Here is a 52,967-nt window from a genome sequence, read left to right as displayed (position 1 = left end):
GAGCAGTTGCTGCATCAGATCGCATTCGGAGAATACCTGCATCAAATCGCAGGCGGCATCCCGATGAACCAAGGCGAAGTCGTTCGTTTGAAAGATCTTGGCCTTGGCTGGGATGCACTTTCTGGGTTCCAGTGCAGTGAGGTGCAAACCCTGATGGCGCAGGCCAATTCTCAGGCCGCCAGAACCCGTCTGGTTGAGCTGATGCAGGACCAATCGGGTGCCACTATGTTTGGCGCTTCGGGTCTGGACGAAGAGTTGGAGATGATCCGCGACCAGTTCCGCCGCTATGCGCAGGAAAAGGTTGAACCAAATGCCCATGAATGGCACCTCAAAGACGAGTTGATCCCGATTGAGATCATCGAAGAGCTGGCTGAAATGGGTGTGTTCGGCCTGACCATCCCCGAGGAATTTGGCGGCTTTGGGTTGTCCAAAGCCTCGATGTGTGTGGTCTCCGAGGAACTGTCGCGCGGCTATATCGGCGTGGGCTCTTTGGGTACCCGGTCCGAAATCGCGGCTGAACTGATCATCGCGGGTGGCACGGATGAGCAAAAAGCCAACTGGCTGCCGAAACTCGCCAGCGCCGAAATCCTGCCAACCGCCGTATTTACCGAGCCCAACACCGGGTCAGATCTGGGCAGCCTGCGGGCGCGGGCTATCAAGGGTGGGGATGGTAACTATAAGATAACGGGTAACAAAACATGGATCACGCACGCTGCGCGCACCCATGTGATGACCCTGTTGGCGCGCACCAATCCCGACAGTACCGATCACCGCGGCCTGTCGATGTTCCTAGCTGAAAAGACACCTGGAACCGATGAGAACCCCTTCCCCACCCCCGGTATGACCGGTGGCGAGATTGAGGTGCTGGGTTATCGCGGCATGAAGGAATACGAGCTGGGCTTTGATGGCTTCGAAGTGAAGGGCGAAAACCTTCTGGGTGGCGAAGAAGGCAAAGGTTTCAAGCAGTTGATGGAAACCTTCGAGTCCGCCCGCATCCAGACAGCCGCCCGTGCCATTGGTGTGGCGCAGAGCGCTTTGGACATCGCCATGCAATATGCGCAGGACCGTAAGCAGTTCGGCAAATCGCTGATCAACTTCCCGCGTGTTTCGGGCAAACTGGCGATGATGGCGGTTGAGATCATGATCGCGCGGCAGTTAACCTATTATTCCGCATGGGAAAAAGACCACGGCCAACGCTGCGACCTTGAGGCCGGGATGGCCAAGCTGCTGGGTGCCCGTGTGGCTTGGGCCGCGGCAGACAACGGTTTGCAGATCCATGGCGGCAACGGATTTGCGCTGGAATACAAAATCAGTCGCGTGCTGTGCGACGCACGCATCCTGAACATTTTTGAGGGTGCCGCTGAAATTCAGGCACAAGTCATCGCGCGGCGGTTGCTGGGGTAACACCCGGACCGACGCGGTTTCCCCAACTGAACCCGGCCTCGCGCCGGGTTTTCTTTTTCTTCCGTGTTGTACAGACCCTCAGGCCGCAATCTTCTGTGTTGTACAACTCGGATTTGTGGTCGCACGGGCGAAACTTCCCCCTCGGATCGGCTGCAGAAATCGGTTAAACGGCGTCAACCAAAACCAGCCCCCGCGCTGGCCAGAGGAGAATCGAGCGTGAAAATCATTATCGCAGTTTTGGCCACCTGTGTGGCCCTCGCCGGATGCGCCATGGCTCCGGTCACCGGGTCCGACGACGTCGACCAGTTGGCACAGGCGATCCAAAATCTCAGCCCCGAAGTTGACCCGGCTGAGGCGCGCCGCGCGGCCGAGATATCCTATTCCTATTCGAGCCAGCTTAAACAGGACTGGAATGTCACTGATCCGGCGCTCATTCACAATGCCAAGATCATCAACGGCTTTCGCGAAAAGGGTCTGTGCAACGACTGGGCACAAGCCGTGTCCACACGTCTGAAGCAAGAGAATTTCCGGACGCTGGACCTGCACTGGGTCACGTCGCCTCCGACTGCGTTTCGAATTATTCACCACTCGGCTTTGATCAGCGCCAAGGGGGATTCAATGTACGAAGGCATCATACTCGACCCGTGGCGGAACAGCGGCGTTCTGCATTGGGCGCCAGTGCGTGAAGATACCAAATACAACTGGCGACCGCGCCTTGAAGTGCGCGAAGAACTGATCACCGGTGCGAACCCCTATTGATAGGATATTGCGATGGTACGTCTGGCTCTGATCCTGCCCCTTGTCGCCCTGTTCCAATGCGACAAGGATGAGACCGTCGCCGCCTATGGCGCGGCGGATCAGGCATGGGCGCTGCAGGAAATCGATGGACAACCCTTTGAGGCAAGTGCTCTGTTGCGCTTTCCCGAAGAAGGGCGGATCGCGGGCAATGCCCCATGCAACACCTATTCGGGCACGTTGAACGCCCCCTATCCGTGGTTCGAGATCGCCGATCTGGCCGCAACCCGGGCGGCCTGTGCTGGGTTGGAGGCTGAGGGGTTCTATTTCGCCGCGCTGATGTCGATGACCCAATCCGAAGTGTCAGGCGATGTGTTGATCCTGCGCAATGAGAATGGGCATGAAATGGTGTTCAAAGCCGTCGAATGAACTGCGCCACGAACCGTGCGCGCGCATCTGGCAAAGGCGTGTTGCCCAGTGAAGGGGCCAGATGGTTTTCCAGAAAATACCCGGTCGTGCGCAATGCATCGGCAATCTCGGTATCTGGTGCCGACCCTTCGCTGCGCAGACAGGGTGGCAGTGGCAACAGCTTGTCAGCCCATTCCCCCGCCCCCGCGGCACTGACCGCACGGCCGGTTTTTGGCGAGACATAGATCAACCCTTCGGTCGCCCCTGTCACTGCGCAGGCCGAGAGATCGAGGCCGAAGCCCAGCTCCTCCAGCAAGGCCAGCTCCCATCGCAGATAGGCCAACGGCCAAACCTCATCCTGCCCCAGCAGGTCCATCAATTGTTCGGTCTGCCTGTAAATCGCGGGGTGCGGTTCACGTTCAGGCAGACAAAAAGACAGCAAAGCCACCACCGCGTTCAGCCCTGACAGCGCAAGCCGCCCGGAAAACGCCGCCGCTGCACGCGACCGCAGGGGTTCGACCTGAAAGGTGCCGATATGTTCCTCAAGCCGGGCGCGCCACAGTACGTCCAGTTGTGCACCGGGTTGCAGGATGGGCGCGATCTTGCGACTGGTGCCACCGCGTACAACACCCGCATGACGGCCATGGGCTTCGGTGAAAACCTCGATTATCGCCGCCGTTTCACCATGACGGCGAGACGTCAGGAGTATGCCATGATCACGCCAATCCAAGTTCAACCTCGTCCAATCACCAGATGTCTTCAGGAAATCTTATGACCGTTCCGCGTTCAAAGTGCAAAAAGGTTAGGCAGGCTATGCTGTACTGCCAGAATGCCATTGCACAAGATCAGTAGGCACACTAATGTTCTCTTTACGTTCTTAACACTAGGATTCGAAATATGTCTCTAAACTACGTCGTGATCGGCTCAAATGATGTCGCCAAAACGCGCACTTACTATGACGCGGTTTTGCCCCGGATCGGCGGCAAAGTCTTGGCCGAATACTTGCCGCACGCGGTCTGCTATGAGCTGCGCGGTGGCGGTTCCATTTGGGTGTCGAAGCCATTCGACAAAGAGGCAGCGACGGTTGGAAATGGCAACATGGTCGGTCTGCTGTGCCAAAGCGAGGAGGAAGTCCGGGAAGCCCATGCAACAGCCCTTGCCAACGGTGGAACAAACGAAGGTGATCCGGGACCGCGCCCCGAATATAGCCCGAATTTCTTTGGTGGTTATGCGCGCGACCCAGAGGGAAACAAGATGAGTTTTGTCTACTTCGGCGACGCGGATTGATCGCGCCATCAGGGAACCTGTCAGCTTCTAAAGCGAGGTTCCCGCTTTTTTGCAGACATGCCTACCTAAAACGTCACCCCGGCGTGGATCAGGATGCCGACGACCATCAGCAGGTCGAGCACCGTCGAAATACCGTTGCCGACATAGATCGGTAGTTTCTTGACCAGAATGCCGTAGATGAACCAAAGAAAAGACAGCCCGGCATATAGCGACCAGGACAGCAGTGATTGACCGGACGCGTGGTCACTGTGGGTGAGGTAAAGCTTGATTAACTGCGGCAATGTCGCGAAAGGGCCAACAACACCGACGAAGACCATGAAGCCTTCGAACCGTTGCATCCAGTGACCGAATTCCGACCTTTGAAGCTTTTGACTCAGTGTTTCGCGCAAGAGAGCACCTCTTTTACTTTTAGTACGCCGCGAGAGATCGCTTTGTATTGGCGTCAGCGGTTTTCTAATTAGCGGTTTTGGGCGAGGTGACCAAGACCCTTGAGAAGATTCGAAAAGCTCATCATTCAAGGCCCTCTTCACCCAGCAGGTGACGCCCTTGCCGGTCTTCGACCTCGATCACCCAGAGATCGGGGTCAAAGCTGCGTTGCCTGGTGACGGCGGCGTCCACATCGGCCTCGGGGCCGCTGGAAAGTTCCACCCATTTTCGTTCGCCACTCATCAGGTCGAAGCTGCGCTGGAATGCCACCGCCCGACCGTCGAGCGTATTGAGCTTGACCAGCACCGCACCTGCGGTGTCATCGCCATGAGCAACAACAAAACCCGGTATTTCCTGAAACCGCAGCCGCGCCAGATAGGCCTGTACCCAGAATTCAGCTGTCAGCCGGGTCATCGCGCTGCGCTTTCTGCCTGGCGCGAGAATTTTCGACGAAAATTCTTGGCCCGTGTCATGCGTTGCCGTCTTTGAAATCCAGGCCCATTTCTGAGTAACGCTCGGATTCCTCCAACCAGTTGGGCCGGACTTTGACTTGCAAGAACAGGTGGATCTTACGGTCGAGGAACTCTTCCAGCTCGGCGCGCGCGGCCTGACTGACTGCTTTGATCGTTTCGCCCTTTTTGCCCAGCACGATGCCCTTGTGGCCATCGCGCATGACATAAATGATCTGGTCAATCTTGGCAGAGCCGTCCTTGCGCTCTTCCCAGTTCTCGGTCTCAACGGTCAACTGATAGGGCAATTCCTGATGCAGGCGCAGGGTCAGTTTTTCGCGCGTCATCTCGGCGGCGATCATGCGCAAGGGCAGATCGGCGATCTGATCTTCGGGGTACAGCCACGGGCCTTCGGGCAGCTTTGACGCCAGCCATTTGCGCAGGTCGTCGACGCCATGGCCTTTTTCCGCTGAGATCATGAAAGTTTCGGCAAAGGGATAGCGCGTGTTCAGCTCGCTTGTCGGCGCCAGCAGCTTCTCGGACGGCACCTTGTCAATCTTGTTGATCGCCAGCGCGATCGTGCGGCCCTGACCGATTTCTTCCAGACCTTCAAGGATACGCTCGACCCCTTCGGTGATGCCGCGATGGGCCTCAACCATCAGCACGACCACATCGGCATCAGCAGCCCCGCCCCATGCGGCGGCGACCATGGCGCGGTCCAGTCGGCGACGCGGTTTGAAGAGGCCCGGGGTATCCACGAAGACCAACTGCGCATCGCCCTCCATAGCCACACCACGGATGCGGGCGCGGGTGGTCTGCACCTTATGGGTCACGATCGAGACCTTGGCCCCAACCATGCGGTTCAGAAGGGTGGATTTGCCTGCGTTGGGCTCTCCGATCAGGGCGATAAATCCGGCGCGTGTGCTCATGTGTCCTGCGATCCTGTTTGCAAGTGCGCACCCCTATAGCAGAACAGTTCTCTGGGCCAGAGGGATTTGTCGCATTGCGGTCATGCGCCCGGGGTGGCACCAAAGCAGTGCGCCAAGCCAATCCCAGCCAGGCGATCATCCTTTCAGTGAGACAAGATATGAAACGTCGGGAGTTTCTTTTGGGCAGCGGGGCTGCCGCAGGTGCGTTGGGTCTGGGTGGGTTCGCGCGGGCCGCAGACCCGCAGGCGCTGGTGATCCAGCCCGCAAGATTTGCCCTGCGCGAACAGGTGACGGAAGGCATGATCAGCCTGTCACCTGATGCACCGCCGCCGGTTCTGTATGGCAAACAGGGAGAGGTGATGCGGTTGTCCGTGCGCAATACTCTGCCCGACTATACGGCGATGCATTGGCACGGTCTGCGGATCACCAACACGATGGACGGGGTGCCCTATCTGACCCAGATACCGATGGGTGAAGGTGAGGTTTTCGACTATGAATTCACACCTCCGGATGCGGGCACATACTGGTATCACCCACATTGCATGACGATGGAGCAGATGGCCCGCGGGTTGACCGGTGTCATGGTGATTGCCGAGCCCGAAGACCCCGGATTTGACAGCGAGCAAGTGATCAATCTGCGCGACTTCCGGCTGGATGAGGGGTGCGCGTTCCTGCCCGCATACACGCCGCGCGGGGCTGCACGGGCCGGGACGTTTGGCAACGTACACACAGCGAACTGGCTGCAAGCGCCGGTCTATGATCATCTGGCGGGTGGACTGGTAAGATTGCGTGTCGTCAACACCGACACGACGCGGATCTACAAACTGCATCTGGACGGTGGCGCGGCGCAGATCATTGCTTGGGACGGTCATCCGATAGAGATTGACGTGGCGATGCCAAGCGCCGAGAACCCATTACTTGTCGGCCCCGGGCAGCGTGTCGATTTTGCAGTAAAGATGCCTGAGAACGAAGGTCAGACGGTAAACCTGATGGCCAAGCTGCCGGGTCAACCGATGCAGGCAATGGCCGGGTTGCGGGCTGCCGGGGCGTCTGTGGCGCGGGATCTGCGCGAGCTTTCCCCTCTGCCTACTAATCCGATCACCAAACCGGATCTGGGCAACGCGGAACTGCACGAGTTTGTTTTTGGCTGGACGCCCGAGGGTGGCGAGCCGAACAATGGGTTCTGTGGTTCACTGGGGTATAATTTCTGGTCGATCAATCGCACGCCGTGGCCCGGTGATGCGGCGCAGGACGTGGGGCCGTTGGCGACGCTGGAGATGGGCAATAGCTATGTTCTACGGCTGCGGAATGAATCCCCCAACCTGCATCCGATCCACCTGCACGGTTTGGCATTCATGCCGATAAAGTCGAACCTGCGCACGTTGCCGCCGCTGGTGACGGACACAATGCTGCTGTTGAAGGATGAGGTGGTCGAGATCGCGCTGGTGGCGGACAATCCCGGTGACTGGGCATTTCATTGCCATGTGATCGAGCACCAGAAGACCGGGCTGACCGGGTTCATTCGCGTGGTTTGAGAGGTTTCGGATTGGCCATGCCAATCCGACCAAATGGGGGGCCAGCCCCCCATACCCCCCGAGATATTTATGGCCAGATGAAGAGCGGATTACAGAACCCTGTCACAGGCTGTAGCTTTTATTTCAAAGTCGTTCCAGCAAAGCCTTGGCCGCCGCTTGTTCGGCCTGACGTTTGGAGCCTGCGGTGGCCTGCGACTCGGTGCCATCCTGAAGACGGGCGGCGATGGTGAAGATGGGGGCGTGGTCAGGGCCGGTGCGTTTGACCTCGACATAAGCCGGAGGTTTCTGACCGCGCGCTTGTGCCCATTCCTGCAGCGCCGTTTTGGCGTCCCGGGCATCGGCCTCGACCGTGTGGATGCGATCGCCCCAGAGGGCGAGGATGACGTCTCGGGCGGCCTCGAAGCCTGCATCGCGGTAGATGGCTGCGATCACGGCCTCCATCGCGTCGCCCAGCAGGGCCTGTTTACGGCGGCCACCGGACAGCATCTCGGATCGGCCCAGTTTCAGGACCGCGCCAAGGTCGATCTGGCGGGCGACATCGGCGCAGGCCTCTTTGCGGACCAGCGCGTTGAAACGCGGGGCAAGCTGACCTTCGCTTGCTTGCTTGTCGGCCTCCAGCAGCGCGGTGGCCATGACAAGACCCAGCACACGGTCGCCCAGAAATTCGAGCCGCTGATTGTCGGGCCGTGTGGACGAGGACACGGAGCCGTGGGTCAGCGAGCGCACCAGCAGTTCGGGGTCAGAGAATTCGTACCCCAGACGCTTCTGGAACGCCGTTATTTCCGCCGATAACTTCAATTGACCGCCTTGAAGAAGCGATCACCGCGCCATGTCCAGAAGAACAGCATCGAGCGACCAGCGGAAGAGAACATGATGCGGTCAGCACGACCGATCAGGTTTTCATACGGCACATATCCGACGCCACCCGCAGATTGCGGCAGGCGGCTGTCGGCCGAGTTGTCGCGGTTGTCGCCCATAAAGAAATAGTGGCCATCGGGCACGGTATAGATGCCGGTGTTGTCCGAGCCCTGATTGCCGATGTTCAGCACGTCATATGACACGCCGTTCGGCAAAGTCTCGATCAGGCGGGACTTTTCGCATTCGCCGCCAATGCCCACCGGGCCGTTTTCACAGCGTGGGCGCAGGCGCTGCGGGCCTTGCGGCTCAGCAATCTCGGTGAATATGCCGTCGGGCGTTTGCGGCACTGGGGTGTCGTTCAGGATGATCTGGCCTTCACGAATCTGGATGCGATCACCAGGCAGACCAATCAAACGCTTGATATAGTCGCGGCCCGTGATCGGATGCCGGAAAACAACGACATCGCCGCGCTCGGGATCTCCGCCCAGAATGCGGGTATTTTCATCGCCTTGCATCCAGCCGCAGATATCCTCGGCGTCGATATTAAGACCCACGCTTGGAATGATCAGGCTGGGGCAGGACGCGTAGGAGTAGCCGTAGGTCATCTTGTTGACGAATAGGAAATCCCCGATCAGCAGGGTCTGTTTCATCGAACCGGACGGAATCCAGAACGGCTGAAAGAACAGGCTGCGGAAAACGCCCGCAATCAGCAGGGCGTAGACGATGGTTTTGATCGTCTCCCAAACGGCGTTTCCGGATTTGGCTTCCTCGGCCATACTGCTCTCTCCAGTCTATGCGTGGTTGGGGTGCTACATGCGGCTCAGGTGGGGGCAAGTCAAGGCTGCGCGGGCGCTTCTTGAAGCGGGCGGGCCTCGATCACCACAAAGGCCTGCGCCCAAGGGTGATCGTCGGTCAGCGTGACGTGGATGATTGCCTCGTGGCCTTCGGGGGTCATCTCTTTCAATCGATCCGCCGCCCAGCCGGTGACGTGCATGATGGGCTGACCGGTGCGCAGATTGGTGACGGACATGTCCTTCCAGGCGATGCCCATCGCCAACCCGGTGCCTAAGGCTTTGGAACACGCCTCTTTCGCGGCCCAGCGCTTGGCATAGGTGCCTGCGGTATCTTTCCTGCGTTCGGCCTTGCGTTGTTCGGTTTCGGTGAACACACGATTGCGAAACCGGTCGCCGAAACGGTCGAGCGTACCCTGAATGCGGTCAATGTTGGCGAGGTCTGTGCCGATACCGAGGATCACGTCAAACCTCCAACACCACGGTGCCGAGCTTTTGTCCGGCCTCGACCATCGCATGGGCCTTGGCGGCGTTCGTGAGATTGCCCGCCGGAACAACGGCATGGCTCAGCGCGCCTTGCTCCAGCCACGCGCCCAATTGTGCCTCGCCACGGCGGCGAGCGGCGGCGTCGAGTTGATAGACGATCAGCATATGCAGACGTACGTTCTTGAACATGAAGCCATAGAAATCCAGTTCAGGCTTCATTTGTGAGGCCGAGGCATAGCTGGCGATGGTGCCGCCGGGACGGATCAGCGCAAGCGAGGCGGGTTGGTTGGCAGCAAAATCCACCTCGACGATGCGATCGACGCCTGCGCCATCTGTCAGCTCCATCACGGCCTGCGCGACGTCCTGTTTGCGATAATTGATCCACTCGGAGGCGCCGGAATGGGCAGCTTTTACGTCTGAGCTGACCGTGGTGATCACCCGCGCGCCGCCCAGCGCAGCCATCTGGCAGGCATAGCGCCCAACTGTGCCCGCGCCACCGGTGACAAGGACGGTCTGGTCGGTGATCGGACCATCGGCAAACAGCGCGTACCACGCCGTCATGGCGGGGATGCCGAAACAGGCACCTTCGGCAAAACTGGTGGTCTCGGGCAGATGCACGGCCTGATCGGAGGGCAGCGCGATGTATTCGGCCCCGGTGCCAAAGGCGCGTTGCCATTGGCCGTTCCATATCCAAACACGTTCACCTACGCGCGCGGGATCGACACCTTGGCCAACCGCCTCGATCACGCCTGCCCCATCAGAATGGGGGATGATGGTCGGGAATTGCATGACCGCACCCGGACGCGCACCGCTGCGCAACTTAACGTCAGAGGGATTGATGCCGCTGGCATGGACGCGCACCAGAACCTCGCCCGAGGCTGGGTCAGGTGTGGGGATGTCGGTCAAGTCAAGGACATCCGACGCAGGGCCAAAGCCACGATATGTTATGGCCTTCATGACAGCCTCACAGTCAAAATCTTATAGCTGGCCACGCCAAAGAAGCCTGCGAAGGCAAAGTCAAACCAGCGGCGGGCGCGACGATAGGCGCTGACCATCCGCGCGGATGAGAACAGAAAGGCGTAACCGACGAAAATCAGCAAAGACCCTGCATAGAGCATTGCGAAATAGGTCAACAGCATCGACAGGCTGGCGTCGTTAGGCGCGACAATGGCGTAGATTGATCCCCAGCTGAGTATTGCCTTGGGGTTCGTCAGGTGGATGGCCGCCCCTTTGGCGAAGATGGTGGGCAGCGAGCCGGTAACCGGGTTGCCCAGCGCCACCTCATCCGAGGACAGGGCGCGGCGCAAGGCCTTGAATGCGAGCCAGCCCAGATAGGCGACGCCAACATAGCGGATCACCTCGAACACCCAAACATTGGCCAACATGATTGCCGAGAGTCCAAGCGCCGCGGCAATGCCCCATGCGGCGGAGCCAGCGCAGATGCCCAGCGCAAAGGCCAGACCGGAGGTACGGCCTTCGTTCATTGCCGTTCCGGCTATGCCCATTGTCGCCGGACCCGGAGAGCCGCCCGCCATCAGCCAGGCGATCCAGATTGCGATGAAGCCAGAGGTGATCATCGGGTGAAGGCCGATCGTATCAGGCCCAATCCGGCGACTGCGAACAATCCGGCGACAACGCCATCGATCCAACGTCTGCACTTGCGGTATCCGGCCATCATGCCGCCGACCGAAAACAACATTGAATAGAGAAAGTTGTTGAGAAAGCCTGCGACTATGCAGATCAGGGTTGCGGCGGCCACGGAGAGCAAACCGTCATCCGGGCCGAGGCCAACCGACAAGGCCGCCATCCACGCAATCACTGATTTCGGATTGGAGAGGTTAAGGATCAGTCCGCGCCAGAACCATTTGCCCTTGGTGGGAACGGAGACATTTGCCGCATCAGAATGCAGCGCAGAGCGCCCCGACTGCCACGCAAGCCACAACAGATACAACCCGCCCAGCACCTTGAGCACCATCAGGACGTAGAGCGAGCTTTGCAGAACCGCGCCCATACCGCTTGCCGCAATCAGGCCCCAGAAGACCAGACCGCAGGACAAACCCATGCCGTAGATGAGGCTGGTCTTGCGCCCATAACTCATCGCGATTGCGGCGTTGGAGATATTTGCGGGTCCGGGTGATACGGCAACGACAAAGAAGGCAAGGGCCGTGACAGCAAGAGATGTGAGGTCGATCATTCCCGCGCCTCATCCATCAGGCGGCGCATTTCGGTGATGGCGGGGGTGAGGCCGCGGAAGATGGCCTCGCCGATCAGGAAGTGGCCGATGTTGAGCTCACGCACTTCGGGGAAGGCGGCGACGGGTTTGACGGTATCATAAGTCAGGCCGTGCCCTGCATGGACCTCAAGCCCCAACGAATGGGCATAGGCGGACATCTCGCGCAGGGCATCAAGTTCACGCGCGGCATCGTCCAGCTTGCCCTCGGCGTGGAAATCGCAATAGGCGCCGGTGTGCAACTCGATCACCTCGGCCCCGATACGGTGGGCGGCTTCGATCTGGCGTTGATCGGCGGCGATGAAGATCGACACGCGGCAACCCACGTCGCGCAGAGGAGCGATGAAATGAGCCAGCCTGTTTTCCTCGCGCGCGACTTCAAGCCCGCCTTCGGTGGTGCGTTCTTCGCGCTTTTCGGGCACGATGCAGACGGCGTGCGGCTTATGGCGCAGGGCGATTTTCTGCATTTCGTCGGTCGCTGCCATTTCGAAGTTGAGCGGCACCGTCAGCGCCTCCATCAGGCCCTCGATATCGGCGTCAAGAATATGGCGGCGATCTTCGCGCAGATGGGCAGTGATGCCATCTGCCCCGGCCTCTTCGGCCAGCTTCGCGGCGCGGATTGGGTCGGGGTATGCTCCGCCACGTGCGTTGCGGATGGTGGCCACGTGGTCGATATTCACGCCCAGACGCAAGTGGGTGTCAGACATCATTCGAATCCTTCATTGTCCCTGAGGTCGAGCCTAGTGGGTTTGTTACCGATACGTCAGCCTTTGACTGCGCCAACCGTTTGATTTGTTCAAACTTCGCTTTGATCTTTGCACGGCGACGCTGTTGATAGGTGCGGATGAGTGGCAGGCTGAGATAAGTGCAGGCCACCCCCGCTACGATGCCCGGAATGACGCCGCCCACCAAGTAGGGAAAGAATACATCGTCGTAGAATCGACTAAGCCCAAGCCAGTCGGCCTCGCGCCCGGTGAACATGGCAATGCAATTGTCTTTGAGGTCACCCATGGCGTCAGCGAACTTGCCCATCAGCCCGTGGGTATCACGCTCACGATACCGGGTGCCCAGCAGGAAATGCCCGGTCTGCAGGCTGACCACACCAATAGGCACATAGGTCAGCGGGTTACCAAAGAATGTGCCACTGAGTGCAGCCAGTATGTTGCCGTTCAGCAACCGGGCCAGCACGGCGGCGACCAGAAAGTGCAGGCCGTAAAACGGTGTAAAAGAGGCAAACACCCCTGCCCCGATACCGCGCGCGATGCGTTCGGGGCTGTCAGGCAGGCGTCGGACGCGGTGTTTGACGTAGTGAAAGGCGCGGGTCCATCCGCCGCGCGGATAGACGAACTCTGACGCGACTTGGACAGGCGAGCGGCGATCTCGGCGCTTGAAAACCACTCGTGATCACCCCTTCTCAGCCTGCCGCGACGGCGGGTTTTGCGCGTTCCCGGTACCGTTCGACCGCTGCAACATCGCTTTCGGCCTCGAGCATCAGCATCAGAGAATGCAGCTGTTCAAGGTCGCGCAGTTCGACATTGATCATCAGACGGTAAAAATCCGGCTTGCGGTCGACGAACTCGAGATTCGAGATATTGGCCTTCTTCTCGCCGATCAATGTGCAAATACGCCCCAGCACCCCGGCATCATTGCCGATGGTCAGATCAAGCGTTGCACCATAGACGGCGGGGTGCGTGCCCGAATGCCAGTGTAGATCGACCCAGCGCTCAAGCTCATTTTCGAACTCGGACAGGCGATCACAGTCGATGGCGTGGACCACCACACCCTTGCCGCGATAGGTGATGCCGACAATGCGTTCGCCCGGCAGTGGCTGGCAGCAGGGCGCGCGGTCGAATTTCTGACCGGGTTCAAGGCCAATCACCGCGCGACGGGGCGAGATGGCGTCGCCTTCGTCCTTGGTGAGTTCAGGGTATACGGCCTCGACCACCTCGTGGGCGGTCAGTTCGGCGCTGCCCAAACGGGCCAGCAATTCGTGCCGGTCTTGCAGGCGCAGGTGTTTGGCGGCGGTATCCAGCGTTTTATCAGTGGCCTTGCGCCCGACATTTTCGAAACCAGCGCGCGCCAGTTCCTTGCCCAGCTTGATGAACCGCTCGCGGTCAACCTCGCGCAGGGCGCGGCGGATGGCGGTCCGGGCCTTGCCGGTAACCGCAATTTCCAGCCATGTCACCTGCGGCGTCTGACCGTCCGCAGTAATAATATCCACCGATTGTCCATTCTTGATCCGGGTCCAGAGCGGTACACGAATGCCGTCCACTTTTGCGCCCACGCAGGCGTGGCCAATGCGTGTGTGGATCGCATAGGCAAAATCGATCGGCGTAGCCCCGCGTGGCAGTTTCACAACGTCACCCTTGGGTGTGAAGCAGAACACCTGGTCTGAATACATCTCGAGCTTGACGGCTTCGAGGAAGTCTTCGTGATCTTCTTCGTTGTCGAATTGTTCAGTCAGATTGGCAATCCATTTGGCCGGGTCGACAGCAAATGGGTTTTCCGTGCGCACGCCATCGCGATAAGACCAATGCGCCGCCACACCGGTTTCAGCCACGTCATGCATCTGTCGGGTGCGGATCTGAACCTCGACCCGTTTACCGTCACGTCCCGATACGGTGGTGTGGATTGATCGGTAGCCATTGGATTTCGGCTGGCTGATATAATCCTTGAACCGTCCCGGCACCGCGCGCCAGCGTTGGTGGATCGCACCAAGCGTGCGATAACAGTCTTCTTCAGAGCCGGTGATGATGCGAAAGCCATAGATGTCGGAGAGACGAGAGAAGCCCTGATCCTTTTCCTGCATCTTGCGCCAGATCGAATAGGGTTTCTTGGCGCGGCCAAAGACCTCGGCCTCGATGCCTGCTTTTTCCAGTTCGTGCCGCATGTCGCCGGTGATGCGGTGGATCACGTCGCCGGTTTCACGCTGCAGGGTGATGAAGCGGCGGATGATCGACTGGCGGCCTTCGGGGTTCAGCACGCGGAAGGCCAGATCCTCCAGCTCTTCGCGCATCCATTGCATCCCCATGCGGCCCGCGAGCGGCGCATAGATATCCATCGTCTCGCGCGCCTTTTGCACCTGCTTTTCAGGGCGCATCGCCTTGATCGTGCGCATGTTGTGCAGACGGTCGGCGAGCTTGACCAGAATGACCCGCAGGTCCTTGGACATGGCCATGAACAGCTTGCGAAAGTTTTCGGCCTGTTTGGTCTCGCGGCTGGACAGCTGCAGGTTGGTCAGCTTGGTGACGCCATCGACCAGCTTGGCGACCTCTTCGCCGAACAGTTCCGAGACCTTGCCATAGTTGGCCTTGGTGTCCTCGATCGTGTCGTGCAGCAGAGCCGTGATTATGGTCGCATCATCCAGACGCTGTTCGGTCAGGATGGCGGCAACGGCAACGGGATGGGAAAAATAGGGCTCGCCAGAATGACGCGTCTGCCCCTCGTGCATCTGCTGGCCGAACTCATAGGCCCGGGTGATGCGGTCGGCATTTGTCTTGGGGTTGTAGTTGCGGACCAGCGCAATCAGGTCTTCTGCTGAAATCATCCGGTCCGCACCTTGTGTTGCTTGGGTTACCCCTGGCCCTGAGCCTCCATCAGAGCGCGCAGGAGCTTTTCTTCGGACATGTCGTCATCCGCAGGCTTGTCCGATTCCGCACCCATCAGCAGTGCCATCTGATCTTCTTCGGGCTCATCAACCTCGATCTGGGTCTGGTTTGCCTCGATCAGGCGTTCGCGCAGCTCATCGGCGCTTTGGGTCTCATCCGCGATTTCACGCAGCGACACGACAGGGTTCTTGTCGTTGTCGCGGTCAACGGTGATCGGACCACCGGCAGAAATCTCGCGCGCCCGGTGGGCTGCAAGCATCACCAGTTCGAACCGGTTCGGGACCTTGTCTACACAATCTTCAACCGTAACGCGGGCCATGGGGCGCTCTCCGTAAATGAATCCGTGGCTGGAAGAGGTTTATCTAAGCGCGATTCCCCGCCTTGACAAGCAGGAAATGCCGCAATTGCGAGGATCACAGAGGCGTGACCCCTGCCACATCCTTAGGCGGCAGCGCGGCAACCATCTGCGTTACCGTTCGGTCCAGTACAGGATGACACCATTCCGGGGCAATATCCGCCATCGGAACCAGCACAAAAGCGCGATCCTGAAGACGCGGATGCGGTAGGATCAACTGATCAGGGGCGGATTTGACCTGATCCTCGGGTGCAAGGGTCAACCAGCGGCGATATTCAGTATCATCCGGCAGGACAAGATCGCCCCAACAAACCAGATCAAGGTCCAGTGTACGCATCCCCCAGCGCTGTTCGCGGGCGCGTTCGAAATCATGTTCGATATGGTGCAGCAGGCCCAGAACTTCGTGCGGTGTCAGGTCCGTTTCGATCAAAACCGCTGCGTTGACGTAGTCCGGCCCGGCCCCCGCGGGAAAGCAGGGCGTGGCGAAAAATCGGCTTTTCGCGCGAATCACCAGACCAGCTTGGGCCATCGCAGTCAGCGACTGTTCAAGTGTCACCTTGGGCCCATTACCTCTCAGACTGAGATTTGCGCCCAGCGCAATGACCGCTTCTGACAAAGATTTGTCCACTTCGAACCCCATATTCGGAACAGAGAATACTTGCGATATATGCCAAAAGAACTATTTTAGGCGCACCATTGCACTGACCAATTCATTTTCACTCACTGAGCTACGGTGCGGTGGCTTATACCGGAAGGACCATTTTATGTTTTACAAAGACGAACGGCTAGCGCTGTTCATCGACGGCTCGAATCTTTATGCAGCCGCCAAAGCACTAGGGTTTGATATCGACTACAAGTTGCTGCGTCAGGAATTCATGCGCAGAGGCAAACTGCTTAGAGCTTTCTACTACACAGCGCTACTGGAAAATGACGAGTATTCCCCGATCCGACCTCTGGTGGACTGGCTGCATTACAACGGCTTCACCATGGTCACAAAACCGGCCAAGGAATACACCGACAGCATGGGGCGTCGGAAAGTCAAAGGGAACATGGATATCGAACTGACGGTCGATGCCATGGAACTGGCACCACGTGTCGATCATATTGTGCTGTTTTCGGGCGATGGGGATTTCCGCCCGCTGATTGCAAGCCTGCAGCGGCAGGGCGTGCGTGTTTCGGTCGTCTCGACCATTCGCAGCCAGCCGCCGATGATCTCGGACGAGCTGCGCCGCCAGGCGGACAACTTCATCGAGCTGGAGGATTTGCGCGACGTTATCGGCCGCCCTCCGCGCGAGATGCCCGTTGAACCGCGCAGCGTCGCCGCAGCCGGCGGACAGTAGCACCACCAAAAACACCACCAAACCCCACCACTCACTCATCCATGGGGTCTCGATATTACGTGCGGCCAGGGCCAGAAGCCCTGGCCGCACTGCTTCTAAATGGATAGGTGCTGAAAACATCCTTGTGCTAACAGCGATTCATGTCAGGGAAATGACGCTCAGCTGTCTGGACCATGGCAATGAAAAGACCTACTTGTCTGAGGCAAGGAGACCGCCATATGACCAAGCCGCCGCTGACACTGTATCTGGCCGCCCCGCGCGGGTTCTGTGCCGGTGTGGACCGTGCCATCAAGATCGTGGAAATGGCGCTGCAGAAATGGGGTGCGCCGGTCTATGTGCGCCATGAAATCGTGCACAATAAATTCGTGGTCGACGGTTTGCGCGCCAAGGGTGCGGTGTTTGTCGAGGAACTTGACGAATGCCCCGATGACCGCCCGGTGATCTTTTCCGCCCATGGCGTGCCAAAGTCGGTGCCTGCCACCGCAGCCAAGCGCGAGATGATTTATGTCGACGCCACCTGCCCGCTGGTGTCCAAGGTCCATGTTGAGGCGCAGCGCCACGCTGATGCGGGGCTGCAGATGATCATGATCGGCCACAAGGGCCACCCCGAAACCGTCGGCACAATGGGGCAGCTGCCCGAAGGCGAAGTGCTGCTGGTCGAAACGGTTGAAGACGTAACACATGTCGCTGTGCGCGACCCCGAAAAGCTGGCCTTTGTTACCCAAACGACCCTTTCGGTTGATGATACCAAGGACATTATCGCCGCGCTTGAAGCCCGGTTCCCGGCCATTGTCGGACCGCACAAGGAAGACATCTGCTATGCCACCACCAACCGGCAAGAGGCGGTGAAGGCGGTTGCACCAAAATCCGATGCATTGCTTGTGGTAGGCGCCCCCAATTCGTCAAACTCGCGCCGTTTGGTCGAAGTCGCCTCGCGCGCGGGCTGCGGTTACGCGCAACTCGTCCAGCGCGCGACCGAGATCGACTGGCGAGCGTTGCAGGGTATTTCCAGCGTCGCCATAACGGCAGGGGCCTCGGCCCCCGAAGTGTTGGTGAACGAGGTGATCGACGCCTTTCGCGACCATTACGACGTGACGGTTGAACCCGTCGAAACCGCAACCGAGAATGTAGAATTCAAAGTGCCGCGCGTATTGAGAGAGCCCGCTTGATGCCGGATCAGAAAACCATCGAAGCCTATACGAACCGCGTAGCTGATTATCTGAAAATTCCACTACCACCCGAGCAGCTTGAGGCGCGCCAAGCCTTCGTCGATGAGGTCAATACTGGGGGATATGTGTTGGATCTGGGTTCGGGACCCGGATCGGACAGTGCGTTCCTGATGCGGCAGGGGCTGAAGGTACGGGCGCTGGATGCCACCCCTGCGTTTGTCGAACATGCGCGCAACAACGGTGTCGATGCCCATTTGGGTACTTTCGATGATGTCACCGAGATATCGAAATTTGACGGGGTCTATGCCAGCTTTTCGCTGCTGCACGCCCCCCGCGCGGATTTCCCGCGCCACCTGAGCGCAATCCACAAGGCGCTGAAGCCGGGTGGTCAGTTCTTTTTGGGAATGAAACTGGGTACTGGTGAGCATCGCGACGATCTGGATCGGTACTATAGCTACTACTCGGAGGCCGAGATCGAAGACGCCCTCGTCACTGCAGGATTCACTATCGCCCGGACCCAACGTGGCGTCGGCAAAGGTCTGGCCGGGTCTTACGACGGATTCATTCTGGTGTTTGCCCATGCCTGATTTATTTGCCTATACCGATGGCGCCTGTTCCGGAAATCCCGGCCCCGGTGGCTGGGGCGTGCTGCTGCGCGCAATGGAAGGCGACACCGTCCTGAAAGAGCGCGAGCTCAGCGGCGGAGAGGCTGAGACCACCAACAACCGGATGGAGCTGCAGGCCGCGATCAGCGCGTTGGAGACATTAGAGCGCGCCTCGGAGATCACCATCATCACTGACAGCGCCTATGTGAAAAATGGCGTCACCGGCTGGATTTTCGGATGGAAGCGGAACGGCTGGAAAACCTCGAACAAGAAGCCGGTCAAGAATGTCGACCTGTGGCAGCGTCTGGATGAGGCGCAAGAGCGTCACCAAGTGACCTGGGAATGGGTCAAGGGCCATGCGGGCCACCCCGAGAATGAGCGCGCGGACGAGTTGGCGCGTGCAGGCATGGCGCCCTTCAAGCCCAAGAAGGCACAGGCGTGAACGGACTTGCCCTGCTGGACTACACCTCGGTTCTGGTCTTTGCGCTCACCGGTGCGTTGGTGGCCAGCCGGGCGCAGCTGGATTTGGTGGGATTTGCCTTCATCGCTTGCCTGACGGCGGTGGGTGGTGGCACGGTGCGCGACCTGCTGCTGGACCGGCACCCAATCTTTTGGGTCGGCCAGCCCGATTACATCCTGATTGCGTGTGGTGCGGCGGTACTGGTGTTTTTTACCGCTCATTTGGTGGAAAGCCGGTACAACTGGCTGATCTGGCTGGACAGCTTTGCCCTGTCCATCGCGGTGGCTGCCGGAACGGGCGCGGCCTTGTCGCTGGGCCAGTCCGGCGTCATCGTGGTGCTGATGGGCGTGACCACCGGTTGCCTGGGCGGGCTGATGCGCGATGTCGTCTGCAACGAGGTGCCGCTGGTGCTGAAACAAGGCCAACTTTATGTTTCCTGCGCCTTTGCTGGGTCGTTGGTGGCGGTGCTGGCGATGAAACTTGGGCTGGGCGGCCTGCCGGCATTGGGACTGTGCGCCTTGGTTTGCTGGGCGCTGCGCGCCGGATCCCTGCTGTTCGGTTGGCAGTTGCCGGTTTACAAGGCCCGGCCACCTCGGCAATAGGGCATAAGACAGAACGAGGGATATCGATGACCTTCAAATTTCCTACTCTGGCCGCTGCGCTGTCCCTGCTGGTGGCGTGCTCGGATCAGTACGCTCCGGTCAGCTTCACCCCGGAGGGGGATCAAATCATCGCCAGTGGCACGATTGACCACACGACGCTTAGCGCGTTTGAAGAGGTCATTGCCGGAAATCCCGACATCAAGACGCTGGTGCTGCAGAATATCGAAGGCTCGGTCGATGACGATTCGAATGTCGTCTTCAGCCGCGTGGTGCGAGAAGAAGGGTTCGATACGGTGGTGCCATCAAATGGGCTGGTCGCCTCGGGCGGGACCGATCTGTTTCTTGCGGGCAACCGGCGTGTGCTGGAACCCGGTGCCTGCGTTGGGGTCCACAGTTGGGGTGGCGGTGGGTTCGTTGCCGCAGACCTGCCCGAAGGTCATCCGGAACATGACCGGTACCTCGATTATTTCGAAGATATCGGCGTCGATCCTGACTTTTACTGGTTCACGCTAGATGCCGCGACCGAGGACGAGATGCACTGGATGACCGCGTCCGAGGCCAACATGTTCGACATGACGACACGCGCGGCCCCCCGGCTGGGAGCCGCCGCGACCTGTGATGCACGCTAGAAACTGAGTAGCCGCGCGCCAATTTCCTTGACGAATTTCGCCGCCACCATGGCGGTCATCCCATAGGGGTCGCGGTGCGGGTTCAGTTCGACAATATCCGCGCCAACCAGTTGCCCTTTGAACCGATGGATCAGACCGATCACTTCACGCGTGCTGAGGCCGCCGGGTTCGTGATGCGAGACGCCGGGGGCAAAGGCCGGGTCCAGCGCGTCGAGGTCCAGTGACAGGTAAACCGGGCCATCAAAGCTGATGTCCAGACCGGGGTGCCAACTGCGCATGTCGATCACCTCGACCCCGAACTTGTCGGCCTGTTCCTGCTGGTGCTTGTTCATGGTGCGGATGCCGACCTGCACCAGCCGATTGATCTTGCCGGTCTCCATCACACGGGCAAAGGGGCAGCCATGGCCCAGCGGGCCGATCTGCTGGCTGTCATAAAGGTCGGGATGCGAGTCGATATGCAGGATGTTCAGACCCTCATACCGGTCTGCATGGGCCTTGATCAGCGGGAAAGCAACTGAGTGATCGCCCCCCAGCGACAACAGCCGCGCGCCGGTTTCGATCCGGGCGGCTGCACCTGCCTCGATCCGGTCGATAGGTTCCTGTCCCATCATCTCGAACACATCCAGATCGCCGGTATCCTTGAACCGGTCGGTTGCACCCAGATCGGTGCCATCCTCGGCGGTCAGGTTGGCCGCTCCGGAATGCAGCGCCTCGCGGATGCGGCCCGGGGCAAACGCGGGGCCTTGCAGGAACGAGGAATGCAGGTCCAGTGGCACCCCCATCAGGGCGACATCGCCGGTGGTCAGATCACGAGACATGAGAAACCTTTCAAGATAAATATACCCGGAAACTGGCCGCAGAAATTAGCGCAGGTCAAGCGCTCAGCGACGTATGTAAGTCTGCCAGAGCCAGATCACCAGCAGCGCGCCCAATACGGCTCCGACAAATCCTGAGAGCCAGCCCATTACGGCCAGCAAAGTGCGCAGGATCAACCCGCCTACCAACGCACCAACGATGCCTATCAGCATGGTGGTGGGAATATCAGCCTCGATCCGCATTAGACGGGTGGCGAGGAAACCGGCTGCAGCTCCGATGACAATCAGGGCGATGATGGGCATGTCATTTCCTCCAATGTGTCGGCACGATGATCAGCGCACCGATGGAGGACAGCACCGCATCCAATCCCGGAGGGCCAAAGCTGATGCCGAACATGATGCGGACGAAATAAAACAGGAAGGCTCCGCCAACGCAGATGATGATCGATTGCAGGTAGCCGTTATGGGTAAACCCGGTCTTCTCGGACAGATAACCCACAATCCCGGCAATCACGACGGTGCCCATCAGGATCATGAACATATAGGCTTACTCCGATGACAGGCGGGTGCCGACCGGGATCGGCCAACCCCGCAGGAAGGTTTCCGTATCCTGCGCGCCTTTGCCTGCCCTTTGCAAGCGCAGCAGCTCGACCGCGCCTTCGCCACAAGCCACGCATAGGTGTTCGTCCAGAACCTCACCCGGAACGCCCTGCCCTTTGGCCAAACGTGAGGCGAGGAGTTTGACCCGGTCGCCCCCGACCTCGGTCCATGCACCGGGGAATGGAGAGAGGCCGCGGATCTTCCGGTCGACATCGGTAGCGGGTGCTGACCAATCGACCCGTGCTTCGGATTTGTCGATCTTGGCGGCGTAGGTCACGCCATCCTGGGGCTGCGGATCAGGGGTTAGACTGGGTAATTTTGCCAGAGCCTCGACGATCAGCGCAGCGCCCATATCCGAGAGCCGGTCATGCAACTGCGCGGTGGTTTCTTCGATGCCGATATCGGTGACCTCGCGTAGCATGACGGGACCGGTGTCCAGCCCGGCCTCCATCTGCATGATGCAGATGCCGGTTTGCGCATCACCTGCCATAATCGCACGATGGATCGGCGCCGCGCCGCGCCAGCGTGGCAACAGGCTGGCGTGAATGTTCAGGCAGCCATGGGTGGGTGCGTCCAAAATGGGCTGGGGCAGGATCAGCCCATACGCCACGACAACAGCGATATCGGCGTTCAGTGCGGCAAAGCGCGCCTGCTCATCTTGTGATTTCAGCGAGGTCGGGTGGCGCACCTCGAGACCCAGCGCCTCGGCCCTTGCATGGACCGGGGTTGGACGGTCTTTCTTGCCACGACCGGCTGGCCGGGGGGGCTGGCAGTAAACGGCGACAACCTCGTGCCCCGCCTCAACGAGTGCATCAAGGACCGGAACTGAGAAATCGGGTGTTCCCATAAAGATTATGCGCATCGTCGGCTCCGGGATTGTGGCAGGTGCCGGGCTGAAGCCCGGCCTACGTTGATTTGCGCGCCTTGCGCAGCAGCATATCGCGTTTGACCTTGCTGAGCCGGTCAAAATACATGCGCCCGTTCAGATGGTCGATCTGGTGCTGCACGCTGGTGGCTTCGATGCCGACGAAATCGCGGCGGTCGATCTGGCCCTGTTCGTTCAGGAATTTCACCGTCACCGCGCGGGGGCGTTTTACCTTGGCGGAAACGCCGGGCAGGTTCGGGCTGGCCTCTTCATGTTCGCGCAACTCGACCGAGCTGTGCAGGATCTCGGGGTTGGCCAGACGTACCGCTTTGCCCCGCTGGGTCGAGCCATCCACAACGGCCAGTCGCAGCATCACCCCGATCTGAGGTGCGGCGAGGCCGACGCCGGGCATAGCCTCCATCGTGTCGATCATGTCGGCCCAGATCGCGCGAACCTCATCGGTGATCTCGGCGACATCCTCGGCCTTGGTCCGCAGGTGTTTGTCGGGCCATGGCAGACAGGTGCGCACGCTCATGCACGTGCCTGTTCGCGTTTGAGCTTTTGCATCTTGCGCGTGATCATCTGACGTTTCAGCGGCTTGAGATAGTCGATGAACAGCTTGCCGTTCAGATGATCGATCTCGTGCTGCACACAAGTCGCCCAGAGCCCGTCAAAGGTTTCCTGCTGCAGATTGCCATCGCGGTCCAGCCACGCGACGTCCACTGTCTTGGGGCGCGTCACCTCGGCAAATTGATCTGGGATCGACAGGCAGCCTTCCTCATAGACATTGGTTTCGTCCGAAGATGCCACGACCTCGGGGTTGAACATCGCCAGCGGGCGCGGAACTTCGCCTTCTTCCTTGACGCAATCCACCACGATCAGCCGGTCGAGCACACCGACCTGAGGGGCTGCAAGGCCAACACCAGGCGCGTCATACATCGTCTCCAGCAGGTCATCGGCCAGTTTGCGCAGTTCATCGGTGATGTCGGCCACCGGTGCACAGACCTTTTTCAGACGGGGATCGGGATGGATCAGGATATTGCGTTTCATGAGGCTGATTTAGGACATCCCGCCCGCCACCGCAACGGCCCCCTTGCACATGGCGGATTTGAGGTTAGCTTTCGCTTCGACAGATGGAGATGACATGACTTTCAACGACCTGATCGACCGCCGGGGAACCAACGCCACCAAATGGGACAAGATGGAGCGTTTGTACGGCGTCTCGCCCGACAATGGGCTCGCCATGTGGACCGCCGATTCCGACTATGCCACAGCTCCTTGCGTGATCGAAGCGGTGCGCGAGGCAGCCGATCATGGCGCGTTTGGCTATTCGTGGACGCACCCGGAGTATCTGAACGCAATCCAATGGTGGATGAAGACCCGTCACAACTGGGAAATTGACACCGATTGGGTCCTGACCTCGCAAGGGCTGGGCAACGCGATTGCCCTGTGTCTGGATGTCTGGAGCGAACCGGGGGATGGCGTGGTGATTTTTTCGCCCGTCTATCATGAGTTTGCACACAAGGTGAACAAATCGGGTCGCCGTGTGGTTGAATGCCCGCTGGTGCGTGAGGGCAATAGCTATGCGCTTGATCTGGACGATGCCCAGTCGCGTCTTGACGGGTCCGAGAAGCTGTTGCTGTGGTGCTCACCTCAGAATCCTTCGGGCCGGGTTTGGACACCGGCTGAGCTGCGCGCGGTGGCGGCTTTTGCGGAACGCAATGGGTTGATCCTTGTGTCGGATGAAATCCACCATGATCTGGTCTATCCGGGAAACACTTTTGTGCCGATGGACGTGGCTGCGCCGGATGCGCGCCCGTGGACGGTGAATCTGACTGCCGCCTCGAAAACGTTCAACATTGCCGGGCAGCGCACCGGGAATATGATCATTCCTGATGCCAAGCTGCGCGCCGAGATGCGGCACCGGATTACCACATTGGATTATGATCCAAGCGCGTTGGGCGTGGCGATGATCACCGCCGCTTATTCGCCTGAAGGGGCGAAATGGGTCGATGAACAGGTCGCCCATCTGGATGCCAACCGTAAACTGTTCGATGCCGCCATCGCCGATATTCCGGGGCTGTGGTCAATGCCTTTGCAGGCAACCTATCTGGCCTGGGTCGATTTCTCGGGCACCGGGATGGATCACGCGGAATTCGTACGCCGCCTGCGTGAGGATGCGCGGATCGCCACCTCGTCCGGGCCCGATTTCGGCACCGGAGGCGAGACGTTCGAGCGGTTCAATCTGGCCACGCAACGCGCGCGGGTAGAAGAGGCATGCGCCCGGCTGAAATCCGCGTTTGGTGATTTGCAATAACCGATGCGGCGTCGCGTCCTGATATTGGCGCTGATCCTGCTGGCAGGGTTGGCATGGCTGGGCTGGGACCGATATGGCCCCCGCCCCCCTGCCCCGCAGATGGCACCCGAGGCCTCGCGGGTTGATCACATTCTGATCGAGAAATCTGCGCGCCGCTTAACCGCCAGTCTGGACGGTGCGGTGGTCCTGCAGACTGACATCGCGCTGGGATTTGCACCGGACGGAGACAAATTGCAGGAAGGCGATGGCAAAACGCCCGAAGGTATCTTCACAGTCAACCGCCGCAATCCGCAAAGCTCCTTTCACCTATCGCTGGGGATCGACTATCCGCAGCCCGACGATATCTCGCGCGCTCAGCAATACGGGATCGATCCGGGCGGTGATATCTTCATTCACGGGCAGCCGAACGGGGTTGTCGGGCTGACCCTGCCGGGCGACTGGACTGCGGGATGTATCGCCATCTCGAATGCAGAGATGGCCCAGCTTTGGAGCCTGACTGAAACCGGGACTACGGTCGAAATTCGCCCCTAAGACGTATTATTCCTCAAGCCCCAGCAATGCGATCGGCGCATCTGGCGCGCGGTAGAAATCCAGCGGGGCCTTATCGGCGGCCACGGTATTGCGCTTGAACTCATATCGCATCTCACCCACCGCTTCTTCATCGGCGATGATCAGGCATTGGTACAGGTGATTGGCCCCGTCATAAATATCGACCAGCCCGCGCAGACGCGGAGTAGTCTCGGCCTCGACGGTAAAACCGTCTTTCCACAATGTCAGAATTTTAAAGCTATTGTCGCCAACTTCCACCCGCATACGGCTAGATTTCTTGAGTGTAGCGATTCGGGCCGCGTCTAATTCGGCGCGTATTTCCTTGGAAACATAGGTACTCATAATAATTTCCCCCTTAACCATCTCTATTGTGACGCGACATATGTAAAAATCCAGTGAACGGCATCACATAGCCTGCGGGATATGCAAATTGTTGCCCGGATAGCTCTGTGCACGCACGCAGGCCAGATGCGCGCGCGATGAAATAGGAACATAGGCCTCGGCAGCCTATCTTTGCCTCAATCGCAAAGCGGAGGAATGATGATGGGCCTGCTAGTCGACGGCGTATGGCATGACACCTGGTATGATACCAAATCCACCGGCGGGGCGTTCAAACGCTCGGCCGCACAGTTTCGCAACTGGATCACGGCCGATGGCGCACCCGGTCCTTCGGGGCGCGGCGGATTTGAAGCAGAAAGCGGGCGCTATCACCTCTATGTCTCTCACGCCTGCCCCTGGGCGCATCGCACGCTGATCTTTCGTGAGTTGAAAGGGCTGAGTGACCACATCTCGGTCTCGGTCGTGCATCCCGACATGCTGGACAAGGGCTGGACCTTTGAAACGGACGCGCATGGCGCTACCGGGGACAAGCTGTTTGGGTCGGATTTTGCCCATCAGATCTATACCCGTGCCGATCCCAATTATTCGGGCCGCGTCACTGTGCCGATCCTGTGGGACAAAGTCGAGAAGACCATCGTGTCGAACGAAAGCTCGGAAATCATCCGCATGTTCAATTCCGCCTTTGACGGGATCACCGGCAATACGGATGACTATTGGCCCGAGGCGATGTGGGATGAAATCGAAGACGTGAATGCGCGCATCTATTCCGATGTGAACAACGGGGTCTACAAGTCTGGCTTTGCCACCACGCAGGAGGCCTATGACACTGCTGTTGGTCCGCTGTTCGACACTCTGGACTGGCTTGAGGATCGTCTGGCCCGGAACCGTTATCTGATGGGAGACCGCGTGACCGAGGCTGATTGGCGGCTGTTCACAACGCTCATCCGGTTCGACCCGGTCTATCATCTGCATTTCAAATGCAACAAGCGACGGTTGGTCGACTACCCGAACCTGTGGGCATACACGCGCGAGTTGTATCAATGGCCGGGCGTGGCCGAGACGGTGAACATGAACCACATCGTGCGCCACTATCACTTTAGCCACGACAGCATAAACCCGCACCGGATCATTCCGGTGAACCCGGCGCTGGATTATTCAGAACCTCATGAACGGGATCAGCGCCCGGCGGCGTAGTGTTCCACCATGGCTGCCAGATCCTCGGGCGGGGTAGAACTTTGGACATAGGCGCACGCATTGGCGCTGTGGGCAAAGATGGACCCGTCCGAGAAGAAGGTGGTGTTGGTCACAAAGATCACCCGTGTCTCGGGGCGGCGATAGCTGGCGAAATCGGCCACCGCCAGCGCGCTGCCGGTTTCAAGAACCAGATCCAAAACGATGATATCAAAGGCCGTCCCGTACAGCGCCAGTATGGCGGCCTCTTGCGTTTCGACCAGCGTTACTTCGGCCTCCTGCCTTTGCAGATGCCGCTGCCAAACCCGACCTAGATCGGGGTTACTCTCAACAATCAGTACTTTCATTTGCAACAACCTCGGCACATGGTAGGGTGAGTGGTGCCGACCCCTGTTGTCCGTGATCACGCGATTTCCTTAACAAAGTGTTAACGACGCCTGCACAGCGCTGTGATCCTGCGGATTCGCTTGTATGAGCGGCAAAAATCCGCTTGAAGCTGCATAAACAGGCGATTCCGGCAGGGGAACATGGTTGGACAGGCTGAAAATCTGAACCCGAGAACGGCCCGCGATCATGGCGGCGGGCTGGATGGCGCGATGGCACATTTCGGCGGCGCGCGCGATGATTGGGTCGATCTGTCGACCGGGATCAACCCGCATCCTTACAAGGTCTCAGGACTTAAGGCATCAGATTGGATGGACCTGCCTGATCATGGCGCGTTTGAACGCTTGACGGATGCAGCCCGGGTATTTTGGGGCGTGCCAGACACGGCACAAATCCTGCCCGCCCCCGGGGCATCAGCAGTGATTGCGCGTTTACCTGCGCTGGCAAAGGCAGGCCGAGTGCAGATCACAATGCCCACCTACAACGAACACGCCGCCGCGTTCACCGCGCAGGGCTGGACCGCGCAAGAAACCGGCCCGGTCGAGGCTCGGGTGATCGTGCACCCCAACAATCCCGATGGACGCATTTGGCAGGAAACAGACGTCGATGCGCCGCTGACCGTGATTGACGAGAGTTTTTGTGATGTCACCCCCGACGCCTCGTTGATCCATTTGGCGGGCCAGCCCGGCGTTGTTGTGCTGAAAAGCTTCGGTAAGTTCTGGGGACTGGCCGGGCTGCGGCTGGGCTTTGCGATCGGCCAGCCGGAACTGATCGCACGGTTGAACGATCTGACAGGGCCCTGGGCAGTTTCCGGCCCCGCACTGAGGATTGGGGCGCAGGCGTTGCGCGACACAAGGTGGGCTGAGGAGACCCGAGCTGGTCTGGCAACCGAAGCGACGCGGCTGGACCAGCTTATCACGGCCAATGGGGCGCGGTTAATCGGAGGCACCAGCCTGTTTCGTCTTTATGACGTCGACGACGCTGCCGCTTGGCAAGACAAGTTGGCTCGCGCCCATATCTGGAGCCGGATTTTCCCCTATTCCAAGACATTCCTGCGCCTTGGTCTTCCGCCAGCACACGGCCGGTCCAGGTTGGAGGCAGCGCTTTGAGTACGGCCTTCCTATTGGTCTGCGCCATGTGTCTGGATGCAGCACTGGGTGAGCCGGACTGGCTGTGGTCCCGTGTTCGCCACCCTGCGGTGCTGATGGGCAATGCAATTGGCTGGCTGGACAACCGGCTGAACCAAGGGGCGCATCGCCGCCTCAAAGGGGTTGCGGCGGCGATCATATTGGTTCTTGCCGCCTATGCCGTGGGCCATCTGCTGGCCCTGCTCGGCCCTATTGCCGAGATCGTGGTATGTGCAATCCTTCTGGCCCAAAAATCTCTTGTCACACATGTTCGCGCGGTCGGTGAGGGGCTGCTGAGCTCACTTGCAGAAGGGCGCATGCAGGTTGCCCTGATCGTCTCACGTGACGTGAACGCAATGACCGAGGCGCAGGTGGCCCGATCCGCCATCGAAAGCGCCGCGGAAAATCTGAGCGACGGTGTGATCGCCCCTGCCTTCTGGTTTCTAGTCGCGGGGCTGCCGGGGTTGCTGGTCTATAAGGCGGTCAACACCGCCGACAGCATGATCGGGTATCGCAACGAGAAATACCGCGCCTTCGGCTGGGCTGCGGCGCGGCTGGACGATGCACTGAACCTGTTCCCGGCCCGGCTGACCTTTGTGATGATCGTGGCGCTGACCGGACAATGGTCCCGCTGGGGTGAGATGGTTGGGGATGCCCGACGCCATATCTCACCCAATGCAGGCTGGCCCGAGGCTGCCATGGCGCGCGCGCTGGATATCGCGCTGGCAGGGCCACGCAGCTATGACGGGCAGATGCGAGATCTGGCCTGGGTAAACGGAAATGCCCGACAGAACATCGACGCGGCGGAGGTTTTCCGCGCATCTAACATACTCTGGCAGGTATGGGGGCTTGCGCTTGGGCTCGTGTCAGTGTGGGTTGGGTTCAACTTCATATTCTGACGGATCTGTCCCATGCGCTTCCTTTCCGGCTTAATCGCCGCCGCCTTCCTCGCCTCGCCCGCCTTTGCCCAATGCGGTGGTAACTTCAATGCCTTCGTCGATGGGTTGAAGGCCGAAGCCGGTCAGAAAGGCTTCGACGCCTCCACCGTCAACGGCTTTTTCAAAGGCGTACAACAGGATGGGGCCGTGCTGAAAGCCGACCGGGCACAGGGTGTGTTCCAGAAACCATTTATCGATTTCTCGCGCCATCTGATTTCACAAAACCGGATTGACCGAGGCACAGCCATGTCGCGGAAATACGATGCGGTGTTTGACCGGATCGAGCGGGAATACGGTGTCTCGCGCGGTGTGTTGCTGGCCTTTTGGGCCTTCGAAACTGACTATGGCGCGGTTCAAGGTGATTTCAACACCCGCAACGCGCTGGTGACACTGGCGCATGATTGCCGTCGGCCAGAGCTGTTTCGCCCTCAGATTTTCGCCGCGATCGAATTGTACAGCCAAGGTAATTTCGACCCTGCGCGCACGACCGGCGCCTGGGCGGGTGAAATTGGTATGGTACAGATGCTGCCGCAGGACATTCTGGACAACGGCGTGGATGGCGACGGCGATGGTCGCGTTTCACTGAAAACCTCTGCCCCCGACGCGCTGATGTCGGGGGCCAAGATGCTGTCGCATCTGGGTTGGCAAGCGGGTCAGCCCTGGCTGCAAGAGGTGACAGTGCCCGCGCAAATGGACTGGTCGCTGTCCGGCCCCGGCAAACCGCGCCCGGTATCCGAGTGGCAATCGATGGGCGTGCAAGCGCGCAGCGGATCGTTGGCAAACCTGCCAGCCTCGCTGATCCTGCCGCAGGGGCATAATGGACCCGCATTTCTGGCCTATCCAAATTTCGACGTCTATTTCGAATGGAACCAGAGCTTTGTATATGTTCTGACTGCCGCTTATTTCGGGACGCGTCTGGAGGGCGGACAGATTTATGACGCGGGCAATCCCGCGCCCGGGCTGTCGAGTGCGCAGATGAAGCGGCTACAGACCAAATTGCAGGCGCGCGGCTATGACGTGGGCAAGATCGACGGCATTCTGGGTGCCGGAACCCGCGCTGCAGTGCAGGCAGAGCAGGTGCGATTGGGGCTTCCAGCAGATGCGTGGCCGACCACCGATCTGCTGGGCCGCATTTGAAGAGACGCTTCGAACCCGTTGTGTTTGCAAGGCCTCAAGCGGTGAGGTTCTGCACATCATCCCATCATTCGTTTGCGGCCAATTCGACATTTAACTAGGCTGGCCAAAGCACGTACCAAGCCCCGAGATCAATGCATGACAATTGATGACCGCCGTAAACTGCTTGCCGATGTTTTGCGCCCTTTTGACGTAGGACATCCGCTCATCCGGGTCGGAGCTTTTGGGGATGGTGGCTATCTGGTTCCCAATGATCTTATCGGTATCAAGGCTTGCTTTTCGCCGGGTGTGTCACTGCAATCAAGCTTTGAACTTGATCTGGCCAAATGGGGTATCCCGTCTATCATGGCCGACGCTTCGGTGGATGGACCCGCCGAGACTATTCCCGGTGCGATTTTTTCAAAGCGGTTCTTGGGCGCGCATACCAAAGGCGATGTGATTTCGCTTGGAGATTGGATGGCGCAACACGCGCCGGACACCGGGGATCTGATGCTGCAGATGGACATCGAAGCGGCTGAGTATCCGGTTTTTGAAACCCTGCCTGCTGCGTGCCTCAACCGGTTTAGGATAATCGTGATCGAGCTTCACCGAATTCCGTCGATCCTGACAAAACCGCATTTCTTCGAAAAAGCAAAACCGCTTTATGACGCCATCGGTGCGAAATTCACATGCGCGCACCTGCATACGAACAACGCGTCCGGCTCGATGGAGATTGAAGGAGTTGAATTTCCGCGCGTCGTCGAAGCCACATTTATCCGCAATGATCGCATTGCCCAAGCGCGGCCTATTTCGGCATTGCCTCATCCGCTCGACGTTGCACATCACCCGACACGACCAGAAATTGCGGTGCCCGATGAATGGCTGGCACAGCCGATCTGAGCGGATTGGCTCAAACAGCGGAATGTGGTTGTTACCACCGTTTCAAACAGCGTTATTATTCAGGACATCGGATCCTTCATTCCGGTCGCACCGGGTATCGATCGCCCTTCTCATCAATCAGGATCAGCCGCTCACCGCTGCGCACATACAGATCGCACCGTCTGGCCCCATTACGAAAAGCGATACAGACACTACCATCCTCGGCGATGGAGTACGTGCCGAACGCAGAGTCACCGCTGGAATATGTGTAAGAGTAAGCCCCACCTGCCGAATACTTGGATTGACCGTCGTCATAGAATGTGAGCGTTCGGCCCGCCAACGCGTCCAGTTCCTGGGAACTTAACGGGACATCTCCGGATTTGGTGGGCCATTCGGCGGCAGTTGCAGAATTCGCCGCCAGGAGCATTAGGATCAAAAATCGGGTCATGCCGTCACCCTACCCCGAGCGGCCATGAAACAGGCATAACGTTGCAGTGATAGGTCAGGCGACCATCTGCTCGGCTTTCTTGAGGTCGACCGAAACCAGTTGGCTGACGCCTTGTTCCTGCATGGTCACGCCGAACAGACGGTCCATCCGTGCCATGGTCACCGCGTGGTGGGTGATGATCAGGAAGCGTGTGTCGGTCTGGCGGCACATCTCGTCCAGCAGGTCGCAGAAACGGGTGACGTTGGCGTCGTCCAGCGGCGCGTCGACCTCGTCCAGCACACAGATCGGCGCGGGATTGGCGAGGAAGACGCCAAAGATCAGCGCGGTCGCCGTCAGGGTTTGTTCGCCGCCTGACAACAGGCTGAGGGTCGAAAGTTTCTTACCCGGAGGCTGGCACATGATCTCCAGTCCGGCGTCCAGAGGATCGTCGCTTTCGACCATGACGAGATTGGCCTCGCCCCCGCCAAACAGATGCTTGAAAAGCATGGCAAAGTTCGAGTTCACCTGTTCAAACGCGGTCAGCAGGCGTTCGCGCCCTTCGCGGTTAAGGCTGCTGATGCCGCTGCGTAGCGCCTTGATCGCGTCTTCCAGATCAGCTTTTTCGCTGTTCAGCGTGTCAAATTCTTCCTGAACCTCTTTGCTGTCCTCTTCGGCGCGCAGGTTTACCGCGCCCATCGCATCGCGCTGACGCTTGTGGCGATTGACCTCGGCCTCCAGCGCATCGGCTGCGGGCATCTGGTCCGGGTTGGTATCAAGCTGGTTCAGCAATTGGTTGGGCGTCAGCTGCTGATCCTCAGCGATCCGTTCCGCCGCGGCGACGACGCTTTCCTTGGCGGCATCACAGCGCGCTTCGGCTGCGGCGCGGCTTTCGCGGGCTTCCGAGGCCAGACGTTCGGCTTCGCGTTCCGCCAGAACGATCTCGCGCTGCGCTGTTTCTGCCTCGGCCAGCTTATCGGCCGACTCGGCGCGGCGCGCTTCGGCGGCTTCGATAAGCTCGTTCAGTTCTTCACGTGCTTCGGCGATTTCACCGGGGGCGGCTGTGGCTTCCGAGAGTTCCTCTTCCGAGCTTTCTTTGCGTTCAGCCAGTTCTGCGATACGTTTTTCTGCGGTTTCCAGACGGTGTTTCCAACCGCTGAGGTCTTTGGTGACCTCTTGGCTGCGCCGGGTGCGGGCCTCACCCTCGCGGCGCAACTCATCATGAGACGACCGGTGGGTCAGCATGGTAATCCGCGCGGCCTCGACCGTTTGTTTGATGTCTTCGACCTGCGCACGGGCACTGTCGAGATCGCCCAGATTGGTCAGCGCACCCTCGGCCTCGCGCAGTTGGGCGCGGGCGGACATGGCGTCTTCCTTGTGGCGGTCGACGGCCAGTGTCAGCGTTTCCAGCTTGCCTTGTGCCAGATTGCGATCCGCCTCGGCCCGGCTGAGCATCCGTGCAGTTTCGGCCATGCGCTGATCGGCGGCACGGCGGGCATCGCGGGCGCGGCGGTCGGCCTCAGTCACGTCCGCCAGTTGCTGCGACAGCGCCTCATGCGCGGCGCGCGCGCCGTCGGCTTGTGCCTCGGCGCGTGTGAGTTCCTGTTTCAGCGCTTCGAGCTTGTTTAGCTGTTCCAGCCGCAGGGCTGCGGCGCTTGGCGCATCCTCGGCCCAGGCGCGAAACCCGTCCCAGCGCCACAGGTCGCCCGAACGCGAAACCAGTCGCTGACCGGGTTTCAACGAGGCCTGCAAGCGTGCGCCCTGATCCGCGTCAACCAAACCAATCTGCGCGATCCTGCGGCTGAGGCGATCCGGTCCGGACACGTGTAACGCCAACGGTTCAGCGCCGTTTGGCAAAGGCTGATCGTTGTCATAGCCCGCTACCTGCACCCAACCTGACGGTCCGTCACCCTCGACCAGCGGCGTACGTAGGTCATCGGCCAGCGCCGCACCCAATGCCTTTTCATAACCCGGGGCGACGCGTAGCAGATCGAGGACTTGTCCACCCTCCGCCGTGTCGCGTTCAACCAGTTTGGCAAGTGCAGTGGTCTCGGCACGGATCGCGCCCAGTTCGCCTTCGGCCTCAGAGCGCTTTGCACGCGCATCGGCCTCGCGCCCCTGCGTTTCATTGCGCAATTCATCTGCAGCGGCGAGGGCTTCTTCAGCCGCCTCGGCTGCTTCGCGGGCTTCTTCCTCACCCTCTTGCGCAGTCTCGAACGCTTCACTGGCGTGGGTCAGGGCTGTCTTGGCTTCATTTACCGCAGCGCGGGCCTTTTCTTCTTCGCCTTCGGAGCGGGCCAGGGTCTTGCGGCTGTCCTCGACCAGACGCTGCGCCGATTGGTGACGGGCCACGAGGCGCGCCGTATCTTCGGTTTCCTGCGATAGGTGATCCTCACGCTCTTGCAGGACCGAAGCGGCTTCGCGGGCGACCTCAGCAGATTCGGCCACCTTCTGATCATAACCCTCAGCGGCTTTGGCAAGCTCGCGCGCTTCCCATTCCAGGCGCTCGATCATCTCACCCGCGTCCCGGTTCAGGCCGGATTCGCGTTCAATATCGTTACCGAGTTGCTGGATACGGTTGGTCAGCGTCTCAATTGTCTGGCGCGCGCGGGTTTCCTGATCCGAGAGTTGATCGCGCTGCACCTGCTGGCGCTGCAGGACGGCGGCGGCGATGGCCTCTTCCTCGCGCAGGGGGGGCAGGGTTTCTTCGATCTCGGCGCGTTTTGCGGCGGATTCGCGGGCGGCGGCCTCGGCGCGCGAGGCTTCGGTGATCCGGTCGCGCAGTTTCTCTTCCGCCGCCTGGCGGGCCATGTCGGCTTCTTTCCAACGACGATAGAGCAGCATCCCTTCGGCCTGCCGCAGCTGTTCGCCGATCTCGCGGTAGCGGGCGGCCTGACGCGCCTGACGCGCAAGCTGAGCCAGTTGCCCACCCAACTGTTCCAGCACGTCGTCGACGCGGGTCAGATTGGATTCGGTGCCTTTCAGCTTCAGCTCGGCCTCGTGCCGCCGCTGATAAAGGCCTGAAATCCCGGCGGCTTCCTCCAGAATACGGCGGCGGGCGCGGGGTTTGGCATTGATCAGCTCGGCGATGCGGTTCTGACCCACCAGCGCGGGCGAATGCGCGCCAGTCGACGCATCGGCAAACAGCATTTGCACATCGCGGGCGCGCACATCCTTGCCGTTGGTCTTGTAGGCGCTGCCCACATCGCGGGTGATACGGCGGAAAATCTCAAGCTGGTCACTGTCGTTGAAACCTGAAGGCGCAAGGCGTTCAGAATTATCCAGCGTCAGGACAACTTCGGCAAAGTTGCGCGCAGGCCGGGTGGCGGCCCCGGCAAAGATCACATCTTCCATGGCACCGCCGCGCATGGATTTGGGGCGGTTTTCGCCCATCACCCAGCGCAGGGCTTCCAGAAGGTTGGACTTGCCGCAGCCATTGGGACCCACAACACCGGTCAGCCCGTCCGCGATGATCAGATCGGTCGGGTCCACAAAGCTTTTGAAGCCGGTCAGTTTGAGTTTGCTAAAGCGCAATGGCTGCTCTTGGTGTGATTCCTATGGGTAAGAAGTCTGCGCAACGGAGGGGCAAGGTGTCAACGTGAATGCGCAGGATATGGGTTGTTTGCTTAAGTTATCCACAACATCTTGGCGAATCTACGCAAGGTTTCGCGTATCTCAGTAAGGCGTGCATTCAAAGACCTGGTATCCGTAGTCTTCGTAATAGCCATAGTCGACGCATTCATAAGGACGGCGGAGTAGAGCGCCTAGAATCAGCTTTTCCCCCAGTTCGCGGTCGCAGCCCAGCACCCCCACAGTCACCGCCGCATCGCCCAGAACATCCAGCAGCGGGCAGCCCGAGACCTGCGCCATCGCCAGCGCGGCGCGGTCGCGGATTGGACCTAGACGCGGGGCGTATTGCGGGTTCACGCGGACAGCCTCGGCCAGTTCATTGCGGACGCGGACGTCAAAGATGCTGCCGTTGACCGCCACGCGGGTTGCGGGCTGATCGCGAAAATAGGGCGTGCCACCGGAACAAGCGGCGAGCAGGAAGAAGGCGAGCACACGGATCATACCACCGTTCTTGCGGCAATATGGTTAATGAAACCTTTCCTGGCTCAGGCGCGCAATACCTCTCCCAAGCGGCGGATGCCCTCGCGGATCGTGTCTTCATCTGAGTTGGAAAAACTCAGCCGGATGGTGTTGGCCCCTGAATCGTCAGGGAAAAAGGCCTGACCGGGCACAAAGGCAAGTTTAACCGTCTCAAGCGCTTTCGCCAGCAGGTCAGCCCCATTCACATCCTTGGGTAGTGTGACCCAGACAAACATACCGCCCTCTGGTCGGGTCCAATCGGCGCCTTCGGGCATATGTTGGTCCAACGCCTCCAGCATGGCGTCGCGGCGTGCGGCGTAGGTGCGGCGCAGCATTGGGACGTGGCTATCAAAACAATCTCGCGCAACCTGATGCACTGCCATCTGGTTGATCGTCGAGGAATGTAAATCAGCGGCCTGTTTCAGCAATACCAATTGCGAGATTACTGGCTTGGCGGCCACCACCCAACCGACGCGCAACCCAGGTGACAGGGTTTTTGAGAAGCTACCGCAATAGATCGTCCGGCAGGCCTCGATCGAGCCCTTGCGGCCCTGTTCCAGCGCCAGAATCGGGGGGATCGGATCGCCGTCATAGCGCAGCGCCTGATAGGCACCGTCTTCGATTATGGCGCAGTCCAGTTCTTCGGCCAGATCCAGCAAAGTCTCTCTGCCGCGCCGGTCTACGGTCTCGCCCGTCGGGTTAGAAAAATCGGCAGAGAGATAGGCGAACTTGATCGGACTGTCGCCGGCAGCCTCCCGGTATTCGGCAGCCCTGCGATTACCGTTGATGCTGAGCTGATCAAAGCGCGGTTCATAAGCGTCAAACGCGTTGAGCGCACCCAGATAGGTAGGCCAGCCAACCAGAGCCGTATCGCCCGGCGACAGGAACAGCTTGCCCAGATAATCGAGCGCCTGCTGCGAGCCTGAGGTGATCAGAATATTGTCAATGTCGCACTCCACGCCAATCCCACGCATGTAGCCGACCAGCCATTCGCGCAGCGGAGCGAAACCTTCGCTGATGGAGTATTGTAGCGCCTGCGCCTGTTGATCCGGCCCGAGCGCGTTTTGGAAGGCCTCGGCGAAAGCCTCTGCCGGGAACAAGGCCGGATCGGGGATGCCGCCCGCGAAGGAAATGATACCAGGTTCGCCCAACAGTTTCAGCAGTTCGCGGATTTCGGATGCTTTCATCCGGGAGGCGCGGGTGGCATAGAGTTGATCCATCTCAGCGGGGCCTCCTCTGCCCCTTGTGGCGCAGATTAGGCGAAGTGCATCTTATGTCAATAATTCTGACCTAATATTTCAGTCCCCGTGAGCGACTTGAACACCACCCTCAATCGTGGTCAGGTAAGTTGACCAATTTCAGATGTAAGCCTCATGCCTTTTCAAAAAGTACAGACCGAAAAACTGTCGCTGGCTGTGGTGCGCCAGATAGAGCTGCTGATCCTACGTGGCATCCTGCGCCCGGGCGAACGCCTGCCCTCGGAGCGGGAGCTGGCCGAGCGCATGGGGGTGTCGCGACCATCACTGCGCGAGGCGATCTCGGGTCTGCAGGAGCAGGGGTTGCTGACCGCCAAGGCCGGATCAGGCATCTATGTGGCCGAGGTTTTGGGCTCGGCCTTTTCGCCTGCATTGATCCAGTTATTCGGCAATCATGATGAGGCGGTGACCGACTATCTGTCATTCCGGCGCGATATGGAGGGTCTGGCAGCCGAGCGCGCCGCCCGATTGGGATCGGACAGTGACCTGAAGGTTGTTCAAGCCATATTGGACAAGATGGAAACCGCCCATGACCGCAATGCGGCCGAGGATGAGGCGCATCTGGACGCCCAGTTTCACATGGCAATCATCGAAGCCAGCCATAACGTGGTGATGCTGCATATGATGCGGTCGATGTTCGACCTACTGCGGCAGGGCGTGTTCTACAACCGCCAGATCATGTTTCAGCAGCGCATGACCCGAGATGCCATTCTGGATCAACACCGCGCCATCAACGCCGCCCTGCAGGACCGCGACCCCAAGGGCGCGCGACGGGCGGTCGAAGATCACCTGAACTTTGTCAAAAGCTGCATGGCCGATCAGCAAAAAGCCCTGCGCAACGAAGAGATCGCGCAGCAGAGGTTGAAGCACGAAACTGGTGAGGCCTGATGTTTATCGGGCATCTACCCGGCGCCTATTTGATCTTCCGGGCAACAGCGCCCAACCTCGGCAAGCTTGCGTTCGCCGCCGCAATGATCGGAGCTGTTGCCCCCGATATCGATATCCTCTGGTTCTATCTTGTCGATGATCGGGGGCACCATCATCATTCCTACCTGACGCATCGGCCCGTCATTTGGGCAGGGTTTCTGCTTACTGGTCTTTTGATCCGGCGTTGGCTTCCGCAAACCGGCACGTTTCTGACCTTCTTCGGAGCAGGCGGGTTGGTTCACATGTTGCTGGATTCAATCGCAGGCGAGGTCGCATGGCTTTGGCCCTTGTCGGACGCAACACATCCGCTGGTCTCCGTCCAGGCGACCCATGCGCACTGGATCTTATCGTTCCTCAACCATTGGACCTTCAAGGTTGAGATTGTAATCACGATAACTGCCCTTCTCGTCTGGTACTTCACCTGGCGCAGATCAAAGAAAGACGCCTAGAGCCCCAAACAAAAAAACCCGAGCGCCTGGGGCCCTCGGGTTCTTCTAAATCATATGATCCGTGCGATCAGTGCAGCTTGGCATCCACATCTGCGATCGACGCGTCGATCAGCTTGTTCGCCTGAGTGGCGGTCATCTGCTTTGCCAGTACAGCGTTTGCTGCCGAAACAGCAACGGTGATGGCCTGATCACGCACTTCTTTCACGGCCGAAGCTTCAGCCGATGCAATCTGATCCTGCGCAGCGGCAAGACGGCGTGCGATGGAGCTTTCCAGATCGACCTTGGCTTGTTCAGCCGCCAAAGCCGCGTCTTCCTTGGCCGCCGCAACGATGGCATCGGCCTGACCTTGAACTTCGCGCTGCTTGCGCTCGTACGAGGCCAGCAGGCTGCGTGCTTCTTCATGCAGGGCACGGGCTTCATCCAGTTCCGACTGGATACCGTCAGCACGGTTGTCCAGTGCGCCACCGATCATGCCGGGGACCTTGAAATAGAACAGGACCGCAATGAAGACGATGAAGCCCAAAAGGACCACAAAATCGGTGTTGCCAAGCGAGAAGAACGGGCCGCTTGCGGCCAGCGCGGGGCTGGCAACGCCGAGGGTTAGGATAAGGGCAAGAGTGTTCCGCATGTCACTTATCCTTTCGTCTGTGCGTCTACTGCGCTGTTGATGGCTTTGGCATCTGCCTCGCCGCCCAGCGTAGTGACCAGTTCAGCCGCCGTATCCTTGGCAACCACTTGAATGCTTTCCAGCGCGCTGGCACGGATGTCGGCAATTGCCTTTTCCGATTCAGCCGCCTTTGCAGCGATTTCCGCGTCCGCCTTGGCAATCGCGTCATCCAGACCAGACTGGATTTCGGCGCGCGCTTCGGCTGCGATACGCTGTGCCTCAGAACGGGCATCGGCCAGCGCCTTGTTATAGGCCTCTTCAGCCTCGACCGCTTTGGCCTTCAGATCTTCGGCCGCAGCCAGGTCATTTGTAATGGTCCCCTGACGTTCCGCCAGGATTGCCGCGATGCGAGGCAGAGCCACGCGGGACAAGACCAGAAAGATGACGACCAGCGTAATGACCAGCCAGAAAATCTGGTTGGGGAACCAATCGAAGCAGAGCTGAGGCATACCGATTGCCGACCCATAAGAGTCAACGCAGGTGCCAGCTATTTCTTCGGCAATGGGTTCTGTCGCCATGATGTCCTCCGTCGGAACGTTGTCTTTACAACAGGTGGGCCGCTATGGCTTGGACCCACCTGCGCGTAAGGATCAGGTTCCGCAGATTAGACGGCGAACATCAGCAGCAGCGAAACCAGGAATGCGAAGATCCCCAGCGCTTCTGCGAACGCGATACCGATGAACAGGGTTGCGGTCTGCGAAGCAGCCGCCGAAGGGTTGCGCAGGGCGCCGGCCAGGAAGTTGCCTGCTACGTTGCCCACCCCGATTGCGGCTGCGCCGGAACCGATTGCTGCCAGGCCTGCGCCGATGTGTGCGAGATCGCCTTCCATGATGTTTCTCCTTACGAATTGGAAGTTTCGATGTTGGGTTATCGGACCTTAGTGCGACGGATGCAGCGCATCTTTCAGATAAACACAGGTCAGAATGGTGAATACGTAGGCCTGGATGAAGGCCACCAGGACCTCGAGGCCGTACATTGCGGTGATCGCCAGAACGGACACGGGCGAGATCACGGCGACCGCGGCAAAGCCTGCGAACACCTTGATAACCGCGTGGCCTGCCATGACGTTACCGGCAAGACGAATGGAGTGGCTGACGGGGCGTACGAAGTACGAGATCAGCTCGATGATCGCCAGGATCGGGCGCAGCGCCAGCGGTGCACTGGAAACCCAGAACAAGCCCAGGAAGGCAGCACCGTTCTTGACGAAACCCAGAATGGTCACGGTCAGGAACACGGCCAGCGCCAGCGGGATGGTGACCGCAAAATGCGACGTGGTTGTAAACGACGTCGGGATCAGACCCAGGAAGTTCGCGCAGACGATGAACATGAACAGGGTCATGACATAGGGGAAGAACTTGACGCCTTCCTTGCCGCAGATGTCTTCCAGCATTTTGTAGACAAAACCGTAGGTCAGCTCTGCAATTGACTGCATGCGAGTCGGAACAATTGCGCGCTTGGACGTGGGCAGAACCAGCAGCAGCACGACAGCAATAATCGCAAGGAACAACCACAGGGTCACGTTGGTGACAGTGAACATGCCCACCGCGCCATCGCCGAACAGCGGCTTGACGATGAACTGGTCCATTGGGTGGAATACCAAGCTGCTGCCTTCTGCCGCCTGATCGCCGCCATGTGCTGTGGTGGTCTCGGTTGCCACGTTCAGTCCCTCTCGTTCTTCTCGGCCGCCTGAGCCGCCGTTTGTTTCTCTTGAGCCTGTTGTGCGCTGCGGAGCATAACTTTTACCCCGGCGACAAGGCCCAGCAATGTGAACAGCACCAGAAAGATCGGGATTGTCCCGAACAGGCTGTCCAGCCCGTATCCGATGCCAAATCCGATCCCCAGACCGGATACCATTTCGATGACCATCCTCCAGGCAAGCTCGCCTCCGGACACGTCAGCATCTGCGCGGGGTTTTGGCGCTGTGGCCTTTTTCGCCGCCGTGATCTTGGCCTCAAGCTGCGCCATACGCTGCTTTTGGTCATCATCGGTCACGGGCGTTTCCCTCGCTCAGTCTTGGGATAGGTGCTAAGGGTCGACGGGCGCAGAGTCAACGCTGTTGAAGCCCTTACCAAAACCACCATAAGCATCAGATTTTTATACTAAAAATCTTGGATGCGCACCGCAGGTCTGAGTTGTTAAATAGGCCAGTCAGGCGAATTGGCCTGAATCCGCATATTCAACCTTTTGGTTGATCTTTGTCGGCCCCGCTCCGCCTCAGGCGTCTGATCAGACGACCGTCGATCAGCAAAAGCCCCACAAAGATCGCCGCCATTCCCAGAAGATGTTCGGGCAACAACGCCTCTTGCAACACCCAGGTGCCCAGCACCAGCGCCGAAACCGGTGCGATCAAGGTCACGGTCGAAATGTTGGTCGGCCCGACCTTGGGCAACAACCAATAGAAGGTGATAAAAGCCGCCGAGGTCAGTACAAACCCGATCATCATCAGCGACAACCATGTCTCGGTGCGGGTCACATGAGGCACCCCTTCCTGCCAGATTGCCAGCGGGGTGATAGCGATTGTCGCGCCAGACAGCGCAAGTGCAGTCAGAACCACGGGTTGCATGTCTCGGAATGCCCGCGCGATGTTGACCGAAAAGGCATAACAGACCGGCGCGCAAAGGGTCAGCAGGATCGCCCAAAACTCGGACGTTGCACCAGCCTGCAAGACCGGCATGGACAGCATCACAATACCCATGAAGCCACAGACCACCCCCAGAGACTTGAGCAATGTTGCGCGCTCACTACCTGGCCAGAAATGTGAGACGATGACGGCAAAGGCCGGTGTGGTCGCATTGACGATCCCGGCCACGCCCGAAGCGATGTGTTGTTGACCGAGCGCGTAGAATGCAAACGGCGCGGCATAGCTGAGCGCACCAAAGCCCAACAGTCCCATGGCCCGCGCACCTGACAGCCGCACGGGTAAGCGAGCACCGATCACATAGACCCAGCAGCCCAGCGCACCGAAGGCGACACGGCCCATCGACACGGAAAGCGGCCCCAGTTCACGCAGCAGAATGGCGTTGAACATGAAAGACATGCCCCAACCAATTCCAAGGATGCAGATCACAAGCCAGTATTTTAATGACATCTCTGTCCCCCAGAATTACCGGGGCACAGTGACGTCATCGCAAAAATTGTCAAACCGGTTCCTGCGCTTTAGGAAGGGCTCATGTCCCGTGATCTCGATACCGTCTTTGCCGCCCTTGCTGATCCCACCCGCCGCGCCATCCTTGCGATGCTGCTGGAGGATGATATGGCCGTGACCGATGTAGCCGAGCCGTTTGAGATGTCATTGGCTGCAATCTCAAAGCATCTGGTCATTCTCACCAAAGCCGGATTGATCTCGCAGGAAAAGCGGGGGCGCGTAAAATGGTGCAAGCTGGAACCCGACGCGCTGCGCGCCGCTTCGGTCTGGATGCAGGGTTTTGGACAGTTCGAGCCGGTAAACCTTGATGCGTTCGAACGGTTTCTGGCGATCGAATTGCCGTCGGATGAAGCTTGAGGGTCAAGGGCCCGTGACCAAGGGGCAGCCGGATGCCTGAACACTTTTGAGGTCACACAGCGCTAAGAGACTGCTGAGCAGTTAACCTTCCTGACTATACTCCACACCGGTCACAACTCCTGTTGCGTCCGCACGGCAAAGCCATGGCGCCTGAGCCCCCGCGACCGAGACCGTAGTGACGGTGCCGGTTGGTTCGGATTGGGTCGAGATTGCGCTGACGCCGCTTGGCTGGGTACCGGTTTCGGCGGAAACCAAAGCCTCGCAACTGGCTTGCAGATCCGCCTGCGCCGAGTCGCTGCCCCCACCGGTTGCACACGCAGATATGGCAAACAGAGCAGGCAGAAGGAAAGGCAGTTTCATGGCAGATCTCCGCATTTTGACGTGACACCTGCCAAGGTGCCAGACCCGGCGCAGATGGCAAGGTTCAATCGGATATCGTGGCAGTGTTGGCCGGGCTGTCTTCACCTTTCAGAAGAAGCAGCAAGGCGACAGCCGTCAGCGCTGCACCGACCAGCACCAGTGCCGTGGGCGCAGGGCGCCCCAATGCTATCTCCCACAGGATCACCCAACTGGGGATCAGGTATGTATAGGCCATGACCTTGGCAGAAGGCAGGCACAGCGCTGCGAATTGCACCAGAACAAAGCTGGCAGCAGTTGCAAACAGCGAGATATAGATCAAAGTCACCCAAACGATCCCTGGCAAGTTCGCCCAATCGGTTGCGCGGATATCGGACCAGCCCCAGAACGTCAGGATCAGGCATCCGGCCACCAGAGTCCCAAAGGCGAACACGACCGCAGGCTCCCCCCGGTTCAGACGCCGCACCATCGGTGTGTAAATGGCGTGCGCGGCGCAGCCCCAGAAATAGATGATCTCTCCAACCCCGATCTCGAAGGCCTGAAAGGCCTGCCAATCGGCCCGGAAGATCACCCAGAGAGCACCAACCGCACCAACCGTCAGGGCCAGCGCCATGCGGGCGGTGGTGATCTGACGCAACAACACCCACGCCGCAATCGCTGACATGACCGGGGTCAGCGTGAAAACTGCGGCCGCACTGACCGGAGGCGCGGTTTTCAAGCCGTAGAACATCAAAACGAAGTAGGTGCCAAAAAGCCCACCCAGCACCAAATAGCGCCAGGGTGCCCGAGCCGCATCTCGCGATATACCCGTCGTTGCAATCGCCGCGACGCCGATCAACACAGCGGCAATCGCAAAACGCGCCGCGTTGAATGCCGTAGGTGCAATCTCGTTCGCGACCATCGAACCCAGTGAGAAACTGCCCGCCACCAAGGCCGAGAATATCAGCATGGCCAGATGGCCGCGCGCTTGTGGGGTCACGGAAGCCAGCCTTTGGATTGATCTTTCAAGAAGGACAGGAACGCTTGTACCTTGGTCGTGCGATGCAGATCCACATGGGTGACCAGCCACAGCTTGCCCGACCATTCGGGCAGAGGCTCCATCACCTCAACCAGATCAGGGTCGCGCGCGGCCTCCCACCGGGCCATGAAGCCGATACCGGCCCCGGCCAGAACCGCCTCGCGCATGCAGAAATTGTTGGTGCAGCGAAAGGTGATCGCCCGTTCCGGCGCATTGGCGCGTAACCAACGGGAAAACGGCGCGCGGCTGTTTTCGTCATCATTGCCGACAAACTGGTGGTTGGCGAAATCATCGACACCCGAAGGTTTACCATGGCGCGCGATATAGCTTTTGCTGGCGAACAACCCGATCTCTTGCGGGATGAAGGGCTGAACCACGTTGTCGGGCTGATCCGGCGCGGCGCCGGCGCGGATGGCCACATGTGCCTCGCCATATTCCAGCCGGAACAGGCGGTCGCCGGTCAGATACCGCACGATCAATTCCGGGTGGGATTGCTGGAACTCGGTCAGCGTCGGCACGATCAGCGGAGCCAGAGAGGCCAGCGACGTGACCACAAGTTCGCCAGAGACATCATCTCCGCGCCCTTTCATGCGACCGACCAGCTGGTTGAACTGATCTTCGGTCGCCTGTGCAACGCGCAGCAGGTCCTCACCCGCTTCGGTTGGTGTATATCCGCGCGCATGGCGCTGAAACAGCTTGACGCCCAGCCGCGCCTCAATCGCGTCGATATGGCGGATTACGGTGGCATGATGCACACCCAACACATCCGCCGCGCCGCTGACCGTTCCCATGCGCGCCACTTGATACGCAGTTCTCACTTCATCCCAATTGTCCATTGCATCAGTTCCATTGTGCAAATTCCAACAATACCTGTTGATATATCCGAGTTTTGTTCACATTCGCAACACTCATATTGAGGCAACAGAAGATAATTCCGACACTAAAGGACGCACTGAGATGACCAAAACCATCCTGCATATCGACGCCTCGGCCCGCCGTACCGGTTCAACCACCCGCGATCTGTCCGATCGCGTTGTCCGCCATCTGAACGCCGGACGCATCATCCGCCGTGACCTTGCGACCCCCCTGCCCCTGCTGACCGAAAACTGGATTGCCGCCAATTTCACCCCCGCCGATCAACGCGACGTGGTACAACAAGACCTGTTGGCGCTGTCGGATGAGCTGGTCACCGAGTTGCAAAATGCCGACACCATCGTCATCGGCCTGCCGATCTACAATTTCTCGGTCCCTGCTGCATTCAAAGCATGGATCGACCTTGTCGCCCGCGTGGGCCTGACTTTTGCTTATTCCGAAGAAGGCCCCAAGGGTCTGCTAGAGGGCAAACGCGCCATCCTCGCGGTTGCATCGGGCGGTACGGCTGTCGGGTCCGAGATCGACTTTGCCACAACCTATGCACGCCATGTTCTGGGTTTCATCGGCATCCATGATGTCGAGGTCATCGCAGCTGATCGCATGGCCCTGGATCCTGAGGCTACTCTGTCCAACGCGCAGAAAGCTGTTACGGAACTGGCGGCCTGATTGACGGCCACCCCCTGAAACGTCCAGTCTGCATATCACATAGATGTGACAGGCTGGACGTTTGCCATGAAGAAAATCGGAATACTGGGCGGAGTTGGCTGGGCTTCAACCGTCGACTACTACCGCGCCATCGCCGAAGGCGCGGGGCAATATTATTCAGAACGTGGCCATGGTTCACCCCTTCCAATCCCGCCAATGACCATCGAATCCGTGACGCAAGCCAAAACCCGCGCCCTGCGCGGCACGGCCGGAAATGAGGCCAGCTGGTCTGCCTTCGACGCCGTATTCCGCGATGCGCTGCTGACCCTGCAAAACGCCGAATGTGATTTCGCGATCATCGCTTCTAATACGCCCCACGCGCGGCTTCACGCCATCCGGCAAGGCGTGTCGATGCCCATCCTCAGCATATTTGACGCCACAGCCGAAGTGACCGCACGGTCAGGCGCGACAAACGCTCTGGTTCTCGGCACCACGGTCACAATGCAGGCCACCAACTATGCCGAACGACTAGCCACCGACGGCATCACGGCAAATGCGCGCCTACCCGATCCCGAGATCGCCGAAATGCAAGCGATGATCGACAGTGACTTCTACGGCGGCGCATCAGATACTGCGCATGCCCGACTGCTGGCCTTTTGCAACCGCCATGCCACCCCCGGTACGGCGATCCTGCTTGCCTGTACTGAACTGCCACTGGCCTTTCCCGACCATCTCGACGACCCGGTGTTCGAGGCGGATGGTCACCTGTTCATCAACCCCTCCGCCGCCCATGTCGCTGCGGCTTTGACCGAAGCGCTTGAGGGGTGATCAGGGCAGCCAGTCGAACGCGCAACCAATCTTGTCAAAAAACGTCATCAGATCCTCTTGTGGCATCGCAACGGTCCGATCATTCACCAGCGGGTGCATATAGATGACATCCGCTTGTTGCGCCGCCGCGTCCATGATGAACCGCACATCATTCTGCACACCGTTGATCATCGCCAGCGGGCTGACTGCGCCTGGTCGAATGCCCAGATTCTGGAACATGCGGTCTGCAGAGCCGAAGGACAGGCTGCCGATCCCCAACGCCGCGCCCAGCGCCTTCAGGTCAATCTCGCGGCTCTGTTCCAGCGTCACCAGATAGTTCCGCTTTTTCTTGTCGCGCAAATAGAGGTTCTTGAGCCGCAAGGCGTTCTCGCCCGGCACCATGAACTGGTCTTCGACCCCTTTGGCATCCTCGACCGTACGCAGTGGGATATGGGTGTGTAACTGATAGGTCAGCCCCCAGTCGTCCAACTGCGCCAGCAGTGCATCGGAACTGAGCGGCAATGTATCCTGAAAGGCAGATGATGCGTCCATGGTACCCCCTTATGCACGCGCTCATCGCGCAACCGGCGGGCAAATTCAAGCCACGACAGGCCCCAAAATCGATGCTAGCGTGCCGCCATGAAAATCACGCGCAATACTCCGAACCAGCTGATCCTGTCCGATACGCCGTGGTTTATCGGCATTATGCTGGTGTTCTTCATTCTGGCCTTTGTCGGCGCAGGCCTGTTCTTGGCCAGCGAGGGCGGTGAGGGCATCTTGTTCGGCCTCTTCTTCGCATTATTCGGCGGCGGAATGGGCGTCGGAGCATTCTGCGCCTTTGTGCGCCGTGTTCAGGTCATCTTGGACCGAAGCCAAGATCGTATCATGATCCGCAGGCAATCGGTCTTTGGTTATGATACTGTCGAGCATGTGCTCTCAAACCTGTCCCATGCGGAAACCGAAAGCACAATATCGCGCAGCGACAAAGGCACATCGACCCTTTATCGACCCGTCCTGATACTGGATGAAGGCATGAGCGCCGGACGGCACCCCATTGTCGAGGCCTATTCCAGCGGTCGCGGCGCGCATCGGCTGGTGGATGCAGTCAATGACTGGCTGCCTGCGCGCAAGGTTGACTCTTCCAGCCAATCGGCCTAAATCCCGCCCAAACATCCGGAAGCGTTGATCTTCCGGTCCCTTGAGTCGTTCAGGGATCGCCCCCCACCAGCGTGTTACGCCCGTGGGGGCGTTTGTGCATTTAACCGGCGCATCCTATCTAGGGCACGCCAACCGACAACCGGCATAGGAGGCCGAAGGCATGTTTGAAAATCTATCCGAACGCCTCTCTGGCGTCTTTGACCGGCTGACCAAACAGGGTGCCCTGTCCGAGGAAGACGTCAAAACCGCACTCCGTGAGGTGCGGGTTGCCCTGCTTGAGGCCGACGTGTCGCTGCCGGTGGCGCGTGAGTTCGTCAAGAAGGTTCAGGACCAAGCCACCGGTCAGGCTGTCACCAAGTCGATCACCCCCGGTCAGCAGGTCGTCAAGATCGTGCATGACACACTGGTTGACGTGCTGCGCGGTGAGGATGACCCTGGCGCGCTGAAAATCGACAACCCGCCTGCCCCGATCCTGATGGTCGGTCTGCAGGGTTCGGGTAAGACGACGACAACCGGTAAGCTGGCCAAGCGGTTGAAAGAGAAAGAGGGCAAGAAGGTCCTGATGGCCTCACTGGACGTTTATCGCCCGGCAGCGATGGATCAGCTGGCCGTTCTGGGCACGCAGGTCGGCGTCGATACGCTACCGATCGTTCCCGGCCAGAAACCCGTCGACATCGCCAAACGCGCCAAGCAGCAAGCGACGCTGGGTGGCTATGATGTCTACATGCTTGATACCGCGGGCCGTCTGCACATCGACGAAGTGCTGATGAACGAGGTCGAGCAGGTTCGCAACGCGGTCGACCCGCGCGAGACCCTGCTGGTCGTCGACGGCTTGACCGGTCAGGTCGCCGTTGAAGTGGCCGAGGAATTCGAAGCCAAGGTCGGCATCTCGGGCGTGGTTCTGACCCGGATGGATGGCGACGGGCGCGGCGGTGCGGCGCTGTCCATGCGCGCGGTCACCGGCAAGCCGATCCGCTTTGTTGGTCTGGGCGAGAAGATGGACGCGCTTGAGACGTTCGAGCCGGACCGGATCGCCGGTCGTATTCTGGGCATGGGCGACATCGTTGCCCTGGTCGAAAAAGCCCAGGAAACGATGGAGATGGAACAGACCGAGCGCATGATGAAGCGCATGGTCAAAGGTCAGTTCAACATGAACGACCTGAAGATGCAGCTGGAACAGATGATCCAGATGGGCGGCATGCAGGGCATGATGGGCATGATGCCGGGCATGGGCAAGATGGCCAAGCAGGTCGAAGAAGCGGGCATGGATGACAAGGTGCTTAAGCGCCAGATCGCCATGATCCAGTCGATGACCAAGCGCGAGCGCGCTAATCCGCAACTGCTGCAAGCCAGCCGCAAAAAGCGGATTGCTGCAGGTTCGGGGATGGAGGTCAGCGACCTCAACAAGCTGCTCAAGATGCACCGGCAGATGTCGGACATGATGAAGAAGATGGGCAAGATGGGCAAAGGCAAGATGCTGAAACAGGCCATGAAGGGCATGTTCGGCAAAGGCGGCCCCTCACCCGAAGAAATGGCCGCAGGAATGGACCCCAAGGCGCTGGAGCAGGCGGCCAAGGCAATGGGCGGCGGGATGCCCGGACTGGGCGGCGGCATGGGTCTGCCCCCGGGTCTGAGCGGGTTCGGAAAGAAAAAGTGACACCAGCACGCTGCACCCAGCCCCCGTCCGGAAAGGCGGCGATAGCAGCAGCGCAGTATCGCGCGGCCCTGCCGGTCATTCAGACCCGGCGGCTGGTATTGCGCGCACCCACACTGGAGGACCTGCCAGTGTGGACTTCGGTCTGTCAGGACAGTTTTGGCGACACCGCGCAAGAAGCGTGGACTGAATTTTCCTACTATACTTCCGGATGGCTTCTGCACGGTCACGGCCTGTTCACAGTATCACTCAAAGATGATGATCAGGTCATTGGCTTTGTCATTCTGGGCCTTGAGTGGGACGATCAGGAGCCCGAGCTTGGCTACATGTTCAGCGCCAAGCACCGCATGCAGGGCTTCGCCACTGAGGCTTGTGCCGCTGTTCGCGACTTCGGATTTGACCTGCTCGGTTCGGGGCAGTTCGTGAGCTACGTTTCAGCAACCAACAACCGATCCAATGCATTGGCGGGAAGGTTGGGCGCGGCGCGTGACAAAACTGCGGAAAGCGCCATTGGACCAGATCAGCATGTCTGGCGCTATAGCGAGGTGAAGGCATGACATTCGCGATGCCAATCCCTACGCTGGAAACCGAACGTCTGATCCTGCGTGCGCCGTCCGAGGCCGATCTGGACGCGGATGTCGAATTCTTCGCTAGTGACGCTGCAAAATTTGTCGGCGGTCCCCTGCGTCGGGATGAGACGTGGCGGGTTGTTGCCTCACTGCTGGGTCACTGGGTGATGCGCGGCTATGGGTATTGGAGCGTCGATGAAAAAGACACCGGCACCTATGTTGGCCGTATCGGCCTGTGGTTCCCCGAAGGTTGGCCCGAACCCGAGGTCGGTTGGACGCTGCTGAACCATGCCACCGGCAAAGGCTATGCGACCGAGGCCGCTCTGGCCGCGCGGTCTTACGCTTACGACGTTCTGGGTTGGGAAACCGCAATCTCACTCATCGATCTGGACAACACCGCCAGCAAGGCGGTGGCCAAACGTCTGGGCGCACAGTTCGAATATCACTATGAACACCCAAAGTATGGCACCTCGGAAATCTGGCGGCACCCCTCGCCTGCCGATCTGGTGAATGGCGGAATGGAGGCTTACGCATGACCTCTTTCACCATTCCCACCGTCGAATCCGACCGCCTGATCCTGCGCGCGCCGCATCTGGACGATCTGCCCGCGATGACCGCGTTCTACTCGACCGGGCGCAGCCACATGGTCGGCGGGCCAAAGGATGAGTTGGGTAGCTGGAGTTCACTTGCCAGTCGTCTGGGGCACTGGGCGATGCGAGGTTATGGGCTTTGGCACCTGACCGAGAAATCCAGTGGCGATTTTGTCGGCTGGGCCGGCATGATCTATGCGCCAGGTTGGCATGAGCCCGAGTTGGGCTGGACGCTGATGGAACAGGTCGAAGGCAAAGGCCTTGGCTTCGAGGCGGCACAGGCTGCACGCGACTATGCAGCGCGGCACCAGGGGTTGAATGGCGTCATGAGCTATATCGCCCATGCCAATGAACGCTCGCGCGCGTTGGCTGAACGCCTTGGTGCCACCTATGAATGTGAGACCCAGTTGCTCGGCAAGAAAGCCCAGATGTGGCGACACCCGCAGATCGACTTGACCACCGAAAGGACCGGCCAATGACCAACCCCGTGACGCAAGCTGCCACGCTGTTGAAAGAGCATCGCGAAAGCATCGACCGGCTGGACGCGATCCTTGTCTACACACTGGGCGAGCGGTTCAAACACACGCAGGCCGTTGGCAAGCTCAAGGCCGCACACGACCTTCCCCCGTCCGATCCCTCGCGCGAGGCCGCGCAGATCGCACGGTTAGAAGACCTGGCGAAAGAGGCCGATCTGGACCCCGACTTCGCCAAGGCTTTTCTGAATTTCATCATTCAGGAAGTCATCCGACACCACAGGAAACATCAAGAGTGAACCTCTGGTTCAACAAACATCAGAACTAACCGGCACCTACGCCGGATACGCCATTCAAAGGAGATACCACCATGGCAATGAAAATTCGTCTCGCCCGCGGCGGCTCGAAAAAACGTCCCTTCTATCGCATTGTGGCCGCTGACAGCCGCATGCCGCGCGACGGCCGTTTCATCGAAAAGCTGGGCACCTACAACCCGCTGCTGCCGAAAGACAACGAAGAGCGCGTGAAAATGAACATGGAGCGCATCCAGTACTGGTTGGACCAAGGCGCCCAGCCCACCGACCGGATCGCGCGTATGCTGGAAGCTGCCGGCGCCAAGGACAAAGCCGAGCGTAATAACCCCAACAAGGGTACGCCGGGCAAGAAAGCCCAAGAGCGCGTGGAAGAGAAAGCTGCCAAAGCTGCTGCCGCAGCCGAAGCCGCTGCTGCACCGGCTGAAGAAGCGGCCGCAGAAGAATAAGCAGGCGGGCGCGTGCAAGATCAGGCTTTCACCGACGATTTTCGCACGCAGTTCGATCTGTTGATGCGGCTCCGGCGCGATGTGCGTCGGTTCCGCACCGACGCTATAGACGAGGCAGTGCTGACGCGCTGCCTCGACGCGTTTCGACTGGCCCCATCGGTGGGGCTAAGCGAACCCTGGCGCGTGATCCGCGTCAAAAGCGAGGCTGCATGCAACGCGGCGTTGAAGAATTTCCAAGCTGCGAACGAACAGGCGCTGGCCGGATATTCCGGCGAGACGGCGCAGCTTTATAGCCAGCTCAAGCTGTCCGGAATGCAAGAAGCCCCGGTGCAGTTGGCCGTATTCTGTGACGAAGCCTCTGACAAAGGGCAAGGTCTGGGCGCGGGCACCATGCCCGAGATGCGGCGCTATTCGGTGGTCTCGGCGATCACCTTGTTCTGGCTGGCCTTAAGGGCCGAAGGACTGGGGCTGGGATGGGTGTCCATCCTGAATCCTGATCAATTGGCCCGAGACCTGAACGTTCCTACCGACTGGAAACTTGTCGGTTATTTCTGCATCGGCTGGCCCGAGAGCCTCTCGGACACGCCCGAGCTGGAGTTGGCGGGTTGGGAGCAGCGCGAAGACACGCTGCCGATTGAGGTGCGATAGGCCATGTTCGGATTGTTACGGCTTCCCATCCTGCTGGCGATCGCCTTTATTGTGGGTGTATTCTTCGAACGCTCGAACCAGCGCGAGGCTTGCGAGGGGATTGGACAATGGCGGGACGGGCTATGTGTGACGGATGGTCGAAATGAATGATCTGATCTGCGTGGGCAGCATCGCGGGCTCGTACGGTGTGCGCGGCGAGGTGCGGCTGAAAAGCTTTTGCGCTGTTCCCGAAGATATCGAGGGCTATTCCCCGCTGACCGACGAAGCCGGGAATGAACGCTTTCCGGTGGTCCTGACCCGCGCAATCAAGAACGGCTTTGCCGCCCGGCTGGGCGGGGTTGAGAACAAGGAAGAGGCTGATGCGCTGAACGGTCTGCGCCTGTATGCGCGACGAGATCAACTGCCATCGCTGCCGGATGATGAATTCTATCACACCGATCTGATCGGGCTTCAGGTTTATGACACCGGCGGAACGCTGCTGGGCCGGGTCAAATCGGTTCAAAACCATGGCGCGGCAGACTTGTTGGAACTGCACGGGCCGGGCCTGAAATCCACGGTGTTTTTGCCCTTCACACTTGAGATCGTGCCAACTGTAGATTTGGACAAAGGCCGCATCGTCGCCGACCCGCCCGAGGGCCTGCTGTAATGCGCCGCGTGTTGCTGCATCTGGGTCTGCAC

71 protein-coding genes (2 of these 71 running past the window's edge) are annotated in these 52,967 nt (G+C 59.4%); 34 read left to right on the top strand and 37 right to left on the bottom strand.

Going from position 1 to position 52,967, the window contains the following annotated elements; genetic code table 11:
• The 3 genes from Q1B46_RS19345 to Q1B46_RS19335 form a co-directional block, all read left to right on the top strand.
• Positions 1–1,404 carry the 3' portion of an acyl-CoA dehydrogenase family protein gene (locus Q1B46_RS19345; protein WP_299950759.1) on the top strand. 288 nt of this gene lie to the left of the window's left edge, so 1,404 of the gene's 1,692 nt are visible here — the last part of the coding sequence; its start codon lies beyond the left edge, outside the window; the stop codon is at positions 1,402–1,404.
• 216 nt (positions 1,405–1,620) lie between these two features.
• Positions 1,621–2,163 carry a hypothetical protein gene (locus tag Q1B46_RS19340; protein WP_299950756.1) on the top strand — a complete coding sequence of 181 codons (543 nt, stop codon included), beginning with the start codon at positions 1,621–1,623 and terminating at the stop codon, positions 2,161–2,163.
• A 12-nt stretch (positions 2,164–2,175) separates the two neighbouring features.
• Positions 2,176–2,568: an META domain-containing protein gene (locus tag Q1B46_RS19335; RefSeq protein ID WP_299950753.1), complete on the top strand. Its 393-nt coding sequence runs from the start codon at positions 2,176–2,178 to the stop codon at positions 2,566–2,568.
• Here Q1B46_RS19335 and recO read toward each other — a convergent pair.
• Complete coding sequence (gene recO / locus Q1B46_RS19330; protein WP_299950750.1) at positions 2,552–3,277, bottom strand: DNA repair protein RecO; 726 nt, start codon at positions 3,275–3,277, stop codon at positions 2,552–2,554. The two genes, Q1B46_RS19335 and recO, sit on opposite strands and share 17 nt — an antisense overlap.
• Positions 3,278–3,444: 167 nt before the next feature.
• Between recO and Q1B46_RS19325 the strand changes: the two genes are divergently transcribed.
• Complete coding sequence (locus tag Q1B46_RS19325; protein ID WP_299950747.1) at positions 3,445–3,834, top strand: VOC family protein; 390 nt, start codon at positions 3,445–3,447, stop codon at positions 3,832–3,834.
• A gap of 65 nt (positions 3,835–3,899) precedes the next feature.
• On the opposite strand, the gene Q1B46_RS19320 is transcribed toward Q1B46_RS19325, so the two are convergent.
• From Q1B46_RS19320 to era, 3 genes are all read right to left on the bottom strand, one after another.
• Positions 3,900–4,223, bottom strand: coding sequence for a SemiSWEET transporter (locus Q1B46_RS19320; protein ID WP_299950744.1), 324 nt, complete (start codon positions 4,221–4,223; stop codon positions 3,900–3,902).
• 121 nt (positions 4,224–4,344) lie between these two features.
• Complete coding sequence (locus Q1B46_RS19315; RefSeq protein WP_299950741.1) at positions 4,345–4,674, bottom strand: DUF1491 family protein; 330 nt, start codon at positions 4,672–4,674, stop codon at positions 4,345–4,347.
• A gap of 55 nt (positions 4,675–4,729) precedes the next feature.
• Positions 4,730–5,638 carry a GTPase Era gene (era, locus tag Q1B46_RS19310; protein ID WP_299950738.1) on the bottom strand — a complete coding sequence of 303 codons (909 nt, stop codon included), beginning with the start codon at positions 5,636–5,638 and terminating at the stop codon, positions 4,730–4,732.
• 158 nt (positions 5,639–5,796) lie between these two features.
• Between era and Q1B46_RS19305 the strand changes: the two genes are divergently transcribed.
• The gene (locus Q1B46_RS19305) at positions 5,797–7,173 is read left to right on the top strand and encodes a multicopper oxidase family protein (RefSeq protein WP_299950733.1); all 1,377 of its coding nucleotides are present in this window, start codon (positions 5,797–5,799) and stop codon (positions 7,171–7,173) included.
• Between the two features lie 123 nt (positions 7,174–7,296).
• Here the strand turns inward: Q1B46_RS19305 and rnc are convergent, their stop codons facing one another.
• The 11 genes from rnc to folK form a co-directional block, all read right to left on the bottom strand.
• Positions 7,297–7,971: a ribonuclease III gene (gene rnc / locus Q1B46_RS19300; RefSeq protein WP_299950730.1), complete on the bottom strand. Its 675-nt coding sequence runs from the start codon at positions 7,969–7,971 to the stop codon at positions 7,297–7,299.
• Positions 7,968–8,807, bottom strand: coding sequence for a signal peptidase I (lepB, locus tag Q1B46_RS19295; protein ID WP_299667000.1), 840 nt, complete (start codon positions 8,805–8,807; stop codon positions 7,968–7,970). The genes rnc and lepB overlap by 4 nt, the downstream gene beginning before the upstream one ends.
• Positions 8,808–8,866: 59 nt before the next feature.
• The gene (gene acpS / locus Q1B46_RS19290; RefSeq protein ID WP_299950726.1) at positions 8,867–9,286 is read right to left on the bottom strand and encodes a holo-ACP synthase; all 420 of its coding nucleotides are present in this window, start codon (positions 9,284–9,286) and stop codon (positions 8,867–8,869) included.
• Between the two features lies 1 nt (position 9,287).
• Positions 9,288–10,265: an NADPH:quinone reductase gene (locus tag Q1B46_RS19285; RefSeq protein WP_299950723.1), complete on the bottom strand. Its 978-nt coding sequence runs from the start codon at positions 10,263–10,265 to the stop codon at positions 9,288–9,290.
• Entirely contained in the window at positions 10,262–10,885 is a 624-nt protein-coding gene (locus Q1B46_RS19280; RefSeq protein WP_299950720.1) for a LysE family translocator, read from the bottom strand. Before Q1B46_RS19280 ends, Q1B46_RS19285 begins: the two co-directional genes overlap by 4 nt.
• Positions 10,882–11,502, bottom strand: coding sequence for a LysE family translocator (locus Q1B46_RS19275; RefSeq protein ID WP_299950718.1), 621 nt, complete (start codon positions 11,500–11,502; stop codon positions 10,882–10,884). The genes Q1B46_RS19280 and Q1B46_RS19275 overlap by 4 nt, the downstream gene beginning before the upstream one ends.
• Positions 11,499–12,245 carry a pyridoxine 5'-phosphate synthase gene (locus Q1B46_RS19270; RefSeq protein WP_299950715.1) on the bottom strand — a complete coding sequence of 249 codons (747 nt, stop codon included), beginning with the start codon at positions 12,243–12,245 and terminating at the stop codon, positions 11,499–11,501. Before Q1B46_RS19270 ends, Q1B46_RS19275 begins: the two co-directional genes overlap by 4 nt.
• Positions 12,238–12,936, bottom strand: coding sequence for a DUF2062 domain-containing protein (locus Q1B46_RS19265; protein WP_299950712.1), 699 nt, complete (start codon positions 12,934–12,936; stop codon positions 12,238–12,240). The genes Q1B46_RS19270 and Q1B46_RS19265 overlap by 8 nt, the downstream gene beginning before the upstream one ends.
• 16 nt (positions 12,937–12,952) lie before the next feature.
• Positions 12,953–15,085 carry a bifunctional (p)ppGpp synthetase/guanosine-3',5'-bis(diphosphate) 3'-pyrophosphohydrolase gene (locus Q1B46_RS19260; protein ID WP_299950710.1) on the bottom strand — a complete coding sequence of 711 codons (2,133 nt, stop codon included), beginning with the start codon at positions 15,083–15,085 and terminating at the stop codon, positions 12,953–12,955.
• Positions 15,086–15,111: 26 nt separating this feature from the next.
• Complete coding sequence (rpoZ, locus tag Q1B46_RS19255; RefSeq protein WP_010437681.1) at positions 15,112–15,465, bottom strand: DNA-directed RNA polymerase subunit omega; 354 nt, start codon at positions 15,463–15,465, stop codon at positions 15,112–15,114.
• A 94-nt stretch (positions 15,466–15,559) separates the two neighbouring features.
• Positions 15,560–16,141 carry a 2-amino-4-hydroxy-6-hydroxymethyldihydropteridine diphosphokinase gene (gene folK, locus Q1B46_RS19250; protein ID WP_299950705.1) on the bottom strand — a complete coding sequence of 194 codons (582 nt, stop codon included), beginning with the start codon at positions 16,139–16,141 and terminating at the stop codon, positions 15,560–15,562.
• 124 nt (positions 16,142–16,265) lie between these two features.
• On the opposite strand from folK, the gene Q1B46_RS19245 reads away from it, so the two are divergent.
• The 6 genes from Q1B46_RS19245 (at position 16,266) to Q1B46_RS19220 (ending at position 20,306) form a co-directional block, all read left to right on the top strand.
• The gene (locus tag Q1B46_RS19245; protein WP_074737996.1) at positions 16,266–16,841 is read left to right on the top strand and encodes an NYN domain-containing protein; all 576 of its coding nucleotides are present in this window, start codon (positions 16,266–16,268) and stop codon (positions 16,839–16,841) included.
• A 218-nt stretch (positions 16,842–17,059) separates the two neighbouring features.
• Positions 17,060–18,010 (top strand): 4-hydroxy-3-methylbut-2-enyl diphosphate reductase, encoded by a 951-nt coding sequence (gene ispH, locus Q1B46_RS19240; protein WP_299950702.1) that lies wholly within the window; start codon positions 17,060–17,062, stop codon positions 18,008–18,010.
• Positions 18,010–18,597 carry a class I SAM-dependent methyltransferase gene (locus Q1B46_RS19235; RefSeq protein WP_299950699.1) on the top strand — a complete coding sequence of 196 codons (588 nt, stop codon included), beginning with the start codon at positions 18,010–18,012 and terminating at the stop codon, positions 18,595–18,597. Before ispH ends, Q1B46_RS19235 begins: the two co-directional genes overlap by 1 nt.
• The gene (gene rnhA, locus Q1B46_RS19230; RefSeq protein WP_299666958.1) at positions 18,590–19,057 is read left to right on the top strand and encodes a ribonuclease HI; all 468 of its coding nucleotides are present in this window, start codon (positions 18,590–18,592) and stop codon (positions 19,055–19,057) included. Before Q1B46_RS19235 ends, rnhA begins: the two co-directional genes overlap by 8 nt.
• Positions 19,054–19,677 (top strand): trimeric intracellular cation channel family protein, encoded by a 624-nt coding sequence (locus Q1B46_RS19225; protein WP_299950695.1) that lies wholly within the window; start codon positions 19,054–19,056, stop codon positions 19,675–19,677. The genes rnhA and Q1B46_RS19225 overlap by 4 nt, the downstream gene beginning before the upstream one ends.
• Positions 19,678–19,703: 26 nt before the next feature.
• A complete protein-coding gene (locus Q1B46_RS19220) occupies positions 19,704–20,306 on the top strand; it encodes an alpha/beta hydrolase (protein WP_299950692.1) in 603 nt (200 codons plus the stop codon).
• On the opposite strand, the gene speB is transcribed toward Q1B46_RS19220, so the two are convergent.
• The 6 genes from speB to def (Q1B46_RS19190) form a co-directional block, all read right to left on the bottom strand.
• Positions 20,303–21,124 (bottom strand): agmatinase, encoded by an 822-nt coding sequence (gene speB / locus Q1B46_RS19215; protein ID WP_299950689.1) that lies wholly within the window; start codon positions 21,122–21,124, stop codon positions 20,303–20,305. The two genes, Q1B46_RS19220 and speB, sit on opposite strands and share 4 nt — an antisense overlap.
• Before the next feature lie 63 nt (positions 21,125–21,187).
• Positions 21,188–21,424 (bottom strand): GlsB/YeaQ/YmgE family stress response membrane protein, encoded by a 237-nt coding sequence (locus Q1B46_RS19210; RefSeq protein WP_299950686.1) that lies wholly within the window; start codon positions 21,422–21,424, stop codon positions 21,188–21,190.
• A 1-nt stretch (position 21,425) separates the two neighbouring features.
• Positions 21,426–21,662: a hypothetical protein gene (locus tag Q1B46_RS19205; RefSeq protein WP_039541692.1), complete on the bottom strand. Its 237-nt coding sequence runs from the start codon at positions 21,660–21,662 to the stop codon at positions 21,426–21,428.
• A 6-nt stretch (positions 21,663–21,668) separates the two neighbouring features.
• On the bottom strand, positions 21,669–22,583 hold the full coding sequence (gene fmt, locus Q1B46_RS19200; RefSeq protein ID WP_299950682.1) for a methionyl-tRNA formyltransferase: 915 nt from the start codon (positions 22,581–22,583) through the stop codon (positions 21,669–21,671).
• Between the two features lie 43 nt (positions 22,584–22,626).
• Complete coding sequence (gene def / locus Q1B46_RS19195; RefSeq protein ID WP_299950679.1) at positions 22,627–23,121, bottom strand: peptide deformylase; 495 nt, start codon at positions 23,119–23,121, stop codon at positions 22,627–22,629.
• Positions 23,118–23,636 (bottom strand): peptide deformylase, encoded by a 519-nt coding sequence (gene def / locus Q1B46_RS19190; RefSeq protein WP_299950677.1) that lies wholly within the window; start codon positions 23,634–23,636, stop codon positions 23,118–23,120. The genes def (Q1B46_RS19195) and def (Q1B46_RS19190) overlap by 4 nt, the downstream gene beginning before the upstream one ends.
• 94 nt (positions 23,637–23,730) lie before the next feature.
• Here def (Q1B46_RS19190) and Q1B46_RS19185 point away from each other — a divergent pair, with 94 nt between their 5' ends.
• Positions 23,731–24,903 carry a PatB family C-S lyase gene (locus tag Q1B46_RS19185; protein ID WP_299950674.1) on the top strand — a complete coding sequence of 391 codons (1,173 nt, stop codon included), beginning with the start codon at positions 23,731–23,733 and terminating at the stop codon, positions 24,901–24,903.
• A 3-nt stretch (positions 24,904–24,906) separates the two neighbouring features.
• Positions 24,907–25,434: a L,D-transpeptidase family protein gene (locus Q1B46_RS19180; protein WP_299950671.1), complete on the top strand. Its 528-nt coding sequence runs from the start codon at positions 24,907–24,909 to the stop codon at positions 25,432–25,434.
• Between the two features lie 6 nt (positions 25,435–25,440).
• On the opposite strand, the gene Q1B46_RS19175 is transcribed toward Q1B46_RS19180, so the two are convergent.
• Positions 25,441–25,794, bottom strand: coding sequence for a hypothetical protein (locus tag Q1B46_RS19175; protein ID WP_299666930.1), 354 nt, complete (start codon positions 25,792–25,794; stop codon positions 25,441–25,443).
• 201 nt (positions 25,795–25,995) lie between these two features.
• On the opposite strand from Q1B46_RS19175, the gene Q1B46_RS19170 reads away from it, so the two are divergent.
• Positions 25,996–26,985, top strand: a complete 990-nt coding sequence (locus tag Q1B46_RS19170; protein WP_299950814.1) for a glutathione S-transferase family protein — start codon at positions 25,996–25,998, stop codon at positions 26,983–26,985.
• Here Q1B46_RS19170 and Q1B46_RS19165 read toward each other — a convergent pair.
• The gene (locus Q1B46_RS19165; RefSeq protein WP_039541665.1) at positions 26,967–27,329 is read right to left on the bottom strand and encodes a response regulator; all 363 of its coding nucleotides are present in this window, start codon (positions 27,327–27,329) and stop codon (positions 26,967–26,969) included. The two genes, Q1B46_RS19170 and Q1B46_RS19165, sit on opposite strands and share 19 nt — an antisense overlap.
• Before the next feature lie 180 nt (positions 27,330–27,509).
• On the opposite strand from Q1B46_RS19165, the gene cobD reads away from it, so the two are divergent.
• From cobD to Q1B46_RS19145, 4 genes are all read left to right on the top strand, one after another.
• Entirely contained in the window at positions 27,510–28,475 is a 966-nt protein-coding gene (cobD, locus tag Q1B46_RS19160; RefSeq protein WP_299950661.1) for a threonine-phosphate decarboxylase CobD, read from the top strand.
• Positions 28,472–29,392, top strand: a complete 921-nt coding sequence (gene cbiB / locus Q1B46_RS19155; RefSeq protein WP_299950658.1) for an adenosylcobinamide-phosphate synthase CbiB — start codon at positions 28,472–28,474, stop codon at positions 29,390–29,392. The genes cobD and cbiB overlap by 4 nt, the downstream gene beginning before the upstream one ends.
• 12 nt (positions 29,393–29,404) lie before the next feature.
• A complete protein-coding gene (locus Q1B46_RS19150; RefSeq protein WP_299950654.1) occupies positions 29,405–30,568 on the top strand; it encodes a lytic murein transglycosylase in 1,164 nt (387 codons plus the stop codon).
• 135 nt (positions 30,569–30,703) lie between these two features.
• On the top strand, positions 30,704–31,444 hold the full coding sequence (locus Q1B46_RS19145) for a hypothetical protein (RefSeq protein WP_299950651.1): 741 nt from the start codon (positions 30,704–30,706) through the stop codon (positions 31,442–31,444).
• 76 nt (positions 31,445–31,520) lie between these two features.
• Here the strand turns inward: Q1B46_RS19145 and Q1B46_RS19140 are convergent, their stop codons facing one another.
• The 4 genes from Q1B46_RS19140 to Q1B46_RS19125 form a co-directional block, all read right to left on the bottom strand.
• Positions 31,521–31,871 carry a hypothetical protein gene (locus Q1B46_RS19140; protein WP_299666914.1) on the bottom strand — a complete coding sequence of 117 codons (351 nt, stop codon included), beginning with the start codon at positions 31,869–31,871 and terminating at the stop codon, positions 31,521–31,523.
• A 54-nt stretch (positions 31,872–31,925) separates the two neighbouring features.
• Positions 31,926–35,381: an AAA family ATPase gene (locus Q1B46_RS19135; protein WP_299950647.1), complete on the bottom strand. Its 3,456-nt coding sequence runs from the start codon at positions 35,379–35,381 to the stop codon at positions 31,926–31,928.
• Positions 35,382–35,522: 141 nt separating this feature from the next.
• Entirely contained in the window at positions 35,523–35,918 is a 396-nt protein-coding gene (locus Q1B46_RS19130) for a hypothetical protein (protein ID WP_299950644.1), read from the bottom strand.
• Positions 35,919–35,962: 44 nt separating this feature from the next.
• Complete coding sequence (locus Q1B46_RS19125; protein WP_299950641.1) at positions 35,963–37,156, bottom strand: PLP-dependent aminotransferase family protein; 1,194 nt, start codon at positions 37,154–37,156, stop codon at positions 35,963–35,965.
• A gap of 153 nt (positions 37,157–37,309) precedes the next feature.
• On the opposite strand from Q1B46_RS19125, the gene Q1B46_RS19120 reads away from it, so the two are divergent.
• Together Q1B46_RS19120 and Q1B46_RS19115 are read left to right on the top strand one after the other, a co-directional pair.
• Entirely contained in the window at positions 37,310–38,080 is a 771-nt protein-coding gene (locus tag Q1B46_RS19120; protein WP_299950638.1) for an FCD domain-containing protein, read from the top strand.
• Positions 38,080–38,568, top strand: coding sequence for a metal-dependent hydrolase (locus Q1B46_RS19115; RefSeq protein WP_299950635.1), 489 nt, complete (start codon positions 38,080–38,082; stop codon positions 38,566–38,568). The genes Q1B46_RS19120 and Q1B46_RS19115 overlap by 1 nt, the downstream gene beginning before the upstream one ends.
• A gap of 67 nt (positions 38,569–38,635) precedes the next feature.
• Here Q1B46_RS19115 and Q1B46_RS19110 read toward each other — a convergent pair whose 3' ends face one another.
• The 6 genes from Q1B46_RS19110 to Q1B46_RS19085 all read right to left on the bottom strand — a co-directional run bounded on the left by Q1B46_RS19110 (position 38,636) and on the right by Q1B46_RS19085 (position 42,323).
• Positions 38,636–39,196, bottom strand: coding sequence for a F0F1 ATP synthase subunit B (locus Q1B46_RS19110; RefSeq protein ID WP_299950632.1), 561 nt, complete (start codon positions 39,194–39,196; stop codon positions 38,636–38,638).
• Positions 39,197–39,201: 5 nt separating this feature from the next.
• Positions 39,202–39,753, bottom strand: coding sequence for a F0F1 ATP synthase subunit B' (locus Q1B46_RS19105; protein ID WP_299950629.1), 552 nt, complete (start codon positions 39,751–39,753; stop codon positions 39,202–39,204).
• Between the two features lie 86 nt (positions 39,754–39,839).
• Positions 39,840–40,064, bottom strand: a complete 225-nt coding sequence (locus Q1B46_RS19100; RefSeq protein WP_005981269.1) for a F0F1 ATP synthase subunit C — start codon at positions 40,062–40,064, stop codon at positions 39,840–39,842.
• A 48-nt stretch (positions 40,065–40,112) separates the two neighbouring features.
• Positions 40,113–40,892, bottom strand: a complete 780-nt coding sequence (locus Q1B46_RS19095; protein WP_299950626.1) for a F0F1 ATP synthase subunit A — start codon at positions 40,890–40,892, stop codon at positions 40,113–40,115.
• A gap of 2 nt (positions 40,893–40,894) precedes the next feature.
• On the bottom strand, positions 40,895–41,227 hold the full coding sequence (locus Q1B46_RS19090) for an AtpZ/AtpI family protein (protein WP_299666892.1): 333 nt from the start codon (positions 41,225–41,227) through the stop codon (positions 40,895–40,897).
• A gap of 184 nt (positions 41,228–41,411) precedes the next feature.
• On the bottom strand, positions 41,412–42,323 hold the full coding sequence (locus tag Q1B46_RS19085; protein WP_299950622.1) for a DMT family transporter: 912 nt from the start codon (positions 42,321–42,323) through the stop codon (positions 41,412–41,414).
• Positions 42,324–42,404: 81 nt separating this feature from the next.
• Between Q1B46_RS19085 and Q1B46_RS19080 the strand changes: the two genes are divergently transcribed.
• The gene (locus Q1B46_RS19080) at positions 42,405–42,737 is read left to right on the top strand and encodes a metalloregulator ArsR/SmtB family transcription factor (RefSeq protein ID WP_299950619.1); all 333 of its coding nucleotides are present in this window, start codon (positions 42,405–42,407) and stop codon (positions 42,735–42,737) included.
• A gap of 81 nt (positions 42,738–42,818) precedes the next feature.
• On the opposite strand, the gene Q1B46_RS19075 is transcribed toward Q1B46_RS19080, so the two are convergent.
• The 3 genes from Q1B46_RS19075 to Q1B46_RS19065 form a co-directional block, all read right to left on the bottom strand.
• Complete coding sequence (locus Q1B46_RS19075; RefSeq protein WP_299950616.1) at positions 42,819–43,097, bottom strand: hypothetical protein; 279 nt, start codon at positions 43,095–43,097, stop codon at positions 42,819–42,821.
• A 64-nt stretch (positions 43,098–43,161) separates the two neighbouring features.
• Positions 43,162–44,073, bottom strand: a complete 912-nt coding sequence (locus Q1B46_RS19070; RefSeq protein WP_299950613.1) for a DMT family transporter — start codon at positions 44,071–44,073, stop codon at positions 43,162–43,164.
• Positions 44,070–44,948 carry a LysR family transcriptional regulator gene (locus Q1B46_RS19065; RefSeq protein ID WP_299950610.1) on the bottom strand — a complete coding sequence of 293 codons (879 nt, stop codon included), beginning with the start codon at positions 44,946–44,948 and terminating at the stop codon, positions 44,070–44,072. Before Q1B46_RS19065 ends, Q1B46_RS19070 begins: the two co-directional genes overlap by 4 nt.
• Before the next feature lie 121 nt (positions 44,949–45,069).
• On the opposite strand from Q1B46_RS19065, the gene Q1B46_RS19060 reads away from it, so the two are divergent.
• Together Q1B46_RS19060 and Q1B46_RS19055 are read left to right on the top strand one after the other, a co-directional pair.
• On the top strand, positions 45,070–45,651 hold the full coding sequence (locus tag Q1B46_RS19060; protein WP_299950607.1) for an NAD(P)H-dependent oxidoreductase: 582 nt from the start codon (positions 45,070–45,072) through the stop codon (positions 45,649–45,651).
• 66 nt (positions 45,652–45,717) lie between these two features.
• On the top strand, positions 45,718–46,458 hold the full coding sequence (locus tag Q1B46_RS19055; RefSeq protein ID WP_299950604.1) for an aspartate/glutamate racemase family protein: 741 nt from the start codon (positions 45,718–45,720) through the stop codon (positions 46,456–46,458).
• Here Q1B46_RS19055 and Q1B46_RS19050 read toward each other — a convergent pair whose 3' ends face one another.
• Positions 46,459–46,989, bottom strand: a complete 531-nt coding sequence (locus Q1B46_RS19050; RefSeq protein WP_299950601.1) for a prolyl-tRNA synthetase associated domain-containing protein — start codon at positions 46,987–46,989, stop codon at positions 46,459–46,461.
• Between the two features lie 87 nt (positions 46,990–47,076).
• On the opposite strand from Q1B46_RS19050, the gene Q1B46_RS19045 reads away from it, so the two are divergent.
• From Q1B46_RS19045 to Q1B46_RS18995, 11 genes are all read left to right on the top strand, one after another.
• The gene (locus tag Q1B46_RS19045; protein ID WP_299950598.1) at positions 47,077–47,595 is read left to right on the top strand and encodes a hypothetical protein; all 519 of its coding nucleotides are present in this window, start codon (positions 47,077–47,079) and stop codon (positions 47,593–47,595) included.
• A 160-nt stretch (positions 47,596–47,755) separates the two neighbouring features.
• The gene (gene ffh / locus Q1B46_RS19040; RefSeq protein WP_299950595.1) at positions 47,756–49,252 is read left to right on the top strand and encodes a signal recognition particle protein; all 1,497 of its coding nucleotides are present in this window, start codon (positions 47,756–47,758) and stop codon (positions 49,250–49,252) included.
• Entirely contained in the window at positions 49,249–49,806 is a 558-nt protein-coding gene (locus tag Q1B46_RS19035; RefSeq protein WP_299950592.1) for a GNAT family N-acetyltransferase, read from the top strand. Before ffh ends, Q1B46_RS19035 begins: the two co-directional genes overlap by 4 nt.
• Entirely contained in the window at positions 49,803–50,354 is a 552-nt protein-coding gene (locus tag Q1B46_RS19030) for a GNAT family N-acetyltransferase (RefSeq protein ID WP_299666864.1), read from the top strand. Before Q1B46_RS19035 ends, Q1B46_RS19030 begins: the two co-directional genes overlap by 4 nt.
• Entirely contained in the window at positions 50,351–50,887 is a 537-nt protein-coding gene (locus Q1B46_RS19025; RefSeq protein WP_299950589.1) for a GNAT family N-acetyltransferase, read from the top strand. Before Q1B46_RS19030 ends, Q1B46_RS19025 begins: the two co-directional genes overlap by 4 nt.
• Entirely contained in the window at positions 50,884–51,180 is a 297-nt protein-coding gene (locus Q1B46_RS19020; RefSeq protein ID WP_299666860.1) for a chorismate mutase, read from the top strand. Before Q1B46_RS19025 ends, Q1B46_RS19020 begins: the two co-directional genes overlap by 4 nt.
• Before the next feature lie 71 nt (positions 51,181–51,251).
• The gene (gene rpsP / locus Q1B46_RS19015) at positions 51,252–51,641 is read left to right on the top strand and encodes a 30S ribosomal protein S16 (protein WP_299666858.1); all 390 of its coding nucleotides are present in this window, start codon (positions 51,252–51,254) and stop codon (positions 51,639–51,641) included.
• Positions 51,642–51,653: 12 nt separating this feature from the next.
• The gene (gene bluB, locus Q1B46_RS19010) at positions 51,654–52,289 is read left to right on the top strand and encodes a 5,6-dimethylbenzimidazole synthase (RefSeq protein WP_299950585.1); all 636 of its coding nucleotides are present in this window, start codon (positions 51,654–51,656) and stop codon (positions 52,287–52,289) included.
• A 3-nt stretch (positions 52,290–52,292) separates the two neighbouring features.
• On the top strand, positions 52,293–52,439 hold the full coding sequence (locus tag Q1B46_RS19005; RefSeq protein ID WP_299666854.1) for a hypothetical protein: 147 nt from the start codon (positions 52,293–52,295) through the stop codon (positions 52,437–52,439).
• Positions 52,432–52,935, top strand: a complete 504-nt coding sequence (gene rimM, locus Q1B46_RS19000) for a ribosome maturation factor RimM (RefSeq protein WP_299666852.1) — start codon at positions 52,432–52,434, stop codon at positions 52,933–52,935. The genes Q1B46_RS19005 and rimM overlap by 8 nt, the downstream gene beginning before the upstream one ends.
• Positions 52,935–52,967: the start of a hypothetical protein gene (locus Q1B46_RS18995; RefSeq protein WP_299950580.1), read on the top strand. Its footprint extends 783 nt past the window's final position; 33 of the gene's 816 nt are visible here — the first part of the coding sequence; the start codon lies at positions 52,935–52,937; its stop codon lies beyond the right edge, outside the window. The genes rimM and Q1B46_RS18995 overlap by 1 nt, the downstream gene beginning before the upstream one ends.

The sequence above is a fragment of the uncultured Ruegeria sp. genome, assembly GCF_947500045.1.
Classification (GTDB): domain Bacteria; phylum Pseudomonadota; class Alphaproteobacteria; order Rhodobacterales; family Rhodobacteraceae; genus Ruegeria.
The sequence above is the reverse complement of the archived record's forward strand: the minus strand, read 5'-3'. Positions and strand labels throughout refer to the sequence as shown.

Coding starts and splice junctions, on each gene's coding strand:
- Q1B46_RS19335 (WP_299950753.1), top strand. CDS start 2,176: ATGGTACGTCTGGCTCTGATCCTGCCCCTTGTCGCCCTGTTCCAATGC.
- Q1B46_RS19325 (WP_299950747.1), top strand. CDS start 3,445: ATGTCTCTAAACTACGTCGTGATCGGCTCAAATGATGTCGCCAAAACG.
- Q1B46_RS19315 (WP_299950741.1), bottom strand. CDS start 4,674: ATGACCCGGCTGACAGCTGAATTCTGGGTACAGGCCTATCTGGCGCGG.
- era (WP_299950738.1), bottom strand. CDS start 5,638: ATGAGCACACGCGCCGGATTTATCGCCCTGATCGGAGAGCCCAACGCA.
- Q1B46_RS19305 (WP_299950733.1), top strand. CDS start 5,797: ATGAAACGTCGGGAGTTTCTTTTGGGCAGCGGGGCTGCCGCAGGTGCG.
- lepB (WP_299667000.1), bottom strand. CDS start 8,807: ATGGCCGAGGAAGCCAAATCCGGAAACGCCGTTTGGGAGACGATCAAA.
- Q1B46_RS19285 (WP_299950723.1), bottom strand. CDS start 10,265: ATGAAGGCCATAACATATCGTGGCTTTGGCCCTGCGTCGGATGTCCTT.
- Q1B46_RS19280 (WP_299950720.1), bottom strand. CDS start 10,885: ATGATCACCTCTGGCTTCATCGCAATCTGGATCGCCTGGCTGATGGCG.
- Q1B46_RS19275 (WP_299950718.1), bottom strand. CDS start 11,502: ATGATCGACCTCACATCTCTTGCTGTCACGGCCCTTGCCTTCTTTGTC.
- Q1B46_RS19270 (WP_299950715.1), bottom strand. CDS start 12,245: ATGTCTGACACCCACTTGCGTCTGGGCGTGAATATCGACCACGTGGCC.
- Q1B46_RS19260 (WP_299950710.1), bottom strand. CDS start 15,085: ATGATTTCAGCAGAAGACCTGATTGCGCTGGTCCGCAACTACAACCCC.
- rpoZ (WP_010437681.1), bottom strand. CDS start 15,465: ATGGCCCGCGTTACGGTTGAAGATTGTGTAGACAAGGTCCCGAACCGG.
- folK (WP_299950705.1), bottom strand. CDS start 16,141: ATGGGGTTCGAAGTGGACAAATCTTTGTCAGAAGCGGTCATTGCGCTG.
- Q1B46_RS19245 (WP_074737996.1), top strand. CDS start 16,266: ATGTTTTACAAAGACGAACGGCTAGCGCTGTTCATCGACGGCTCGAAT.
- ispH (WP_299950702.1), top strand. CDS start 17,060: ATGACCAAGCCGCCGCTGACACTGTATCTGGCCGCCCCGCGCGGGTTC.
- Q1B46_RS19235 (WP_299950699.1), top strand. CDS start 18,010: ATGCCGGATCAGAAAACCATCGAAGCCTATACGAACCGCGTAGCTGAT.
- rnhA (WP_299666958.1), top strand. CDS start 18,590: ATGCCTGATTTATTTGCCTATACCGATGGCGCCTGTTCCGGAAATCCC.
- Q1B46_RS19220 (WP_299950692.1), top strand. CDS start 19,704: ATGACCTTCAAATTTCCTACTCTGGCCGCTGCGCTGTCCCTGCTGGTG.
- speB (WP_299950689.1), bottom strand. CDS start 21,124: ATGTCTCGTGATCTGACCACCGGCGATGTCGCCCTGATGGGGGTGCCA.
- Q1B46_RS19210 (WP_299950686.1), bottom strand. CDS start 21,424: ATGCCCATCATCGCCCTGATTGTCATCGGAGCTGCAGCCGGTTTCCTC.
- Q1B46_RS19205 (WP_039541692.1), bottom strand. CDS start 21,662: ATGTTCATGATCCTGATGGGCACCGTCGTGATTGCCGGGATTGTGGGT.
- fmt (WP_299950682.1), bottom strand. CDS start 22,583: ATGCGCATAATCTTTATGGGAACACCCGATTTCTCAGTTCCGGTCCTT.
- def (WP_299950679.1), bottom strand. CDS start 23,121: ATGAGCGTGCGCACCTGTCTGCCATGGCCCGACAAACACCTGCGGACC.
- def (WP_299950677.1), bottom strand. CDS start 23,636: ATGAAACGCAATATCCTGATCCATCCCGATCCCCGTCTGAAAAAGGTC.
- Q1B46_RS19185 (WP_299950674.1), top strand. CDS start 23,731: ATGACTTTCAACGACCTGATCGACCGCCGGGGAACCAACGCCACCAAA.
- Q1B46_RS19180 (WP_299950671.1), top strand. CDS start 24,907: ATGCGGCGTCGCGTCCTGATATTGGCGCTGATCCTGCTGGCAGGGTTG.
- Q1B46_RS19175 (WP_299666930.1), bottom strand. CDS start 25,794: ATGAGTACCTATGTTTCCAAGGAAATACGCGCCGAATTAGACGCGGCC.
- Q1B46_RS19170 (WP_299950814.1), top strand. CDS start 25,996: ATGGGCCTGCTAGTCGACGGCGTATGGCATGACACCTGGTATGATACC.
- Q1B46_RS19165 (WP_039541665.1), bottom strand. CDS start 27,329: ATGAAAGTACTGATTGTTGAGAGTAACCCCGATCTAGGTCGGGTTTGG.
- cobD (WP_299950661.1), top strand. CDS start 27,510: ATGGTTGGACAGGCTGAAAATCTGAACCCGAGAACGGCCCGCGATCAT.
- Q1B46_RS19150 (WP_299950654.1), top strand. CDS start 29,405: ATGCGCTTCCTTTCCGGCTTAATCGCCGCCGCCTTCCTCGCCTCGCCC.
- Q1B46_RS19145 (WP_299950651.1), top strand. CDS start 30,704: ATGACAATTGATGACCGCCGTAAACTGCTTGCCGATGTTTTGCGCCCT.
- Q1B46_RS19140 (WP_299666914.1), bottom strand. CDS start 31,871: ATGACCCGATTTTTGATCCTAATGCTCCTGGCGGCGAATTCTGCAACT.
- Q1B46_RS19130 (WP_299950644.1), bottom strand. CDS start 35,918: ATGATCCGTGTGCTCGCCTTCTTCCTGCTCGCCGCTTGTTCCGGTGGC.
- Q1B46_RS19125 (WP_299950641.1), bottom strand. CDS start 37,156: ATGGATCAACTCTATGCCACCCGCGCCTCCCGGATGAAAGCATCCGAA.
- Q1B46_RS19120 (WP_299950638.1), top strand. CDS start 37,310: ATGCCTTTTCAAAAAGTACAGACCGAAAAACTGTCGCTGGCTGTGGTG.
- Q1B46_RS19115 (WP_299950635.1), top strand. CDS start 38,080: ATGTTTATCGGGCATCTACCCGGCGCCTATTTGATCTTCCGGGCAACA.
- Q1B46_RS19110 (WP_299950632.1), bottom strand. CDS start 39,196: ATGCGGAACACTCTTGCCCTTATCCTAACCCTCGGCGTTGCCAGCCCC.
- Q1B46_RS19105 (WP_299950629.1), bottom strand. CDS start 39,753: ATGGCGACAGAACCCATTGCCGAAGAAATAGCTGGCACCTGCGTTGAC.
- Q1B46_RS19100 (WP_005981269.1), bottom strand. CDS start 40,064: ATGGAAGGCGATCTCGCACACATCGGCGCAGGCCTGGCAGCAATCGGT.
- Q1B46_RS19085 (WP_299950622.1), bottom strand. CDS start 42,323: ATGTCATTAAAATACTGGCTTGTGATCTGCATCCTTGGAATTGGTTGG.
- Q1B46_RS19080 (WP_299950619.1), top strand. CDS start 42,405: ATGTCCCGTGATCTCGATACCGTCTTTGCCGCCCTTGCTGATCCCACC.
- Q1B46_RS19075 (WP_299950616.1), bottom strand. CDS start 43,097: ATGAAACTGCCTTTCCTTCTGCCTGCTCTGTTTGCCATATCTGCGTGT.
- Q1B46_RS19065 (WP_299950610.1), bottom strand. CDS start 44,948: ATGGACAATTGGGATGAAGTGAGAACTGCGTATCAAGTGGCGCGCATG.
- Q1B46_RS19060 (WP_299950607.1), top strand. CDS start 45,070: ATGACCAAAACCATCCTGCATATCGACGCCTCGGCCCGCCGTACCGGT.
- Q1B46_RS19055 (WP_299950604.1), top strand. CDS start 45,718: ATGAAGAAAATCGGAATACTGGGCGGAGTTGGCTGGGCTTCAACCGTC.
- Q1B46_RS19050 (WP_299950601.1), bottom strand. CDS start 46,989: ATGGACGCATCATCTGCCTTTCAGGATACATTGCCGCTCAGTTCCGAT.
- Q1B46_RS19045 (WP_299950598.1), top strand. CDS start 47,077: ATGAAAATCACGCGCAATACTCCGAACCAGCTGATCCTGTCCGATACG.
- ffh (WP_299950595.1), top strand. CDS start 47,756: ATGTTTGAAAATCTATCCGAACGCCTCTCTGGCGTCTTTGACCGGCTG.
- Q1B46_RS19030 (WP_299666864.1), top strand. CDS start 49,803: ATGACATTCGCGATGCCAATCCCTACGCTGGAAACCGAACGTCTGATC.
- Q1B46_RS19025 (WP_299950589.1), top strand. CDS start 50,351: ATGACCTCTTTCACCATTCCCACCGTCGAATCCGACCGCCTGATCCTG.
- Q1B46_RS19020 (WP_299666860.1), top strand. CDS start 50,884: ATGACCAACCCCGTGACGCAAGCTGCCACGCTGTTGAAAGAGCATCGC.
- rpsP (WP_299666858.1), top strand. CDS start 51,252: ATGGCAATGAAAATTCGTCTCGCCCGCGGCGGCTCGAAAAAACGTCCC.
- Q1B46_RS19005 (WP_299666854.1), top strand. CDS start 52,293: ATGTTCGGATTGTTACGGCTTCCCATCCTGCTGGCGATCGCCTTTATT.
- rimM (WP_299666852.1), top strand. CDS start 52,432: ATGAATGATCTGATCTGCGTGGGCAGCATCGCGGGCTCGTACGGTGTG.